This window comes from Methylocella tundrae, from assembly GCF_901905185.1.
In the GTDB taxonomy this organism is placed as follows: Bacteria; Pseudomonadota; Alphaproteobacteria; order Rhizobiales; family Beijerinckiaceae; genus Methylocapsa; species Methylocapsa tundrae.
Map to the genome: position 1 here is coordinate 1 of NZ_CABFMQ020000077.1, position 57,671 is coordinate 57,671.

Consider the following 57,671-nt stretch of genomic DNA (forward strand, 5'->3'; position numbering starts at 1 on the left):
CGGTTGCAATCAATGTGGGTCCAGTTGCAATGATTGTGGTCCCAAGCGCCGGGCCTAGTTGCAATGATTGTGGGCCGGAACTTGCGATGATTGCGATCCCGGCCGCGGATGATTGCGGTCCGTTATACATAACGCGCTCACCGCGCCGAAGCTGCGCTTCATCGCCTTGCGCCGCTTGTCGCGCTGTTTCTCGTGCGCGGGGGAAAGCCCCTCCGCCACCTGCTTGCGAGCGGCGATGCAGCGCTCGCGCGCTTCGGCGAGCGTGAGGCCATCGGCGCCATAGCGGCCGATCGTCAGCGTCTCCCGGCGACCGTTCAGACGGTAGTCGTATCGGAAGGTGATTTGGCCTGTCGTGGCGACGGAAACGTACATACCGTCACGGTCGGCCACCTTGTACAATTTATCTTTTAGTTTCAGCCTCTTAATGGCCATATCGGTAAGCATGAGGATGGCCTCATTGACGATCTAAATCGCCTTTTCGAGCCCCAATTTTACCGTCAAATCCGATACCGTCAATCAACACAAATAATCATTATATAACAGTGTATTAGCCTGATTATGCGAGAGCGGCTTCCGCTTTCGACCTGACGGTAAGGTAAAAACCCGGCTGACGACGAAAAACGCCTACCGTCGCGCACACCGTCAGAGCCCATTGCTTCAAGGCGATCGGCTCCGATAGTGAATGCTTGACTTTTTGTTTTATTTCAGCTAGTTATGAGGATGTGGCGATAGTTCGCGAAACGCCGCGAACCGCATCATTTCATTCCCACTCAATTGTGCCGGGGGGCTTTGAGGTCACGTCATATACGACGCGGTTGACGCCTTTGACTTCGTTGATGATGCGTGTCGCCGCGCGGCCGAGAAAACCCATGCCGAAGGGATAGAAATCCGCCGTCATGCCGTCGACCGAGGTGACGGCGCGAAGCGCGCAGACGAACTCGTAAGTGCGCCCATCGCCCATCACGCCGACGGTCTGCACCGGCAGCAGCACGGCAAAAGCCTGCCAGATTTCGTCATAGAGCCCCGCCTTGCGAATCTCGTCGAGATAGATGGCGTCAGCCTGACGCAAAATCTCGAGCTTTTCCGGCGTGATGCCGCCGGGACAGCGGATCGCGAGCCCAGGCCCCGGAAACGGATGCCTGCCGACGAAGGCTTCGGGCAGGCCGAGCTCGCGTCCGAGGTCGCGCACTTCGTCCTTGAACAATTCCCGCAGCGGCTCGACGAGCTTCATGTTCATGCGCTCAGGCAGGCCGCCGACATTATGGTGAGACTTGATCGTCACCGAGGGGCCGCCGCTGAACGACACGCTCTCGATCACATCCGGATAGAGCGTGCCTTGCGCCAGAAACTCCGGCGCGCCGCGCCCATCGGCGGCGATCTTCTTCGCCTCGGCCTCGAATGCTGAGATGAACAGGCGCCCGATGATCTTGCGCTTTTCTTCCGGGTCGCGGATGCCGGTCAGCGCGCCGAGAAAGAGATCCTGCGCTTCGACATGGACGAGCGGAATATTGTAATGGCCGCGAAAGAGGCTGACGACCTCTTCGGCCTCGCCTTGCCGCAACAGGCCGTGATCGACGAAGACGCAGGTCAAGCGCTCGCCGATCGCCTCATGGATGAGCACCGCGGCGACCGCCGAATCGACGCCGCCGGAGAGACCACAGAGCACGCGGCCGGAGCCGACCTGCGCACGGATCGAGGCGATCGCTTCCTGCCGGAACGCGCCCATCGTCCAATCGGCCTTGAGACCTGCAACCTTATGCACGAAATTGGAAATCAGCTTCGCCCCATCCGGGGTATGCACGACTTCGAGGTGGAATTGCACGCCGTATAATTTGCGATCCTCGTCGGCGATCGCCGCCAGCGGCGCGCTCGGCGATGTCGCGATGGGCGCAAATCCCGCCGGCAATTCGCTCACCGCATCGCCGTGGCTCATCCAGACGGGATAGCTCTTGCCCTCCTCCCAGACACCGTCGAAGAGCGCGCTCGCACGCAATACTTCGACCTCGGCGCGGCCAAATTCGCGGCTGTGGCTGTGCCCCGCGACGACCTTGCCGCCAAGCTGATGCGCCATGACCTGCTCGCCATAGCAGATGCCGAGGACCGGCACGCCGGCGTCAAAAAGAGAATTTGGCGCACGCGGCGAGTTATCCTCCAGGACGGAGCTTGGGCCGCCGGACAGGATCACGGCTTTCGGCGCGAGCTCCGCGAATGCCTTCTCCGCCGATTGGAAGGGCGCGATCTCGCAATAGACGCCCGCCTCGCGCACGCGGCGCGCGATGAGCTGCGTCACCTGCGAGCCGAAATCGACGATCAGCACTTTGTCGTGCTGGCGGACAATCGTTTCGTGGAGCTTATCCTGCGCCATGCAGCGTCCTCTTGCGGCAAAAAGTTCGATTAGGCGATCACCGCCCCAGGCGCAAGCCGCGCCTTACATGTAATGACGCTCCCCGCCGGAACCATGGCGCGAACGGGCAATTCGGCTCATAAATGGGGGCTTACGTCGGATCGGAAACAAAAAATGACCCGCGGCGCGCAAAAGCAAGGGCCTTCCATCGTCTGGTTTCGCGACGACCTGCGCCTCGCCGACAATCAGGCGCTGACGGCCGCCGTCGCCGCCCCCGCGCCTCTCCTCTGCGTCTATATTTTTGATGAAGAAAGCGAGGGCTTTCGGCCTCATGGCGGCGCCTCGCGCTGGTGGCTGCATCATTCTTTGGCGGCGCTTGGCGGCGAGATTTCCAAAAAAGGCGGCCGCCTCGATCTTTTCCGAGGGCGCGCGAAAGACATTCTGCCTGCCCTTGCAGCCGCCGCCAGCGCCGGCGCGGCCTTCTGGACGCGGCGCTATGGCGGCGCCGAAATCGCGCTCGACACGGTGCTGAAAACGCGATTAGTCGCGGCAGGAGTGAAGACACAAAGCTTCAACGGCCAGCTTTTGCACGAACCCTGGGAGGTCAAGCGCGGCGCGAGGGGCAGCTTCATGGTCTATTCGCCCTATTGGCGCGCCGCACTCGCTCTGCCCGACGCCGGCGCGCCGCTCGACGCGCCGGAGAAAATCTTAGCTTCGCCCTACTCGCGCGGCGCGCCAAAGAGGAAAAGCCTCGACGAGCTTGGGCTGCTTCCCAAAAGGTGCGACTGGGCGGCTGGGCTGAGTGCGAACTGGAGGCCGGGCGAAAAGGGCGCGCAAAAGCGCCTCGGCGATTTTCTCGCGAACGGCTTGCAGGCTTACGCGAGCGCCCGCGACAGACCGGCGGACGACGCCATCTCGCGCCTCTCGCCGCACCTGCGTTTTGGCGAAATCAGCCCAAGGCAGATTTTCGCCGCGGTCCGCGCGGCCGAAACCGAGCGCCCGGAGCTTAAGGCTGGCGCGTCGAAGTTTTTGGGCGAACTCGGTTGGCGCGAGTTCAATTATCATGTGTTTTTCAGCCATCCGAATGCCGCGACGACCAATCTTCAGCGCCGCTTCGACGCCATGCCCTGGCGCGATCCGCCCCTGCACGAGCTTAAAGCCTGGCGCCGGGGCCAAACCGGCTATCCTCTGGTCGACGCCGGCATGCGCGAATTATGGACGACCGGCTTCATGCATAATCGCGCGCGCATGGCCGCCGCCTCCTTTCTCGTCAAACACCTTTTGATCGACTGGCGGATCGGCGAGGAATGGTTCTGGGACACGCTCTGCGACGCCGATCCGGCCAATAATCCGATGAACTGGCAATGGGTCGCGGGCTCAGGCGCAGATGCGGCGCCCTATTTCCGGGTGTTCAATCCAGTGCTGCAAGGCGAGAAATTCGATCCAAGAGGCGATTACGTCCGGCGCTGGATTCCAGAACTCGCCGCATTGCCGGATAAATGGATTCATAAGCCGTGGGCGGCGCCGGCAGCGGTTTTGCTGGAGGCTCGCGTTGAATTGGGGAAGACCTATCCGAAGCCGGTCGTGGATCTCGCGGACGGTCGTGACCGGGCGCTCAAGGCTTTTGAGGCGGTGCGGCGTTGAGCCGATGACCTGCGTATGCGAGCGGGCGGCAAGGCGGAACCCTGAACCGCCTCCCCGGCGCGCTTGCGGGATGGCGCGCAATCTGGCAGCAAGGACGCGCGCGGCGGCAAAGCCCGCGATCCTCCGCATTTCAAGGATGCTCCAATGCCTTCCGGCGCCGATTCTTTTGCCACTCCGCAGGCCGCGGCGCTCGAGATTGCCGCTGACGTCCTGCAAGGCGCGCAACAGGCAAGCGCCTGGCCATTCGAGGAAGCCCGCAAGATCGTCGAGAGGATCAATGCGTCAGGCAAGTCCGAAGTCCTCTTCGAGACCGGCTATGGTCCTTCGGGCCTGCCCCATATTGGAACATTTGGGGAGGTTGCGCGAACGACCATGGTTCGCCACGCCTTTCGCCTATTGACCGGGGACAGCGTCAAGACGCGGCTGCTGGCCTTTTCCGACGACATGGACGCGCTCCGCAAGGTGCCGGACAATGTGCCGAACAAGGAGATGCTCGCGTCGCATCTCGGCGAGCCCCTGACCCGGGTCCCCGACCCCTTCTCCAATGAATATCCGTCCTTCGGCGCCGCCAATAATGCGCGGCTGCGCGCGTTTCTGGACCGCTTCGGCTTCGACTACGAATTTGCGAGTTCAACGGATTACTATTCATCCGGCCGTTTCGACGAGACCCTGCTGCGCATGCTGGCGGTCTATGACGATGTGATGGACATTATTTTGCCGACGCTCGGCCCGGATCGGCGGGCGACCTATTCGCCTTTCCTGCCGATCAGTCCGCGCAGCGGCAAGGTGCTTCAGGTGCCAATGATCGAACGCGACGTCTCGCGCGGGACCATCGTTTATCTCGATCCGGAAACGAATGAAAAAGTCGAGACGGAAGTCACCGGCGGGCGCGTAAAATGCCAGTGGAAGGCCGATTGGGCGATGCGCTGGTTCGCGCTCGGAATTGATTATGAGATGGCCGGCAAGGATTTGATCGAGTCCGTCAAGCTTTCGGGGAAAATTTGCCGGGCGCTCGGCGGCCGCCCGCCGGAGGGATTCAACTATGAATTGTTCCTCGACGACAAGGGCCAGAAGATCTCGAAGTCAAAGGGCAATGGCCTCACCATCGAGGAGTGGCTGACCTATGCAAGCCCCGAGAGCCTGTCGCTTTTCATGTATCAAAAGCCGACGGCGGCGAAGCGCCTCTATTTCGACGTCATTCCGCGCGCGGTCGATGATTATCTGAGCTTTCTTGACGCCTATCCGCGCCAGGCGCTGAAGGAGCGTCTTGGCAATCCCGTCTGGCACATTCATTCGGGCGAGCCGCCCGCTCCAGAAGCGCTCGGCAAGGATCACGGCGCGACGATCACCTTCGGCATGCTTTTGAATCTCGCCGCCGTGGCGAACAGCGAAGACCCCAACGTGCTATGGGGATTTTTGCGCCGCTATGCGCCCGGCGCCTCGCCCGAAAACCATCCGCGCCTCGACAGGCTCGTCGCCTATGCGGTGCGCTATTTCCGGGATTTCGTTCGCCCCGCGAAGAATTACCGCGCGCCCGACGACGTCGAGCGGGACGCGCTCGCCAAACTCGCGGACATGCTTGCGGCGCTGCCAAAGGATGCGAGCGCGGAAGCGATCCAGACCGCCCTTTACGATGTGGCGCGGGCCATTCCGCGCTATCAGGATCTCAAGGCCAAGGGCGCGACGCCGGAACGCCCTGGCGTCTCGAATGATTTTTTCAACATGCTCTACGCCATCCTGCTCGGCGAAAGCCGCGGCCCGCGCTTTGGCTCATTCGTCGCCCTCTACGGCGTCGACGAAACGCGCAAATTGCTCGCGGATGCGCTGAATGGCGCCCTCATGCAGCAGCACGCCGACTTTGTGGCGCAAAGATAAGGCATTCCCGGGCGCGCGAACGATTCTCTTGCGGGCGCGGCCTTGCGCAGACGAAAGTTCAGACATGGAACTGATTTATAAGATCGCGCCAGCGGCTTTATGGCGTCAGGCTCAGGACAGAGGCCGTTTCGACGGCGCGCCTGTCGACCTCGAAGACGGCTTCATTCACTTCTCGACCGCCGAGCAGGCCGAGGAAACCGCTTTGAAACATTTTGGCGGGCGCTTCGACCTCGTGCTGATCGCGGTCGACGCCAAGCGGCTCGGCGACGGCCTGCGCTTCGAGCCCTCGCGCGGAGGCGCCCTCTTCCCCCATCTTTACGCGCCGCTGCCGCTCGACGCCGTGGTGTCGGTCAAGGCGCTGCCGCCCCGCCCCGGCGGCGGCCACGATTTTTCCGGCCTGCTCGAAAAGCCGACGCGCTGAGGGAGCTTGAAAGACGCGTCTTTCCGCATGAGGGCGCTTTGAACCCGGAAATCATCTTTCGAGACGGCCTCTCAAGCCTCCTCAACGCGCTTTCGTGTATCAAAGCTGCGCCCTTTCCGCAAAATCACGACGCGGCTTTGAGCCCGTAGGCGAGAATCGGCGCCGCCAGCACGTTGACGAGCCCCGCCAGCACCATCACCAGCCCTGCGATCGATCCTTCTTCCTGTCCGATCTCGCGTGCTTTGGCGGTTCCGGCGGCATGGGCGCCCATGCCCAACAGAGCCCCGCGCGCAAGACTGGAGCGCAGCGGCAGCCAGTTCAGCATCAGTTCGCCGAGAGCCGCGCCGCATATGCCGGTCAGGAGGACGAATACGGTCGTCAAATCCGGCGAGCCGCCTATGTCCCCCGCGACCGCCATGGCGAAAGGCGTGCTCATGGAGCGGGGAAGCAGGCTAAGGCGCAAGAGATCCGAAAGGCCGAGCGCGCTCGCCATCGCCCAGGCGGTGGCCATCGCCGTGCCACTGCCGATGATGACGCCAATGACGAGAACGGGCCAGTGGCGGGCGATCACATGCCGCTGTTCATAAATCGGGATGGCGAAGGCGACAGTCGCGGGTCCGAGCATCATAACGATCCAGTGCGTGCCGCGAATATAATCGCCATAGCCGGTGTGGAGCGCCAGCGCGAGGATCAATAAAACCGCCGGCGTCACGACGAGCGGCGACAGCCACCAGCGCGGCCAACGCCGATAGATGGCGCGGGCGCAAAGATAGAAGCCGACCGTCGCTAACGACCAGAAAGCCGCAAGGGCAAGTGAATGACTAGGCCACATGGTGAAAGCCGCCTTGCTGACGCCCTATTCGGCGACGCGCCGCATCGTCCAGCGCGCGCACATCTCGACGGTGAGCGCGGTCGCCGCCATCACGCACAAAGTGCCAGTTAAGATCACGATCAACAGCTTCAGGCCGAGAACGCCAAGGAATTCGGAATGGTCGAGCAGAGCCATCACGGCCGGCACAAAAAACAGCAGCATTTCGGCAAGCAGCCATTCGGCTCCGCGACGGACGCTGCAAATGTTCATACGGCGCGTCAGCAGCAAAGCCAGCACGGCCGCCATGCCGACGACGCCGCCCGGCACAGGCAGATGCACGAGCTGAACGGTTGCCTGCCCCAAGGCCCAGAAAGCCATCAGAACGCCAAGCTGCAAAAGCCGGCTGCGATGAAATGCATATCGGATGCGAACAAAAGTCTTGCGCAAATGCATGACTGGATCTCCAAATCAAAGCCAGTTTACATTGCACTGCATCATAACAAAAATGAATTAGTTGCATGACATTCATTCTGAAATGGAATTCGTATGGAGCTTAGAACCTTGCGCGCCTTTGTCGAAGTCGTTCGCCAGGGCGGTTTTTCCGCGGCGGCCAAGGCCTTGAACGCCACGCAGCCGACGATCAGTAAAGCGGTGAAGCAGATCGAAGACGAGCTCGGCGTCGCAGTACTGGACCGCATCGGCCATCGCAGCGAGATCACGGCGGCCGGGGAAATTGTCTATCGCCGCGCCCTCGCCATGCTCGCCCTGCGCGACGATTTGATGGCGGAACTCGATGAATTGCGCGGCCTGAAGCGCGGCGTGCTGCGGCTCGGGCTTCCGCCCGTCGGAAGCAGCCTTTTGTTCGCGCCCCTCTTTGCCATCTACCGCAAGCGATATCCCGGCATCGACATCCGCCTCATCGAGCAGGGCAGCAAACGCCTCGAAGAGCTTTTGGCCACGGGCGAGGTCGAACTTGCCGCCTCCCTGCTCCCCGTATCGGAGGACCTCGACTGGCAGGACGTGCGGCGGGAGCCGCTGATGGCGCTTCTGCCCGACGGCCACGCCGGCGCCGGCCGTGAGACGATTGATCTCGTCAGCCTGAAGGCCTCGCCTTTCATCCTTTTTGAGACCGGCTTCGCCCTCAATCAGGTCATCCTCGACGCCTGCGGGCGGCATGGATTTGCGCCGAAAGTGGCCGCCCGCAGCGCCCAGATCGACTTCATCATCGAGCTTGTCGCAGCGGGTCTTGGCGTCGCCTTCCTGCCGCGGCTCATCGCCGAACAGCGCACGACTTCGCCGATCCATCGCATCCTGCTCGATGAGCCGGGAACGGACTGGCGCATGGCGCTGGCGTGGCGGCGCGGAAGCTTTCTTTCGCCCGCCGCGCGCGCGTGGCTCGCATTGGCGCGCGAAGCAAAAGGCGAGGCTCCGCCGATCTGACCCGCGGCGACCTCAATCCGCGATGGCGCGGCCGGCGTCCGGCACAAGCGCGAACAGAAGGAACGAGCGCCCCGTCACGGCGTAAGCCTGGCCGAAACGGAAGGTCTCGCCCTCCTTCTCGACCATCTCTTCGGGAAGGTTCGTGTCGATAAGCAGGGTCCAATGCTGATTGCTGGCCGACTGGCTCGGAAGCGTGAATTCGACCACGTCATGCCAGGCGTTGAAGATCATCAGAATGGTGGCGTCCTCGCCGCGTTTGCGTATGCCCGTCGGCTGGGCCCGCCCGTCGAGCATCAGGCCGAAACATTGCGCCGCGTCCCAATCGCCCTCGCCCATCTCGCCGCCCCCGGCGTTGACCCAGGTCAGCTCCTTGATGTCGAGCTCCTCATTATAGGCGTCGGTGAGAAACCGGCCGCGGCGCAGAATCGGGAATCGCTGACGCAGGGCGTTGACGCGGCTGACGAAGCGGATCAGCGATTGCCCCTTCGCCTTTAACTCCCAATTGACCCAGGAGATTTCATTGTCCTGGCAATAGGCGTTGTTGTTGCCGTTCTGCGTGCGGCCGAATTCGTCGCCGGCTACAATCATCGGCAAACCCTGGCTGAGCAGAAGCGTCGCCAGCATGTTGCGTATCTGGCGAGCGCGAATCCCGTTGATTTCCAGCTCGTCGGTCGGCCCCTCGACGCCATAATTGAATGACCTGTTGTCGCTCGCGCCGTCCTTATTGTCCTCGCCATTGGCGTCATTGTGCTTTTCGTTGTAGGTGACGACATCATTCAGCGTGAACCCGTCATGCGCCGTGACGAAGTTGACCGAGGCCCAGGGCTTGCGCCCCTGATGATTGAATTCGGCCGGCGAGGCGAGAAGACGCGGCGCAAGTTCGGCCGCGGGCATGGAGCCCTTCCAGAAATCGCGGACGGTATTGCGAAATTTATCGTTCCATTCGGACCAGCCGGGCGGAAATTCGCCGACCTGATAGCCGCCGGGGCCGCAATCCCACGGCTCGGCGATGAGCTTAACCGCGCCGAGCACGGGGTCCTGGCTACAGCATTTCAAAAATCCGGATTGATTGTCGAAGCCGTTAGGCTCGCGCGCGAGGATTGTGCCGAGATCAAAGCGAAATCCATCGACATGGGTCTCGTTGACCCAATACCGCAGGCTGTCTGTGACCATCTGGATGACGCGTGGATGCGACAGATTGACCGTGTTCCCGGTTCCCGTGTCATTGACATAGAGCCGCTTGTTGTCTGGATGCAGGCGGTAGTAGGAGGCGTTGTCGATGCCCTTGAACGAGAGCGTCGGGCCCCGCTCATTGCCTTCCGCCGTGTGATTGTAGACGACGTCGAGAATGACTTCGAGATCGGCTTCGTGGAAGCGCGACACCATTTCCTTGAATTCGCGCAGGCAGTTGGCGCGATCGGAAGCGTAACGCGGATCAGGCGCAAAATAACCGATCGTGTTATAACCCCAATAATTGACGAGGCCCTTTTTCAGCAGATAGTCGTCATTGATAAAGCTGTGCACCGGCAACAGCTCGACCGATGTCGCGCCGAGCGACTTGATGTGGTTGAGCACCAGCGCCACGCCGAGCCCCGCATAGGTGCCGCGCAGATGCTCCTCAACTTCCGGATGAAGCTTGGTGTAGCCGCGCACATGCAACTCATAAATGACGCTTCTGTCCCAGGCGATCGGCTTGCGCCTCGGCTGGCCATGCCAATCGAAATTGGGATCGACGACAATCGACTTCGGCATGAAGGGCGCGCTATCGCGCTCATCCAAGGAAAGGTCCTCGTCGGGGTGGCCAAGGATATAGCCAAACACCGCCGGATCCCATTGGAGGTCGCCCATATGGGCGCGGCCGTAGGGATCGAGCAGCAGCTTCATAGGATTGAAACGATGTCCGGCATCCGGCTCATAGGGACCGTGAACGCGATAGCCATAGACCTGCCCGGGCCCGATGTCGGGCAGCCAGCCGTGGAAAATCTGATCGGTGTATTCCGGCAGCGTCACCCGATCGAGTTCGGTGTTTCCCCCGGAATCAAAAAGACACACCTCGACCTTGGTGGCGTTTGCGGAGAACAGCGCAAAATTGACCCCCTTGCCGTCAAAGGAGGCGCCGATCGGATAGGGAAGGCCCTCGCGGACGCGATCTTTCAGAGCCTTTGGCATGCTCCGTCTCCTGACTGACTGATGCCTCGCAGTAACGCCGCAACGCTTGGTGAGTTTCATGCCGCGAGCGCGCCTGCCGCGCGCAGGCCGCTGCGCCAGGCCCGCTGACGCTCAGCCGACGGGGGCGCCGATCACCGGGACGCCGATCAGCACGGGATGCAGCAGGATCATCGCCACATAGGCGGCCGTTCCAACGATCAGCGCGATGGCGTCGGCGCGTGTGAAAGACGCCAAACGAGGCGCCCCGAAATCGCCGCGCCTCTTGACCGCGACGCGATCAAAAACGGCCCAGGCGAGAAACGAACCAAACAGCAGCATGCCCCCCAAGTCGCCATTGGCGAGGAGATGCGCGAGGGCCCAGATCTTGATGGCGACAAGCATGGGGTGGCGCAGCCAGCCCCTGATTTTTCCAGGCGCGGGATTGACGCACGCCAGCGCCACGAAGGCGAACCACATCAGCGTCATGGTCAGGTGGCGGGTCCAGCCGGGTGGAGTCCAAACCGGGATCAGCCCTTCCGCGCGATATCGGGAGAAACCCCAGACGATAAGCGCGAAACCGATCAGCGAAACCACCGAATGGATGATTTTATAGGGCGCCTCCCCAAAGCGTCCGATCAGATCCTCCCGCGTCTCACGAAATGTCGTGAGGGTGTGCGCGCCGAGAAAGACGACGATTCCCAAAACCATAACTAGCATGCTGGCCCCGCTCGCTTGATAATGCAGCCCGCAACGATAGCACGCGCCCGCGGCAAGCGCTTCCGGCATGGATGCGTTCTCGCCGATTGTAATTTACGAAACTTGCGACGGCTATCATGGAATCGCGGCGACGATCACGCGTTATTTATCGGCGAGCGCTGGATCGAACCCCGCTTTATTGACCCTTCGTCTTGACTGCGCCGGTCGCCCCCGGAAGCGCGACTGGCTTCATCAGGAAATCAGGCGCATGATCGCGCTGATTGCCTGGAATGCGTCAATGCTGGTTTAAGCGCCTCATGCGAAGTGCATCTGACATCGGGCCCGTTCTCGTCACGGGCTGCTCCAGCGGCGTTGGTCGCGCCGCCGCGATAGCCTTTCGCACCGCGGGTTTTGAGACCTTCGCAAGCGCGCGAAATCTCGCCGCCCTCGAAGAGCTGCGCGCGCTCGGCTGCCACACGCTCGCCCTCGACGTCACGGATGAGGCCGCGCGCCGCGCCGCGATCGCCGCCGTTGAAAACGGCTTCGGCGCCGTCGGCGTTCTCGTCAACAACGCCGGCTATGGCCAATATGGTCCGATCGAGGAAATATCCCTCGACGATATGCGCCGCCAGTTCGAGACCAATGTGCTCGGCGCAATGCGGCTGTCGCAGCTTGCCCTTCCTTCGATGCGACGCGCCGGCCGAGGCCGCATCGTCAATGTGAGCTCTGTCGCGGGACGCGTCAGCGTCATGGGCGGCGGGGCCTATCACGCGGCCAAATTTGCGCTCGAGGCGATCGCCGACGCCATGCGCCCCGAGGTAAAACCTTTCGGCATAGATGTCGTGAACATTTTGCCGGGGCCGATCGCGACGCAATTCGAAGCGACGCTGCTGAGGACCATCCCGGATCTTGGAGCCGATGGCCCCTATGGGCACTTCAAAAGAAATCTTGCGCGGCGAATGCGCGCATTCCTTGCACCCCGCGGCCTCGGAGTCATGACCGCGAACAAGGTCGCCGAGGTGGTTTTCAGGGCCGCCACGGCGAGACGCCCGCGCACGCGCTACAACGTCGGGTTGATTGCAATTCTTGGCCCGATTGGCCGGGCTCTCGCGCCAGATCGCCTCGTAGACGCCGTAACCAGTCTCGCCATCTCAAGCAAACGCCGCTGACGCGCGAGGCCTTGCCAGCGCAACTTGCATCACGCCGGCATAGCTATCTAAAACGCACGCTCGCCACCCATCGGCGCGGCGGGTCGGCTCGTCCTCCCAGTCGCAAGGGGAGAAGCTGATTAGCCTCAACGCTCGACAAGGGGGAACCGGCTATGATCGAATTGCAGAACACGCCGCCCATTCGCTTTCATTGACGTCCGGCCTGTCCGGAGGAGACCCCTCATGCCCGCTCGCCTGCCCGGCCGTCTTCTGGCGACCCTGTTCCTCGCAGCCGCCTTGCCCCTGTCGGCCCCTCTGGCTTCATTTTCGGAAGAAGTCCAGCTCATTCGCCCCGTGGATGCGCAATCGGCGCAGAAAAGCCCAATCGAACGGGCCGAATCGGCGCTGCAAACCCTCATCTCGCGCCTGCGCGGCCGCACCATGCCCGAAGGCATTGTCAAATCGAACGGGCGCATCGAAGCGACGCAGGTGGACGTGGCGGCGAAATATCCCGGCCGGCTCACGACGCTGAACGTGGACGAAGGCGATGAAGTGACGGCTGGACAAATCCTCGGCACGATCTCTTCGCCGGAAGTCGAAGCCCAGCTGAGGGGCGCGCAGGCTCAGGTGCTGGGCGCAAAGCAGGCTTTGGCGGCGGCCGAGGCGCTCATTGTCCAGCGCAGCAGCGATCTGGCCTTCGCGAGAACCGACCTGGAGCGCGGGACGAACCTCCTCGACTCAGGGAACATAACCCGACAAATTTACGATCAGCGACGTAACAGGTTCGAAGTCGCCGAAGCGGCATTTCACGCCGCCACCGACCAGCGCAACCAGGCCGAGTCTCAAATCAAATCAGCGGAGGCCGACGTCGATCGGTACCAGGCCATTTTGGTCGATATGGTGCTTATCTCGCCAAGAAGCGGACGCGTGCAATACAGGCTCGCCCGCGCCGGAGAGGTCATCCTGCCGGGACAGCGCGTGTTGACGATCCTCGACCTCAATGATGTTTATATGACGATCTACCTGCCGGCGGCGGACGCCGGCAGGCTCGCTCTTGGCGACGACGCCCGCATCATCGCCGATCCCGTTCCCGAATATGTTATCCCAGCCACGATCAGCTTCGTCGCGACAGACGCGCAGTTCACGCCAAAGAGCGTCGAGACCGATGAGGAGCGCGAGAAACTGATGTTCCGCGTGAAACTTCAGATCGATCCAAAAGTGCTGGAGAAGTATCGCCGGCAGGTGAAGACGGGCGTTCGCGGGATTGGCTTCGTGCGCCTCAGCCCGAGCATCACGTGGCCCAATGATCTCGCCGTGAAGCTTCCGCAATGACGAACGGCCCTATCGCACGGCTCGATCATGTGTCGCACAAATATGCGGCGACTGTTGCGCTCGACAATGTGAGCCTCGATATTCCGGCTCATTGCATGGCGGGGCTGATCGGACCGGACGGCGTCGGCAAATCCACGCTCCTCGCGCTTGCCTCCGGCATTCGCAGGATTCAGAGCGGCGATATTATCGTCCTTGACGGAGACATGGCCAAGACCGCCCATCGCAGGGCGAATTGCGCGCGCATTGCCTACATGCCGCAAGGGCTCGGCCGCAATCTCTACCCAACGCTCAGCGTCTTTGAGAACATCGATTTCTTTGGGCGTTTGTTCGGGCAATCCGAGCCTGAGCGCCGCGCGCGCATCGCCGAACTCCTGCAGGCGACGGACCTCGATCCATTCGAAGACCGCCCAGCCGGCAAGCTCTCCGGCGGCATGAAACAGAAACTCAGCCTCTGCTGCGCGCTGATGCATGATCCGGATCTTCTCATTCTCGACGAGCCGACAACGGGCGTCGATCCGCTTTCGCGCCGCCAGTTCTGGGACCTCATCGATTCGATCCGGGCGCGGCGTCCGCTCATGAGCGTCATCGTAGCGACCGCCTATATGGAGGAGGCACAGCGCTTCGACTGGCTCGCCGCCATGGACGATGGCAAAATCATCGCGCAAGGCGCGCCAAAGGAGATTCTAGCCCAAACCCACGAGCGTTCGCTGGAGGAGGCCTTCATCGCCCTTCTTCCAGAACAAAAGCGCGCCCAGCATCACAAGGTCGTGGTGCGGCCGCGCCCCGCAAGCGATGACGAGTCTCCCGCGATCGAAGCAGAGGGACTAACCCGCCGTTTCGGCGATTTCGTCGCTGTCGATCACGTCAGCTTCCGCATCGCGCCCGGCGAGATTTTTGGCTTTCTCGGTTCGAACGGCTGCGGAAAAACCACCACCATGAAAATGCTCACCGGGCTTTTGCCTTCAAGCGAAGGGTCCGCGAAGCTGTTTGGAAATCCGATCGGCTCCAATGACATGGAGATGCGTAGCCATGTCGGCTATATGTCTCAGTCCTTTTCCCTCTACAGCGAGCTCACCGTCCGGCAAAACCTCTATCTGCACGCCCATCTTTATCATTTGCCGGATCATGAAATAGAAGGCCGCATAGAGCAACTTTTACAACGCTTCGATCTGCTGCACGCGGCGGACGAGCAGCCGGATAATCTTCCCCTCGGCATCAAGCAAAGGTTGCAACTCGCCGTGGCCGTGCTGCACCGGCCGGCGATCCTTATCCTCGACGAACCGACGTCGGGGGTCGATCCGATCGCGCGCGACGCCTTTTGGACCAGCTTGATCGACCTCTCACGCGACGACAAGGTGACGATCTTTCTGTCCACCCATTTCATGAACGAAGCCGAGCGCTGCGATCGCATCTCGCTCATGCACGCGGGCAAAGTGCTTGCCGTCGGAACGCCGGCCGATATCGTCAAAGAACGCGCCGCCAGCTCGCTCGAAGACGCTTTCATCGGCTATCTCCTCGATGCCGCGGGATCCGGTCGCGCGCGAGACGCCTCGCCCCCCGCGCCTGTCGCGCCGCCGATCGAGGCTCCTTTTGCAGGCCGCTCAAAGAGGTTCGATTACAGACGGCTTTGGGCTTATGCGCGCCGGGAAACCATGGAGTTGTTGCGTGATCCGATCCGGCTGATCTTCGCTTTTATCGGCCCGTTCATCCTGATGTTCGCTTTTGGCTACGGCATTTCCTTCGATGTCGAGAATCTGAAATATGCCGCTTTCGACCAGGATCGCACGCCCGAAAGCCGGACCCTCCTCGAAAGCTTTTCAGGATCGCGATATTTTTCCGAACAGCCTCCAATCCAATCCCCGGCAGAGATGGAGGATCGTTTCAGAAAAGGCGAGCTGCAGCTCGCGATCGAAATTCCCCCAGGCTTCGGCCGCGATCTCGAAAGCCTGCGCTCGCCTGACGTCGCCATCTGGATCGACGGCTCCATGCCGTTCCGCGGCGAGACCGCAAGGAGCTATGTCTCGGGACTGGCCCTTCGATATGCGAAGGACCGAATAGTGGAGCGCCTTGGCCCCAATGGCTTGTCGACCGCCTATGTGGGCGGCGTTAATATCGAAACGCGCTTTCGCTATAATCAGGCCTTCAAGAGCGTCAACGCCATGGTTCCGAGCGTCATCGTTTTGATGTTGATTCTGATCCCCGCCATCATGTCGGCAGTCGCAGTGGTTCACGAAAAAGAAACCGGCTCCATCGCCAACTTCCGCTCGACGCCGACCAGCAGATTCGAGTTCCTGTTCGGCAAGCAGCTTCCGTATGTCGCCGTTTCGATGATCACCTTCGCGATGTTGGCCCTTATCGCTGCGACCATATTCCACGTGCCTGTCAAGGGATCGCTCGCCGCGTTAACGCTCGGAACCTTGCTCTACGTGTTCGCGACCACAGGGGTCGGCCAGCTCATCTCGACCTTCACGCGCACGCAGGCTGCGGCGGTTTTCGCGACCGCCATTCTCACCGTCATCCCCGCGGTCAATTTCTCCGGCCTGCTCACGCCCGTGTCATCCCTGTCTGGCGGCGCCAAATTATTAGGCCTGTCTTTCCCCGCCGCCTGGTATCAGCCGATCAGCGTCGGCGCGTTCACAAAGGCGCTCGGCTTCTCCGATCTATGGTTCAATATCTTTGTGCTTGCGCTCTTCACGCTGTTCTATCTCGTCGCGGCGCAGATAATCCTGAACAAACAGGAGCCCTGAGATGGCCTCCGTGAAAGAGGAGACGAGCCCGCAGAGCAAGGCGCAGCCGGCCAAGGGGCGCGCAAAAAAGAGCCGCATCGGCGCGCATGTCGCCAACATCGGCCGGCTGATGATCAAGGAGCTGCGGAGCATCCGATCCGACCCCGTGATGCTTATCCTCGTTGTCTATGCTTTCAGCATCGCCATCTACACCGTCGCCAATGGCGCCTCAACCGAAGCAACCAATCTGGCGGTCGGGATTGTTGATGAAGACCACTCCGCGTTGTCGCGCAAAATCGCCGATGGTCTGACGCCTCCCCTTTTCAGGCGGGCCGTCGAAATCGCGCCTTCGGACATTGACCCGTCGATGGATTCAAATCGTTTCGTTTTCGTCATCGAAATCCCGCCCGACTTTCAAGCCGATGTGCTCGCCGGCCGGCAGACCTCGGTTCAGATCAACGCCGACGCCACGGCCATCACGCAGGCAGGCAATGGCGCGGGCTACATCCAGACGATCATCATGAATGAGGTTGTGGCCGCTCTCACGGGTCGGGAGGCACACTATCCTGTGCCTGTCAATGCTGTGGTCCGCGTAAAATTCAATCCAAATCTGCACTCGAGTTGGTTCACCTCGGTGATGCAGGTCATCAACAACGTCACCATGCTCACAGTGATCCTGAGCGGCGCCGCGCTCATTCGAGAGCGCGAACAAGGCACCGTGGAGCATCTCCTCGTGATGCCTGTGGTTCCGGCCGAGATCATGCTGGCCAAAATGTTGGCGAATGGCCTCGTCACCCTCGTGGCGGCTGCGCTTTCGTTGGTCTTCGTGGTCGAGTGGTGGCTCAACGTGCCTATCGTCGGATCCATCGCGCTCTTCATCGGCGGTTCGTTCTTCTACGTCTTCACCGTCGCCGCGCTCGGCATTCTGCTTGGGACGATAGCGGCTTCGATGGGGCAGTTCGGGCTTCTCGTCATTCCCGTGCTGCTTGTCATGATGCTGCTTTCTGGAAGCATGACGCCCATGGAAAGCATGCCAGATTGGCTGCAATACATTATGCAGATCATCAGCCCCACCCCGCATTTCGTGGCGTTCGCGCAGGGCGTGCTCTATCGCGGCGCTGGTTTATCCATCGTCTGGCCGCAGCTCATCGCAATCATCATTATCGGCAGCGTCTATTTCGGCTTCGCCCTGCGCCGTTTCCGCCGCGTCATTTTCGGCGCGTGAGGGTCGCGCGAGCTGTGTCCTTCGACGAATTCGATCGCCAAAACCCTGATTTCCGCATCATCCGTGGTCTCGTAAATCTGCCTGTAATAATTGAGGCTGGCCGTTCGGCGTCGCGCGCGATCTCCCGCGCCTGCTCACGGCCGACGAACGGGTCGGCGGCCCAGATCGCGGCGGACTCCGGGCTCTCGAAGCCAGGTCGATCGAATTCAGCAAAGCAAGCCATACGCTACGCCCTATAACATATCAAATCCCCCATTCAGTTTAGCCGCTCTGGATGGCTACGGCGCGAAAGCGGATGAGGGCGAGAAACAGGAACAAACCACCAACCAACGCAACGAAGAGGAATTCAGGCCACACTAATGCAAAGCCTGCTCCCCGAAACAGGATGGATTGCGCGAACAACACGAAATGAGTTGAAGGCGAACACATCATGATAGTGCTCAGGACGACCGGCATGGATTCGAGCGGCGTATTGCTGCCGGAGAGGATATTCAGAGGCATCGCCACGAGAATATAGAGCAGCCCGAGCTGCGGCATAGAGCGTGCGACCGTCGCCAGAAATACTCCCACCGCGGTCGCAAAGAACAGATAGATCGCGACGCCCCCTATGAACAATGGGACAGAGCCCGCGATAGGGATCTTAAGCAGTTCCCGCACAACGATTTCAAGCGACAGGCTGGCGGCGATGGTAATCACCAGACCGTTAGCCCATATCTTCGACATGGCGATTTCGAACGGCGTGACGGGCATGACGAGAAGATGATCCATGGTGCCGTGTTCGCGCTCCCGGACAATCGCAGCTCCCGCCAGAATGATAGCCAGCATCGTGACGTTGTTGACAATTCCCATGACGCTCGAGAACCACGCGGTTGTGACATTCGGGTTGAAGGCGACGCGCACGGCGAGCGTGATCGGCGAGCCTGGAACATTTTGCGAGTCCGACAGTGATTCGCCTTCATCCCGAGAAACGAAATTATTGATCTCGGTCGTCAGGATCTGCTGGATATAGCCGTAACCGAGCCCCGCCGTAACCATGGCGGTCGCATCTACATTGACCTGGACCGCGGGGCTTCGCCTGGCCAGAACGTCTCTGGCGAAATGCGGCGGAATCACGATAACGAACGTATAGGCCGCCGTGTTCATCAGGTGATCGACGTCCTTGTTGTCAATCTCAACCGGAGCCTTGAAATAGGGAGGCAGAAAGGCTGCGATCATCCGGCGGGACAATGCCGAATTGTCTTCGTCAACCACGCCCACGGAGGCGTTATGCAGCTCCTGCGCATTGCTGCGGCCCTGCACGAAGATCGCAAAAGAGAACGTGTAGATCACGAGCCCAAGAAGCACGTAGTCCCGAAAAAAGCTCCGGAGCTCCTTGGTTCCAAGCCAGAATATATTGCCGAGCATGCGCATCTGCGCGTCCCCGCTAGTCTTCCTGCTTGCGCAGGAACAGGAGGCTGAGCCCCGTCAGAATAGGGATGAAAAGGGCGAGCTTGAGCAGGCTCATCGAAAGATCTGCGAAGCCCAGCGCCTTGGTGAATGCGCCAACGGTGATCTGCAGAAAATAGGTCATCGGGAAGCCGATCCCCATGATCGCGGGAAGCCCCGCCAGAGACGAGACCGGCGTGAGCATCCCGGAAAATTGGGTGGCTGGCAGGATCGTGAGGATCACCGTGCCGAACAGGGCGGCGATCTGCGTGCGGCAAAACGCCGATATCAACATTCCGATGCCGGTTGTCGCCGTAACGTAGAGCAATGCGCCAAGGAAGAGCGTTGCAAAGCTTCCTTTCAACGGGACGCCGAAGATAAAGATGCCGATGAGGCATAAAACAGCGAAATTGACCATCGCGATTGCAACATAGGGGATCTGCTTGCCAATCAGGAATTCGATGCGGGTCACCGGAGTGACGTAGAGATTTGTGATCGATCCAAGCTCTTTTTCTCGCACGATGGAAAGCGCCATCAACACGGCTGGAATCATAACCAGCAGGAGAGCGATCGTGCCCGGCGCCTGGGCATAGATGCTGTCGAAATCCTGGTTGTAAAGGAACCGCGTTTCGATTCTTGCCCACACCGGCGGATTTGTGTTCGCATGGTCGAGCAAGGCGAAATTCTTGTTGCGCAGCGCGTTGCGCGCCTCATCGGATGTAGGGTTAGCGCTCTGCCCCCTGCGCACTGCGTAATCCGTGAGAAACTGCTGGTGCGCGCTTTGCAGATATCCGCGGATCGTCTCCGCCCGAAACGGCATGGAGCCGTCGATCCATGCGCCAACGAAGGTTGGGGTCTTCTTCTTGATGTCGCGGCCGAAGTCGGGCGGGATCTCAATGCCGGCCTTGATGTCTCCCGATTGCAGCCGTTTCTCGAGGTCGGCCTGATCGACGATCGGCGCCTTCTCGATAAAGTAGGTCGAGCCGCGCAGTTCTTCGAGATAGGCCCGGCTTTCGTGCGAATTGTCGCGGTCGAGGACGGCGAAAGACAGATTGTTGACGTCTGTCGAGATGCCCGCGCCAAATACAACCATGAGAAAAGCCGTTCCGAGCAAAGCAAAGCCAAGCCGGATTGGATCGCGAAGAAGCTCCAGTCCCTCACGGATCGTGTAGGCGAACAGCCGGCGCGAACTAAACCATGTCTTCGGGACCGTTCGCGCGGGCTGTTCTGCGTCGGCGCGCGCGAGCGCTTCGCGGCTGAGAGCGAGGGGCGCATCATTGGCGACCTGCGCGCCATTTGCCGCCTCGAGATAGTCGATGAAGGCGTCTTCCAGATTGTTGCATCGGCGCGCTTTGACGATCTCCGTCGGCGTTCCCATCGCAAGAACGCGCCCGGCGTCCATCAGCGCGATGCGGTCGCAGCGCGCGGCCTCATTCATGAAATGCGTGGAGATAAAAATGGTGACGCCTTCCCTGCGCGAGAGATCGGCGAGCATTTCCCAGAAGTGATCGCGCGCGAGTGGATCGACGCCCGACGTCGGCTCGTCGAGAATGAGAATCTCAGGCTCATGCACAATCGCCACCGCCAGCGAAAGACGTTGGCGAATGCCGAGCGGCAGATCGGATGCGCGCTGGCCAAGGTAGGGGCCAAGACCGAAACGATCGACGAGTCCGGCGATCCGCGCATGGGCTTTCTCCCGCGGAAGATGGAACAGGCGGGCGTGGAGATCGAGGTTCTGGCGAACCGTGAGCTCCGTGTAGAGCGAAAACGACTGCGACATATAGCCGACGCGAAAGCGCGCCTTCATGTCCGAGGCGTCAATCGGCTGGCCGAACAGGAAGGCCTGCCCGGCGCTCGCGGGCAGAAGCCCGGTCAGCATTTTCATCGTCGTTGTCTTGCCGCAACCGTTCGATCCCAAAAAGCCGAAAATCTCGCCGCGCTCGATAGAGAAACTGACACGATCGACGGCGACGAAATTGCCGAAGCGCCGGGTCAGCGCGTGGGCGACGATGACGGGCTTGCCATCGCTCCTGCGACGCGGCGGAATGACGAGAGGCTCGCGCCCGCGGCGACGCTCTTCTGGCAGAAGCGCGATGAAGCTTTCTTCGAGAGAGAGCGAACCGGCCTTGGCCTTCAGGTCAGATGGCGATCCGGCGGCAAGGATGCGCCCCGCATCCATCGCCACCAGCCAATCAAATTGTTCGGCTTCCTCCATGTAGGCCGTTGCGACGATAACGCTCATGCCCGGGCGCTCTGCGCGCATGCGAGCGATGAGACTCCAGAATTGTCGCCTTGAAAGCGGATCGACCCCGGTGGTCGGCTCGTCCAGGATCAAGAGGTCCGGATCGTGGATGAGTGAGCAGCAAAGGCCGAGCTTCTGGCGCATGCCGCCAGAGAGCTTGCTCGCGGGCCTGTCATGGAAAGGGTCAAGGCCCGTCGCCGTCAGGAGCGCCCTGATGCGATGCTCCCGTTCTTCTCTGGATTGACCAAACAGCCTTCCAAAGAATGTAATGTTCTCGTAGACGCTGAGGTCGGGATAGAGGTTCTTTCCGAGGCCTTGCGGCATATAGGCGATCCGCGGGCAGATCTCGGCGCGTCTGCGAGCATCGCCAAGGTCCGCCCCGAGCGCGAAAACCTTGCCCGATTGAATGCGGCGGGCGCCGGCGATAAGGCTCAGCAGTGATGATTTTCCGACGCCATCGGGACCGATGAGCCCGACCGTGCACCCCGCGGGAAACGCAATCGTCACATCATCGAGCGCGACAGTCGTCCCATATCGCAGCGAAACCCCGCGCAGCTCGCTCACGGCCTCGCCATGGGGCGTCGTCATTGGGATGGCGGTCCCTGCAACACAGCGGGCCACGGCCGCTTGGGATCGAGATTGACATAGGCCCGGCCCGGCAAACCGGTGCGCACATCGGCGGCATGCGCAAGCAAGAGGCCGCGGTCGACCCGCACTTTCACCCGAAACATGAGCTTGTCGCGCTCGTCTTCCGTCTCAACGGCTTTCGGCGTGAACTGAGCCTGCGTGGCGACGAAGGAGACATGCGCCGGGATGGGGAACTTCGGCCAGGCGTCGAGCACGATTCGGGCCTCCGAACCAGGCTTGACGCGGCCGGCGGCGGCGGTCGGCAAATAAATGTTCATGTACACATCTGAAATGTCGAGCATTGTGAAGACCCGGCCGCCCGCCGGGAGCACTTCTCCGACGTTGGCGATGCGATACTGAATGCGGCCAACCGTAGGCGCCACCAAAGTATTGTCGGCGATGTTGACCTTATTCAGCTCGACATTATGCGTCGCCGCGTCCAGCGCATGGGTGGCTTGGCCTACACGTTCCTGCGCGGCTGTCAGCGCCGCGGCGGCGCCGTCGAGAGCCTGACGGCGCTGGTCGAGCAATTCATGCGTCGCATATCCGCGCGTGACGAGCGCCGATGTGCGGTCGATTTCCTTCTGGGCGAGGGTCACCTGGGTAACTTGCTGCGCGACATTGGCGCGGGCCTCCTCGAGCGTTCGCTGCGCTTGCTGAACCTGAGCCTCGGTCGCCTTGAGCGTAGCTTCGAGGTCTCGTGTATCCATGCGCGCGACGACCTGACCCGCCGTAACGATATCGCCTTCGTCCGCCAGCCGCTCGGCCACGCGTCCAGCGAATTTTGTGTCGATATCAATTTCCTCGGCCTCGATCCGGCCATTCCCCGATACGATCCAAACCGGAAGGCGCGCCTGCTGCTGGCGCCACCAATAAAAGCCGCCGCCGGCGAGGCCTGCAAAGATGACGACCAGCCCGAGGACCATCCGCCAGCTCGGCCGATGCCGCGCGGGACTCACATGGCCAGGCAGCGCCGGAAGCGTCTCTCGTGCCGGCACGGGCACGAGAGCGGCGCCGGGGGCCGCGGCGGGAAGCCCCGGCGCCTCGGCCGGCGCGATCTCGACCGGCCTCCCTTGACCGGAAGAAACCGGCGTTTCAATTGGTTCTGTTGGCACTCGCACACCTGCTCAGGGACCGACGAGCCGCGCTTCAGTCCAAAATGGGACGACCTCATGGGATGGCGCCCGTCTGCGAAGAAAAGCGCCGGCTTTCCGCCCAAGGGCGTTCTGCCACAGTTTTGCCTTCGCTGTCGCAATTCTATTGTGGCGCCCGGCGCCGATCAATGTATTGAGCGCAATCAATCGACGCCGCAACGCGGGATAGCGCGCGTCGGACGACGGAGCCGATCAGCGGAGTTAACAATTTAATCTATTTCGCCATCATATTATGTTCATAAAAAATGCTGGCTTTGGGTCTGGAGTTTCGCACCGCGCCGAAGCTATAATGATACTCGTGACCGCGAACGCCGCCTTCACGTTTGAGAAGCGGCCAAAACCGGCTCGCCAAGCCGTCCAATGGTTCGTTCGATGCCTGCCCACGTCAAGTTCCTCGCCCGACATGCCCTGGTCGGGTTTTCGATCGGCCTTCTGGCGGTCGTTGCGATCGTGTGGCTGGATCTCTTTAACATCGGCTCGCTCATCGCCGGCTCGAGTCAGCGCTGGATGGCGTATGGAATGCTAAGCTTCGTGTTCGGCCTGACATTCGGGAGTCTACAGATGGGCTTTGCGATCATGCTGCTCCCCTATGGGGATGAAAGCGATGCGCCAGACTAAATGATTATATAATAACCATTTTGCGCGATCCGGTGTAATTCGACATCAGCTTAAGCGGTGAATTCCGCCGCTGACAATCGCGGGTCGCAAAACAGTGGCGCTCTCTCGCTAACTGGCCGGGCCGCCCATTCAAGAAGCAAAAACTTTATGCTAGGCATTGTGCGTTTGGCGCTTGCGCGCCCCTATACATTCGTGGTCATGGCGATCTTGATCGCCATTTTCGGCGTCCTCTCCGCGATTCGGACGCCGACGGATATTTTTCCGGATATCGGCATTCCCGTCATCAGCGTTATCTGGAGCTACAATGGCTTGCCGCCGGATGATATGGCGGGCCGCATCATATCGGTCTATGAGCGAGCCGTTTCGACAACGGTCAACGACATCGAGCATACTGAATCGCAATCGTTTCCAACCTATGGCGTCGTCAAGATCTATTTCCAGCCGACGGTGAACATCAACGCCGCGCAGGCGCAGGTGACAGCCATCTCGCAAACGATTTTGAAGCAGCTTCCGGCCGGCATCAACCCGCCCCAGATTCTCGTTTACAACGCATCGAGCGTCCCAATCATCCAACTCACACTGTCCAGCGACACAGTGTCGCAGACAAAGCTGAATGACTACGCCGCGAACTTCATACGGCCAGCGCTCGCCGTCATTCCCGGCGCGCAAATGCCTTCGCCCTATGGCGGCATGGCGCGACAGGTCCAGATCGACCTCGATCAGAGCGCGCTGCACTCCCACGGCCTTTCGGCGAAGGATGTCGTCAACGCGCTTGCCGTGCAGAATTTGATCACGCCGGTCGGCACCGAGAAGATCGGTCCGTTCGAATATACCGTTAATCTTAACGACTCGCCGACGAAGATCGCAGATTTCAACAATATGCCGATCAAGGTCGTCAACGGAACCGTCGTCTTCATGCGCGACGTCGCCTTCGTCCACGACGGCTCGCCGCCGCAAACGAATGTGGTGCAGACGGAAGGCCACAAGGCTGTGCTGATCTCGATCGTCAAGAATGGCTCTGCTTCGACGCTCGACATCATCGATGGCGTCAAGAGGCTGCTGCCGTCGATCGAGCAGACGCTGCCGCCGGGCGTCAATCTCAAATTCGTCAACGACCAGTCCAGTTTCGTCAAAGCGTCCGTCGCCAATGTCGTGCGTGAAGGCGTCATCGCCGCGACGCTGACCGCCGTGATGATCCTGACATTCCTTGGGAGCTGGCGCTCCACTCTGATCATCACGATCTCAATCCCGCTGGCGATCCTCGTCTCGCTGACCGTTCTTTCGCTGCTCGGCGAAACGATCAATGTGATGACGCTCGGCGGCCTCGCGCTCGCGATCGGCATCCTGGTCGATGACGCCACGGTGACAATCGAGAACATCAATCGGCATCTGGAGCATGGCCAGGATATCGAAACAGCGGTCATCAGCGGGGCGCATGAAATCATGCCGCCGGCGACGATTGCGCTGTTTTGCATCTGTATCGCCTTTGCGCCTCTCCTTACGCTGGGCGGGGTCGCCGGCTATCTGTTTCGGCCTCTGGCCGAGGCGGTCGTGTTCGCCATGGTCGCCTCCTACGCGCTGACCTACACGCTGGTGCCGACGATGGCGCACTTTCTGATGCGCCACCAGCATCACGTCGCGCATGAAGAAGGCGAGGCGCCTCCGACCAAAAATCCGTTCGTGCGGATTCAGCGCGCCTTCGAGCATCAGTTCGAGCGATTGCGCAAGGGATATATTGGCATATTGCAGTTCGCCCTGTCGCACCGTTTTCGCTTCGCCGGCGGATTTCTCTGTGTCTCCTTGCTGTCTTTGTCTTTGTTCCCCTTCCTCGGGCAAGACTTCTTCCCCTCCGTTGAAGCCGGCGCCATCAAGATTCATGTGCGCGCGCCGAATGGCACGAGAATTGAGGGAACGACGGTGCTATGCGACCAGATCGAACAAATGATCCGCAGCATCATTCCGCCGCAACGCATCTCGAGCATCGTTGACAACATCGGGCTTCCCAACAGCGGCATCAATCTGTCCTATGGCAACTCGGGAACCATCGGCGTGATGGACGCCGACATCCTCATCTCACTCAACGAAGGAGAAGTTTCGAGCGCAGAGTATGAGAAGATTTTGCGCGAGAAGCTGCCGCGGGCCTTTACCGGCACGACATTCGCGTTCCTTCCCGCCGATATTGTGAGCCAGATCCTCAACTTCGGCTCGCCAGCGCCGATCGACGTGCAGCTCAGCGGCTTCAAGGTGGCGGAAGATCGTGCGTTCGCGAACAAATTGCTGGCGCAGATCCGTCACGTGCCTGGCGTCGCCGATCCGCGCATCCAGGAAGTCTTTCAAGCGCCGGCTCTGAAAGTCGACTTCAACCGCGAATTCGCAGGCGTCGTCGGGCTGACCGAAAGCGACGCCTCGACAAGCCTGCAGGACACGCTGTCAGGCAGCGCCCAGACGTCGCCGACCTACTGGCTGAATCCCTCGAACGGCGTCTCCTATCCGGTGTCGATCCAGACCCCGCAATATGACATCGACACACTGGCGGGCCTCAGGAACACGCCCCTTTCGGCCGCTCAGTCGACCCAATTGCTAGGCGCGGTCGCAACCCTTTCGCCGGAGCCGGTCGACGCCGTCGTGTCGCATTATAATATCCGCCCGACCGTCGATATCTATGCGACGACGCAAGGCCGCGATCTCGGCGCCGTCGCCGCGGACATTCAAAAGATCATCGACGAACATCGCGCGGAGTTGCCGCGAGGGTCGCAGATCGTCATCCGGGGCCAGGCCGCCACAATGACGAGCGCCTTCCAGCAGCTTTATTTCGGTTTGGCCTTCGCGATCGTACTGATCTACCTTTTGATCGTCGTGAACTTCCAGTCGTGGCTCGACCCGTTCGTCATCATCATGGCGCTGCCAACCGCCCTGGCGGGAATTGTCTGGATGTTGTTCATCACCCACACGACGCTCAGCGTGCCCGCTCTCACCGGCGCGATCATGTGCATGGGAGTCGCGACGGCCAACAGCATCCTTGTCATCAACTTCGCGCGTGACCAGCTCGCCGACGGCAAGGACGCGCTAACCGCCGCGATGGCGGCGGGCGCGACGCGATTCCGGCCCGTGCTGATGACCGCTCTCGCCATGATCATCGGCATGGCCCCAATGGCCATCGAGCCCGGACAGAATGCGCCGCTCGGGCGCGCCGTCATCGGCGGCCTCCTGTTCGCGACTTGCGCGACGTTATTCTTTGTGCCGGCCGTGTTCAGCATCGCGCATCGACGCGAACATGGCCGCAAAGCCAAACCGGCGAAGGCCGCGGAAACATTTTCCAGCCTGCCGTCGCATGCCTGAAATGGAGTGATGATGTCGTCCGAGCCCGTTAAAACCCCGAAGTCTCGTCGCGTTTTGCTCATCGGCTGCGCTGTCGGCGTCGCTGCGATCGGCCTTGCAGTCTCCGGAATCATGGATCGCGCAAAGAGCAAGCAGGAGCTCGAAACGTGGACCAATGAACAGGCGGTTCCAACGGTTCGCCTCGTTCAGGCCGTGCATGGGCCGAGCAACGAGCGGCTTGTTCTGCCAGGCAATGTGAGCGCCTACTACACCGGCTCCCTTTTTGCCCGCGCCAGCGGCTATGTGACCGTCTGGAATAAGGATATCGGCGCACATGTAAAAAAGGGCGATGTGCTCGCGGTCATCGCGGCGCCTGATCTCGATCAGCAGCTTGCTGAGGCGAAGGCGCAGCTTGTCCAGATGCAGGCGGCAGTCACGCAAGCGCAGGCGAATGCGGATCTTGGGCGCGTAACAGATCAGCGCACCTCGCGACTCGTGGCGCAGGGCTGGTCAAGCCAGCAGCAGGGCGACACGGATCGGCTGACGGCCGCATCGCGCATCGCGGCGCTTGAGGTCGCCCGTGCGAATGTGACCGCGCAGCAAGCTGTGGTTAGCCGGCTTGAGGAGCTAACCCGGTTCGAGCAGATCACGGCGCCTTTCGACGGCATCGTCACGGCGCGCACGGTCGATATTGGTGATCTCGTCAATGCCGGCGGCACGTCTGGCAAGGCACTGTTTCAGGTGTCCGACGTTCATGAGATGCGAATTTATGTGAACGTTCCGCAGGCTTTCCTCGGCGTGATGAAGCCGGGGATCAAGGCGACCCTTGAATTACCTGGCCAGAAAGAGAGATTTGAAGCGACGCTGGTTTCGACCGCGAATGCGATCGTCGAAAATTCGCGAACGGCTCTGGTTGAGTTGCAGGCTCCGAACCCGGACGGCAAGCTCTGGCCCGGAGCGTTCGCCGAGGTGCACTTTCATATTCCCTCCGATCCCGAAACTCTGCGCGTTCCTGCGACCGCCCTTATTTTTGGGCCAAACGGAATGAGCGTGGCGGCGGTTAACAAGGACAGCAAGGTCGAATTGAAGCAGGTTCGTGTCGGCCGCAACCTTGGCGACGACGTCGAAATCCGCTCCGGCGTGTCGTTGTCGGACCGGCTCATTGACAACCCGCTGGAGTCGTTGGCTTCAGGTGATGTCGTTCAGGTTGCCGGCGCATCGCCCGCCCCCAATAAGGAGGCGTCCCGCGCGGAGACGGCGATGTGAAACGGCGATGATCGCCCGTCACCGATCTTAAATAATTCTTTAATGTTGAAGCTAAGCAGAACGCCTTATGGCTTGTCCTAAGCTGTATCTCATTGAATACAGCAGCCATGATCCCCGCTTAGCTATCGCATTAAGGAACAGAAGATGCCGTCCAAGCCAGATGCTCCGCGCGCCAAAACGGCGAGACGCAACGCGCTTTCTACGGTAGCGGCATGTATGACTCTCGGCCTCGCGGCGCCGGCCCGCGCGGCCGACGCGCCGCCCGCCGATAGCGCGCCCGTGCAATCTTCCGATTCCCCGATCGCCGACTATTTCGCCAACTGGCAGAATCGCGTCGAACAGGCGCAGGCGAGCCAGCCCCACTGGATGACCCCAATGACAACGGTCACCCCGCGGCTCGAACAAGAGTATAGATACGACCAATATAAGCAATATTTGCAAAACGGGGCTCAGATCGACAATTTCGGCGGCGGCAAAGGGCTGGAGCTCATTCCGACGACCACCAATGAAATCCTGCTTAACATTCCGGCTTATCAGCATCGGTCGAATGTCAAACCGGCGACCGGTTTCGCCGATGGCAACTTCGTCACGATCAAACAACGGCTGCTCAGCGCCAACGAAGAAAATGGAAACTATATTCTCAGCGCTTTTCTTGGGGTGCAGGCGCCGACCGGCATTACCGCCTTTACCAACAGACCAGCCTGGATTGTCACCCCGACGCTGGCAGGCGGCATCGGCTGGGGTGATTTCGATATTCAGGGGACGGTTTCCCTTCCGCTCCCGACCGACAATTTGCACGCCATCGGCTATTCGATCGTCACCAGTGCAACGTTACAATATCATTTCTGGGAATATTTCTGGCCGGAATTCGCCTTCAACGACACTCAGTGGACAAGCGGCGTGCGCGCAGGCCGGAATCAGCTCTTCGTGAGCCCTGGCATCGTTTTCGGCCGTTTTCAGATCTACAAGCGCGTGAAGCTTAGCTTCGGCATCTCCTATCAGGTCGCGGTTGTGCCTGATCACGCCATAACGGTGCCGCTGACGCCTGTGTATAATCACGCGTGGCTCCTGAGCATGCGCATGACGTTTTGACCGGTATTTTCTTTGACCTGCGGCGCGGGCGGTCCTCGCTTCGGTTTGGCGCCGCAAGGTAAGGCCTTGACAACAGGTCATTCCAGTCGGGCAGCGGCCTCGTCCGCGCCAACGGCTGCCGGGGCAACGCTCTTGCGCCACGCCCGATGAACGCCCCTGCCCCCGCTTTGACTCCCGCGATCCAAACAGCGGCGGATCATAGCGGCCGACCATATAATTTCTGTCCCTTCGCCGGGATCAGACAAGACAAATCGCAGCATCGCAGGCAGCAAGGCGAGGCTCCATCTCGCCATTCCTCACGGCGTGCGAAAGCGCAACGAGACGTGGCGCCCCATCCCAGCCGAATCTCGTCTGATCAATGCAGCGATTCGGCATAGCCGCCGTTCCGCGCTTTCGGAGCGCCGCGCTTTCCATCTTGGAGAAATTGAACCCGATTCGTTGAGCGAGCGGGCGGGCGCGGCTCGCACGAGCTACGACGGCAGGTCAGCGCATCCGGACATGAACGAGGCATGCCGCGCGGCCTTTCAGCCACCGTATGAATATAGGGCCTCGCCTGCGTTCAGGATGGAATCCGCAACGGCATGTGCAAACAACGTTTGTGAATTGCTTTTTATGAAATTCACTTTTCCGAATATATCAATAATTTGTCACATAGGATTTAAATATCGAGCGCATACGCCCCTAACCTCTACTTCGAGGTGTTTTTCTCTACTTGGCTACTATTCTCTGGGGGCATACGTTGAATCAAGATTTGTTATCGACAACGCTGAGCGCTCCACGCGGTGAGTCGCGTTCTTGCGGCGTGGCCCTTGTCCAGGCGTCCTCGAAAGATCGACGCATTCTCAAGCTGGCGCTAGCCGCCATTGTCTCCCTCGTCACTTTGGAAGCGAGAGCCGCCGACGACGGGGCCACGGCCGACGAGATTCGTGCGCTGAGAGCGCAGCTGAAGCGTTTGGAAGCCAAGGTCAATGATCAGGCGCGCAAGCAAAAGGAAACGCAGGTCCAGATTCACGATGTGGCGCGCCGGGCGCCCCCGGCGGCCGCAGAATCAATGCCGAGCGGCGTTGCTCTCGGTTCCCTCGGCGGGGTCGCCCCGACCGGCCTCACCGCCGTCGAATCCTCGATCCGCGGCCTGCCAGTGGCGGGAGCGCCGAGCCTTTACATCAACGGCGTCAGCATCACGCCTGGCGGCTTCCTCGCACTCGAAGGTCTGTTCCGCAGCCGATTCGTCGGCGCCGACATCGGCACGCCATATCAAAACATTCCTTACGGAAATGTTCGCACGGGCAGCGCAAATGAATTCCGCTTGAGCGCGCGCCAGAGCCGCGCCTCGCTTCTCGCCAAGGGAGACGTCAATCCGACGACGCATCTCGCCGGTTATATGGAGCTCGACTTCCTCGGCGCCGCGCAGACCGCCAATTCGAACGAGAGCAACTCGTTCACGCCGCGCATCCGGCAAATATACGCAACCGTCGACCAGGAAGATTTCGGCGCGCATCTGCTTGCCGGACAAGCCTGGTCATTATCGACGATGTATTCCAAGGGACTGGTCCCACGGCAGGAAAATATTCCATTGACCATCGACGCACAGTACGTCGTGGGCTTCACCTGGGCTCGTCAGCCGGGCATCCGGGTCGTCAAGGATTTCGACAAGACTTTCTGGGCCGGCCTTTCCGTAGAAACTCCGCAGACGACATTTGGCGGCTTTACCACGGTGGGCGCAACGGCGGCGACGCTTCCAAGCACGCTCGTCTTCAACCAGGCTCCTCCGGGCGGGTCCTTGTTCAACTCGCTGAACGCGGTTTCCCTCAACCACATGCCGGATATTATCGGTAAGGTCGCCTGGGATCCGACCTTCGAGGGCCACAATGTTCACATGGAGGCCTTCGGGCTCTTCCGCGACTTCTACAGCCAGGTTAACAACAGCAACCAGGATGTTGCCGGAGGCGGTTTCGGCGGCTCCATCCTCGTATCCCTGCTTCCAAAAGAGCTTGAGGCCCAGTTTTCAGCTACGACGGGCCGCGGCATCGGCCGCTATGGCGCAGGACAACTCCCCGACGTCACATTTAATTGGAACGGCACAATTTCTCCGGTCCAGGAAACAATGCTGCTCGCGGGCTTGACATGGCATCCGACTACGGACCTTGATGTTTATGCCTATGCGGGCGAAGAAACCGAGAACGCCAGCTATTCGAACACGACGACGGGGAGCGCCGTCAATGCTTTCGGCCTCGGCAATCCTCTCTTCTCGAATGCAGGCTGCTCGATCCCCGGATCTACGGTCTGCAACGGTAACATTCATTTGATACGCCAAATTACTGCCGGATTGTGGGACAAAATCTACCAGGGTTCATTTGGGCAGTTGCGCGCCGGCTTGCAATACTCATATACCCAGAAGTATTCGTTTCAGGGCATTGGCGGCGGAGCGAAAGCTGATGACAGCATGTTCTTTGGAAGCCTTCGCTATTATCCGTTCTGATATGGCATAATCAATCCAGCGATCTTCGCTGGATGTTTTGGGAGCAGAAGTGTCTGAAGGCAACGTGGACGAACAGAGGCCTCTTCTCCTCGTCGAAGATGAACCAGCTTTGGCGCAGGAGATCGGGAAGGAGCTGGAACGTCTCGGCTATATGGTGAAGGTTGCGACGTCGGAGGCCGCGGGGCTGGAAGCCGCGCGGTCGACTGACGCCGCCCTTCTGATCGTCGACCGGATGCTTGCGAACACTGACAGCCTTTCAATGATCGAAACGTTGCGCGGCGAAGGGAATCGGACTCCCGTCCTTTTCGTGAGCGGCCTCGCAACGGTCGACGAACGGATTCGCGGATTAAAAGCAGGCGGCGACGACTATCTGACAAAGCCGTTCGCCATGGGCGAGCTCGCCGCCCGCGTTGAAGCGTTGCTGCGCAGATCAAACGATGCGCCAACCGTGATGTTGCGCGTTGGTCCCTTGGAACTGGATCTGATCGCGCGCAGCGCGCGACGCGGAGAGCGCACGCTCGATCTGCTGCCGACCGAGTTCAAGCTTCTTGAATATCTGATGCGCCGTCCGGGCCAGGTTGTAACGCGAGCCATGCTGCTTGAGGACGTATGGCATTACCGCTTTCTGCCCCAGACGAATTTAGTCGACGTTCACATCGGCAAATTGCGGCGAAAGATGGATATGGGAGGGGAGCCCACGCTGATTCGCAGCGTGCGCCGGTCTGGGTTCAGGCTTGATGTGGACGCCGATCGCTAATCTTCGCCGATCCGCGACATTTCGCCTCGCCGTCTTCTTTGCATTCGCAATCGTAGCTGCAACGTCGCTGGTGCTCGCCTTCGTCTATTGGCAGGTCGATAAGTCAGACACCGCACATTTCCACAGATTGCTCGTTGATGAGGCCGCAGCCGTCATCAACGAGCCGGAGAGCCAACTGCGGCGCCAACTTGAGCTGCGGCTGACGCGAGACCTGCGCCGGGTCGACTACGCTGCTCTTTTCGATGTCGGCGGAAAGCACGTTTTCGGCAATGTCGCAGCGCTGCCCGACGATCTTCCGATCGACGGCGGCGCCCATCTCGTGGAAGTTCCGGCGCGTTTCGTCGGCCCGGGGGGTAAAAATGAGCCGGCATTGTTCGTCGCGCGCAGGCGCCCCGATGGCGGCGTTCTGCTGTTCGGCCGAAACCTCTATGAGGTTTACATCGTCCGGCAATTTGTCCTTGAAGCGCTCGCCCTTGGCATCGCGCCAACCATCGTGCTGGCTCTCATCATCGGGTCGATTTTCAGCGTGCGCGCAGCGCGTCGGCTGAAATCGATCAATGGCCAGATCATGCGCATCATGCACGGCGACCTGAACGAACGGCTCCCGACGCATAGCTCAAGCGACGATCTCGATCACGTCGCGAGAGCGGTCAACATCATGCTTGACGAGATCGTGCGGCTGCTCGAGCAGATCAAAAGCGTCGGCGACAACATAGCCCATGATCTGCGGACGCCCTTAGCGGTGATGCGGGCCAGACTGGAGCGTAGCCTTGAAAGCGATTCTGTTGAGACTTTGCGGGCGGCTGGCGAAAAAGCGATCGCCGACCTTGACCATGCGCTGACAACGGTCTCAGCCCTCTTGCGCATTTCCGAGATTGAACATGGACGCAAGACAAGCAGCTTTTCCGAAGTCGACCTTAAAGAGGTTTGCGTTAATACATTCGACCTGTTCGAACCCTTGGCCGCAGAGAAATCGATCGCCTTCACGATCGATGCGCCGGCGCCGCTGTTGGTCGCGGGCGATTTCGATCTTCTCGTTGAGGCCGTCGCCAATCTCATTGACAACGCCATCAAATTCACGCCGACCGGCGGCTCCGTGAAGATTATAGCGAAAATGGCCCCCAGCGGCCCGCTTGTGCGCGTATCGGATACCGGCCCCGGCGTTGCCCTTTCCGACCGCGGCAGCATCTTCAAGCGATTCTACCGCTCCGAAAAGAATCGACATATTCCGGGCGCCGGTCTGGGATTAAGCATGGCCGCCACCATCGCTCGTTTGCACGGGTTTGATCTTCGCGTCGCCGATAATCACCCGGGGGCCGCGTTCGAGATGGCGGCGCAGGGGGTTGGTCAGTCAACCGCATCCCCTTCGCCGGACCATAGCCGGCTTGCGCAGATTCCACCGACGCCGTCAAATGCAGCGGCTCAAAGTATAAAATAGCATTCATGAAATGGCGCTCTCCTTGCAGAGCATAAAAATCATTTTATGCCATTTTTCTACACAGACAATCTTATAAACACTATCTAGTATCTAAAATACGGCAAAGGCATAAGTCGTCGCGTCAGCTCGCAACTACCGGAGCACTCGGTGAGGACCGTAACACGCATAGCGGCGGATCGCTTGGACTACGATCGTTCGGATCAGCACGGTCGCGAAGGTCTCGGCGAGAGCCAATCCAGTTCCAAAACTTCCGGCAAAGTCGCCAACTGAGATTCAGGCTGAATAGCTGAGGAGCCGCAGCCGGCTTCTCGAGCAGCCTGATACGGAGCGGTCGCGTCGCGCCCCCCCTTGCGATCGCTCTTTCAGAGCCCCGGGCGTTTGCTCCCCAACGGCGCCCGGGGTTCGCCTTGGATATTTCCGGACTCGCGATTCCAGCGCATGGTGCGGCGAAGGGGCGATCAAGCTGGTCCAACAGGCGGCGATCCGCCGTCGCCGCTATAGTCTCCGTCCGCGTGGCGCGTGCGGCACAGGCTTTCGTTCAATCGGGACGCCCGCTTCTGCCGTTATCGCGTCAGGGAAATGCGATCATGCGATAAATCTTGGCGACCAAAGCCAATGATCGGCGTTTCCAGCTCAGCCCGCAGTTTTCTGGCGGAGAAGAGACATGAAGCAGATGATTTGGCTAGTCGCGTCCGGCGTGACGCTGGCATCCACCCTGGCTCTCGCTCAACCGGCGAAGATTGGAACGACGCCCGCCGGCGATATTCTCGAGGCGCCCGGCGGCCATGCCTTGTACGTCTATGATGGCGATAAGATCGACCTTGGACAGCAGGGGAAGTCCTCGTGCAATGGCGAATGCGCGCAGCGATGGCCCCCTTTCTCAGCAGGCGTCGATGCGCAATCGATGGGGGATTGGGGCATCATCCTCCGCGAGGATGGATCAAGGCAGTGGACCTATAAGGGACGCCCACTTTACACTTGGACACAGGATACGGCTCCTGGACAAATCAATGGCAACGGCTATCAGGGAAATAAATGGCACGTTGCAAAGCCCTAGCCGAGCGGGGTCGCGCAAGACTGGCTGCCTTACATTTCCGGCAAATCGTCAGCGTTTCGCCAGCCGAACCGCGGAGCCGCGACGCTCGATAGCGGCGCACAAAATTCCCTTCCCCGCCCTGGCTCCGCCAGCGCGGGACGCCAAAGTCAGGGAACCTGAAGGCACATTCAGGGTTATTGCGCTGCGCCGCGATTCGAGATGCCCTCTCTCGTCCTTCGTTCCGGACGCGAGCCCTGGACCCGCAACAGATGACCCAATTCGGCGCACTGCAGTCAACCGCGGGCTTGAGGCCCACAGCGCCTCGCGTTCGCGGTGTGACTTTCTTATGCCCAAAACACTGCTCCAAGCTGCTGTGGCCCTGGCGCTGGCGTTGCACATATGAGCGCGCGCGTTCATCGCACGCCAGGCGGCGCTGTGCTCGAGCCAAACGGCTGCGTGCGTTTTCGCCTCTGGGCGCCTGCAGCTGAAAAAGTCGGCCTGCTGCTGAACGAACGCGCCATGCCGCTACCCATGACACTGAAGCCCGGCGGCTGGCATGAGCTCGTGACAAACGCAGAGCCCGGCAGCCGCTACCAGTTTGTGATGGCCGACGGCGCGAGGGTTCCAGATCCCGTTTCTCGCTTCCAGCCGCATGATATACATGGCCCAAGCGAGGTCATTGACGCGGCATCCTACCGATGGTCGACAAACTGGACCGGCAGGCATTGGAGCGAGATCGTTCTTTATGAGCTGCATATCGGCGCTTTCACCAAGGACGGCACGTTTCAAGCCGCCATGGGAAAGCTCGGCCATCTCGCCGCGCTGGGCGTCACCGCGATCGAGATTATGCCGGTCGCGGATTTCCCGGGCCGGCGCAATTGGGGCTATGACGGCGCGCTGCTCTATGCGCCCGACTCGTCCTATGGCCGCCCCGAAGACTTCAAGGCGCTGATCGAGGCCGCGCATGCGTGCGGAATCGCGGTACTGCTCGACGTCGTTTACAATCATTTCGGACCGGAGGGAAACTACCTTCCTCTCTATGCTCCCGAATTCTTCAACAGAAGGCGGACGACGCCCTGGGGCGACGCCATCAACTACGACGGCGCCGGAAGCGAGGCTGTCCGGGAATTCGTCATTCACAATGCATTATACTGGCTCGAAGAGTTCTATCTCGATGGCCTGCGCTTCGACGCAACCCACGCGATCATCGACGAAAGCGCCAGGCATGTTCTTGACGAAATCGCCGAACGCGCGCGCGCCTTTACGGATCGGCCGATTCATTTGCTGCTGGAAAACGAGGAAAACGAAACGCGGCGCATCGCGCCTGAGGCCTGCGCCCCGCCCCACTTCACGGCGCAATGGAATGATGATCTTCATCATGTATTGCACGTCGCGGCGACGCGCGAGCGAAGCGGCTATTACGCCGATTACCAAGGCCGCACGGATCTGCTCGCCGCGGCGCTGGCCGAGGGTTTCGCTTATCAGGGCGAGATCATGCCTTATCGAGGCGCGCCGCGCGGCGAACCTTCGGCGTTCCTGCCCCCGAGCGCTTTTGTCGCTTTCATCCAGAACCATGACCAGATCGGCAATCGGGCCTTTGGCGAGCGTCTCGGGATGATAGCGCCGGCCCATGTCATGCGCGCGCTTTCCGCCGTCTATCTACTGTTGCCGCAGATCCCTATGATGTTCATGGGAGAGGAATGGGGCGCTCAGCAACCGTTCCCGTTCTTCTGTGATTTCGAGGGGGACCTCGCCGACGCCGTGCGCAAAGGCCGTCGTGAGGAGTTCGCGCGCTTTCCTGAATTCGCCGATCCAAAACAGCGCGAGCGCATTCCAGATCCGCTCGCCGAGGCGACGTTCGAAAGCGCGAAGCTCGACTGGTCGCGCATGGACCAAGCCCATTGCGAGCGATACCGAGCGCTGATCTCTGTCCGCAAGCGTGAGATCACGCCCCGGCTGAATCAGATTACGCGCGGCGGCCAAAGCGTCATTCACGGAGAGAGCGCTGTTGAAGTGCGTTGGAGCGCAGGCGCCAATGAGACGCTGACGCTGGCGGCTAATCTTTCGGAAAGGCGGATTGCCTTTCCGCCGTCGCGCGGCCGCAGTCTCTGGTCGGAGGGGTATTGCGAACCAGCGCTTGGACCATGGTCGGTGCGCTGGTCTGTTGAGACGCAACAATGACGCCAAGAGCCACCTACCGCCTACAATTTCACGCGCGCTTTCGCTTTGAGGACGCCGCTCGTCTCGCGCCCTACCTCAGCGAGCTTGGGATCAGTCATGTCTATGCCTCGCCCTACCTAAGGGCGCGCCCCGGCAGCCCGCATGGTTACGACATCACCGATCATCTGTCGCTCAATCCAGAGCTTGGCGACGAGCAGGATTTTCGCAACATGTCGGCAGCGTTCATCGCTGCGGGACTTGGCCAGATCCTTGACTTCGTGCCGAACCACATGGGAGTCGGCGGCGCCGACAATCCGTTCTGGCTCGATGTGCTGGAATGGGGGCCGGGGGCAGACTACGCGGGGTGGTTTGACATAGACTGGGATTCCGATAATCGCTACTTGCATGACAAGCTGTTGGTTCCCTTTTTGGGCGATCAATATGGCGTCGAACTTGAAGCCGGCAAGCTCAAAATCAAATTCGACGCGGATGAAGGCGGTCTCGCCGTCTGGGCCTATGACGCCCATAAGCTTCCTTTGTGCCCGCTGCACTATCAGATGGTGCTCGGACAAGACGACGCCGAGCTCGAGCGTCTCGGCGACATGTTCGCCGATCTGATGCAATGGCGGCCGCAAGTCAACGAGCGCGCCCGTGAGCTCAAGCAAAGGCTGGCGGCGCTCATTCGCGACCGGCCGAACGCCAGGATCGCCTTGGAGCGATCCATCAAGGGCCTCAATGACGACTGGAGAGCGCTCGACGCCGTGATCCGGAAGCAGTTCTGGCGAATCGCTTTTTTTGGCGTCGCTGGCGACGACATCAACTATCGCAGATTCTTCAACATCAACGATCTCGCCGGCCTTCGCATGGAGCTGCCGGCGGTGTTCCGCCATGCGCACGCGCTGATCATGCGTTTGATCAAAGAGGGCGTCCTCGACGGCTTGCGCATCGACCACATCGATGGCCTGCTCGATCCCAAGGCTTATCTCGACTGCCTTCACGCCACGACGCCGCGGCCAATCTATACTGTCGTCGAGAAAATCCTCGCGTCGCATGAGTCGCTTCGCTCCGACTGGAAAGTTGAGGGCGCGACCGGCTATGATTTCGCCAATCTAGCCCTCGGCGTGCTTGTCAACTCCGCGAGCGAGGAACGCTTTACCGATACCTACAAAAACTTCACCGGCTGTGCCACGCCGTTTGCGACAATCGCTTATGATTCCAAGATTCGCATCATGGAGAACGAGATGGCGAGCGAACTCAACGCGCTCGGCCGCGACGCCGCGCGCGTCGCTCGCCAAAACCCCATGAGCGCTGATTTCACCAAGCAGATCCTGCAAAGAGCGATCAAACAAATCGCCGCATGCTTTCCGGTCTATCGCACCTACATCGAATTCGACGCCGAGAGCGACGGGGCTGACCGCCGCGATCTTGATTGGGCGGTGGCGCAGGCGCGCCGCATTGATCGCGCCATCGATCCGACGGTGTTTGATTTCCTGAACAAGGCGCTGTCGGGCAAGCTTACGGCGGAGGCCAAGAGCGGTTTCAGCCGGGTCAGCGTCCTGCGTCTTGCCATGAAGCTTCAACAGTATACGGGTCCTGTGATGGCCAAAGGCGTCGAGGACACCGCCTTCTATCGCTACAATCGCTTTGTGGCGCTGAACGAAGTGGGGGGCGAACCACACCGGTTCGGCGTCACGCCGGCCGCCTTCCACAAAGCCAACGCCGAACGCGCCAGGCATTGGCCACACGCCATGCTCGCGACCTCGACGCATGACACTAAACGCGGGGAGGATGCGCGCGCGCGGCTCGCGGCCCTGTCGGATATTCCGGAAGAATGGGCGCGGCAGGTTCAGATCTGGAGCCGCTTGTTGCGCGCCCGTCGCGGCGAAATCGAAGGCGGCGCGGCGCCGGACCGGAACGACGAGTATCTATTCTATCAACTTCTTCTCGGGTCCTGGCCGGTCGAGATGCTGGATCGTCCTGACGCGGCCGCTCTTGAGGCCTACGCCCTGCGCGTCAAAGAGGCGCTGCGGAAATCCATGCGCGAGGCCAAACTTCATTCCTCCTGGTCTGCGCCCAATGCTGACTATGAGGACGCGATGCAATCTCTCGCCAGCGCCGCGCTCGACCCGAACAACGCAGGCTTCCTGTCAAGCTTCCTTCCGTTTGCGCGGCGTGTGGCGCGGCTCGGCGTCGAGAACAGCCTGGCGCAGCTGGTCCTGAAGCTCACCGCGCCCGGAATGCCAGATATTTACCAAGGCTGCGAGTTGTGGGATCTTTCATTGGTCGACCCTGACAACCGCCGGCTGGTCGATTTTGCATCCCGACAGAACGCTTTGCGTTCCATCCTCGTGGCCATCGCCGGAAACCGCGGCCCCGCGATGCGCGAGCTCATGGATCATTGGCAGGATGGCCGCGTCAAGATGGCCGTGACGGCGCTGCTGCTCGGTCTGCGCAAACAGAAAGAAGCGCTGTTTGCAAACGGCGATTATGAAGCTTTACAACTTTCCGGCGACAAATCCGAACGCGCGCTTGGCTTTGCGAGAGCGCTCGGCGACGCCGCGATCATCGTACTGATCGCCCGCTTCCCCGGCCTGCGCGAGCAAGATCCCGGCTGGGGCGCGACGACGGCGCAATTGCCAAAGGGGCGCTGGACCGACGTCTTGACCGAATGCTCCTTTGAAAGCGGCGACGCCGCATTCCCCCTCGCAAAAATCTTCGCGGCCCTGCCTGCCGCCGTCCTCGTCAAGTCTTCGCCTTCGTGATCACAGGCTGTGCGCTTACCATCTAATCACGGGTCAGCAGGTGTACGCGCAGAGGCGCGATCGCAGTTCGCAAGGCGTTTCCCACTGGCGCTTCGTCCTCCAAATCCGCGCCTCAGGATCTGGTGCTTGTGGTGACGAGCGGCGGGATGTTACTCACCGTTATCATTGGTCAGATGATCCGATGGCGGAACCGTCGAATATCAAGATAAGGCTCCCTCGGGCAGAGCGGCGATTCCGACGGCCGCAAGATGTGAGCGCGCCGCAGCGCTTGACGATGCGAGTTGGGGCGCCAATAAGATCGGACAGACTTCGATACGAAGCGCAAATTCCCCCCCTGAGAAAGTCTGTTGATGACGCATGTCGCAACGCTCGTTTGCAATCCGCTGTCTCCGGTCCTGACGGAGGCGCTCTCACGGCGTGCGCTCGCGGCGTTGCCGCGTCCTGACGCGGTGCGTTGGCTCAACCCGGGCGTCGCCGCCGACATTGCTTTCACGCCGGACGCCCAAGAGGATCTGAAACGGCTCGCCAACTCCGTGCGCGCCGCAATCAGTAGCGAGCCTGTGGATGTCATCATTCAACCCGCCCAGGGCCGACGCAGGAAGCTTCTGACCGCGGATATGGATTCCACCATGATTGGTCAGGAATGCATCGACGAACTAGCGGCGGAGGTCGGCAAGAAGGCCCATGTGGCGGCCATCACGGAGCGCGCGATGCGCGGCGAGATCGCCTTCGAGGCTGCGTTGCGGGAGCGGGTCGCCCTGCTGAAGGGCCTCGATCGCGGCGTAATCGCGAAGGTCATCGAATCGGCGATCACGCTGACGCCCGGCGGCGGCGCGCTCGTGCGCACGATGCGCCATCACGGAGCGCATACGGCGCTGGTTTCAGGCGGCTTCACGGCGTTCACGCGCGTTATGGCGAAGATGATCGGCTTTGACGAAGATCACGCCAACGAACTCGCGCTCGACGCGAACGGATGTTTCACGGGTGGGTTGATTGAACCGGTGCTTGGCGCGGAGGCCAAGCTCGCAACACTACGGCGCTTACGCACGGAGCGGGGGCTGACGATCGCGGAAACCATTGCCGTTGGCGACGGCGCCAATGATTTGCCGATGCTGCTGGAAGCAGGTCTCGGTGTCGCCTTTCATGGCAAGCCCGCGGTCTCCGCCGCCGCCCATGTCCGCATCGATCACGCGGACCTCACCGCCCTGCTCTATGCACAAGGGTTTGCCCGCGAAGATTTCATCTGCGAGCAATCGGATCGATGAAGCGGTCGGACGGCGCCGCTAAAAACTCAGCGCCTTGACCTCCTTTACGCCAGGCAGCCTCTTGACCTCGGCGAGCACTGTTTCGGGGGCGGTCTCGTCAACAGCGACAAGGGCGATCGCCGAGCCTCCCTCCCGGTCGCGGCCGAGCGCGAAGGTTGCGATATTGATGCCAGCGGCCCCGAGCATGCTCGTGAACCGCCCGATGAAACCGGGCTTATCCTCATTGCTGACATAGATCATCGCCGGCGCAATGAGCGCATCGACGTCGATCGTGTTGACGGAAATAATTCGCGGCTTGCCGGCATGAAAAACCGTGCCCGCGATGCGCCGCTCCTCCGTCTCGGTTTCAACCACCAGCGTGATGAGGGATTCGTAATCGCCATCGGCTGCGCGGCTTACTTCGTCTATGACGATGCCCCGTTCCTTGGCGACCGCCGGCGCGGAGACGACGCTGACGTCGGCGAGCATCGGACGCAACAGCCCGGCGATGACTGACGCCGTCAGCGCCTTCGTTTTCAGCTCCGTGACGGCGCCTTCGTAAATGATCGTCACTTTTGTGACGCCACTATCGACGAGCTGACCGGCGAAAGAGCCAAGATACTCGGAAAGAGCGATGAAGGGCCTGAGTTTTGGCGCTTCTTCGGCCGTTATCGAGGGGAAGTTCACAGCGTTCGAGACAGCGCCTCGGGTGAGATAATCAGACATCTGCTCGGCGATCTGCAAAGCCACGTTCTCCTGAGCCTCGCTCGTCGATGCGCCAAGGTGGGGAGTGCATACAACATTGGGATGGCCGAACAACGGATTTTCCTTGGCGGGTTCATCGACGAAAACATCAAAGGCCGCGCCCGCGACATGGCCCGAATCGAGCAGAGCTCGCAAAGCCTGCTCGTCGACGAGGCCGCCACGCGCGCAATTGATAATTCGCACGCCTTTCTTGGTTTTGGCGAGGGTCGCCGCCGAGAGGATGTTTTTCGTTTGCGCGGTCAATGGCGTGTGCAGGCTGATGACGTCGGCGCGGGCGAGAAGACTGTCGAGGTCGACCTTTTCGACATCGAGGTCCTGCGCCCGTTCAGGCGACAAGAACGGATCGTAGGCGATGACATGCATGTGTAGCCCGCTGGCGCGCGCCGCAACGATAGAGCCAATATTGCCGCATCCGATAAGACCCATCACCTTGCCGGTGATTTCGACGCCCATGAAACGTTTCTTTTCCCATTTTCCCGCCTGTGTTGAGGCGTCGGCGGTGGGAATTTGCCGCGCGAGCGCAAACATCAGGGCGATCGCGTGCTCCGCCGTGGTGATCGAGTTCCCGAAGGGCGTATTCATCACGATCACGCCCTTGGCGGTCGCCGCCGCGATGTCGACATTATCGACGCCGATGCCGGCGCGGCCAATGACTTTCAGCCTGGTCGCCTTCTCGAGAACTTCGGCGGTGACCTTCGTATCGGAGCGAATGGCGAGCCCATCGAAACCGCCGACGATCGACGCCAGCTTTTCTTTGTCCTTGCCGAGGGCCGGCTGAAAATCGACTTCGACGCCGCGATCCTTGAAGATGGCGATGGCGGCCGGCGAAAGAGCATCCGAAATGAGAACGCGCCGAGGCATGGGAGTCTCCAAAGCTAGGACATTATGCGCCGCGCGAAAGCGCCCGCGCTAGAGGCGGCGTCATCTCAATTCACGCAGCCGCGGCAAGGTCGCTCTTGGTTTTTTGAAAGGCGTAATCGAGCCAAGGCGTCAGCGCCTCGATGTCGCTTGTCTCAATCGTCGCGCCGCACCAGATGCGAAGGCCGGGAGGCGCATCGCGATAGGCGCCGATGTCATAGGCGACTTTCTCTTTTTCGAGCAGGCTTGCGAGCGATTTGGAAAAACGCGATTGGGCGTCGGGGCCAAGCGCGGCAATGGCGGGATCTATCACTTTGAGGCATACGCTGGTGTTGGATCTGATCGCCGGGTCGCTCGCAAGAAAATCGACCCAGGGCGTCCTTTCCACCCAATCGGCGAGCGCCTTCGTATTTGCGTCGGCGCGCGCGATGAGAGCCGGCAGTCCGCCGATCGATTTTCCCCAAAGCAGCGCGTCGACATAATCTTCAACGCAGAGCATCGATGGCGTGTTGATGGTTTCGCCCTCAAAGATCCCTTCGATCAGCTTGCCGCCGCTGGTTAAACGAAACACTTTCGGCAGCGGCCATGCGGGCGTGTAGGAGAGAAGCCTTTCAACAGCGCGCGGCGACAAGATCAGCACGCCGTGGGCCGCTTCGCCTCCGATGGCTTTTTGCCAGGACAAAGTGACGACGTCGAGTTTTGGCCAGTCGAGATCCTGCGCAAAAGCCGCGGAGGTCGCGTCGCAGATCGTGAGCCCTTTGCGGTCGGTGGCGATCCAGTCGGCGTTGGGCACGCGCACGCCCGATGTCGTCCCGTTCCAGGTGAAGATGACGTCATTGTCGAAATTGATGTTCGCCAGATCGACGATCTCGCCATAGCCAGCTTTCAATGTCCGGGCGTTGCTCAGTTTCAACTGCTTGACGACGTCCGTGACCCAACCTTGCCCGAAGGATTCCCAGGCAAGCACGTCTACCCCTCGTTGCCCAAGGAGAGACCAGAGGGCCATTTCAACCGCGCCCGTATCCGATCCGGGAACGATGCCAACGCGATAATCCGAAGGAATTTGCAAAATCTCACGGGTCAGATCGATGGCGAGCTTCAATCTCGCCTTGGCTTCCCTGGCGCGGTGTGAGCGGCCAAGCAACGCATGATCGAGAATCTCGCTTTGCCAGCCCGGACGCTTGGCGCAAGGGCCAGAAGAAAAATGCGCGCACGCGGGCCGCGCCGCCGGAATCACTGCTTGCATGATGATCATCCTGGAATCGCGTCAACGGGATCGGCCACATCAGAGTCGATGCGCGCCTTTCCGGCGCAAAACCGTTCGAAACTGAGCTTCTCCCTCAGCTTACCCGGCTGAATATTCACACTCTCTATTGGCCTATTTGTTTTTTCTATAAATGGACATAAAAGCGACGTCAAGGCGTTGGCGTCCGGCGCCAGCGACGCCTTGGCGCAGCGGGGACGCCGAGGGTCGCAATGTCGCCATAACCAACGCCGAGGATCGGTTATCGCACTCGATGTTGAAATGGCGTTCTTCCTGGCGATTTCGCGCGCCTTTTCGATACCGCGCTTCGACGTGATTGAGACGCATAAGGTACAATGGTTATGCCGACCTCCAACGCGCTGACTGAAGGACGCAGGCTCTTCGGCTGCCTGTATGGCGCGGCGGCGTCCGCCGCTTCCGTGGCGGCGGCTTTGCTCGCTTTCCAGAATTCAGCCTCAGCGGCGACGTCAAGCGCAAAGCGGGAGCCGCTTGTTCGTGTTTCGCAAGCGAGCAACGGCGCCGAATCGCCGCCCTCCCCGCCTCCGGTTCAGCCAAAACAGTATGCGCCGCCGCGATCCGGCGAAAAAAGCGAAACACGAACGGAAAAGGAAGGCACGCCAGCGACGGTGATCGACGGACAGCAGCTCGAAAGCATCCTCGGCAAGAACGTCAGCAGCCCGACGGGTGAAGATATGGGACGAATCGTGGACATTATGGTCGACCACAGCGGCGCGGTGCGGGCGGCCATCATCGATTTCGGCGGGTTCCTCGGGGTTGGCACCCGCAAGATCGCGGTCGATTGGCGCCTCATCCGTTTCCCCTCCGATGGCAAGACAAACAATGTAATCGTGGATTTGACCGCCAATCAGCTCAGAGTGGCGCCGATCTTCAAGCCAGGCGAACCCGTCGTCATGCTTGGTGGTTCCGGCGATTCTCCACATTGAGGATCCAGAGCCAGCCGCATCGAAAGGCTTGCGGAGCCGGCTGAACTTGTCCGTCAAAGCAGCATTCTCACGGAACCGACATTGGCGGATCGGAGAACTAATGCAAAACGACGCCCGTGGCGATCATGTCACTTCGTCCGAGAATGCCGCCATCGCGCACAAAACGCCACGCCCTTCACGCGCGAGCCGGCGCGGACTCGACGGATTCGTGTTTTTCACAGCGGATGTGCAGACCGGATTCGGCGCGTTCGTCGCGGTCTATCTGACGGCGGAAAAATGGACGCAGGTTGACATTGGCCTCATTTTGACGATCGGCAGCCTCGTTGGCCTTGCGAGTCAAATCCCAGGCGGCGCAGCGGTCGACGCCACACGTTCGATCCGCCGGACCGCCGCCACGGCCATCATCGCGATCGGCGCCGGCGCACTGGCTCTTGCCGCGTGGCCGATCTTCGCGGTCGTGCTTGCATCGAGAATCGCGCAGGCCGTAGCAAGTTCTGTGCTTGCTCCGGCGATGGCGGCGATCAGCCTTGGCCTCGTCGGCCGCCACGCGATTGGCGAACGCCTTGGCCGGAACGCTTCATTTGCCTCGCTCGGCACCGGTCTTGCCGCCGCCGGGATGGGCGCTTGCGGATATTATCTCTCCAACCGGGCGGTTTTTTTCGTGGCCGCCGCGATGGTCGTTCCGGCTCTGATCTCGCTCTTCCAGATTCGGCCAGATGAGATCAACCCGGACCGCGCTCATGGGGGCCGTCCGCGATCCGGCTCAGCCGACATTATCTCAGGGTTGCGCAGCCTTCTTGCCGATAGATCGCTCGTCATCTTTGCCGGATGCGCCATGCTGTTTCAGTTCGCCAATGCCGCTATGCTGCCTCTGGCTGCGAGCATGCTGACTCTTCGGTCGAGCCAGGCTGCGACGATCCTCGTCGCCACCGCGATCGTCGTGCCTCAGTTCATCGTCGCGGCGCTATCGCCATGGGTCGGGCGCAAGGCAGAGCAATGGGGACGCAGACCGCTCCTCATTCTCGGCTTCGGCGCGCTCGCCGTTCGCGGGGCGTTCTTTGTCGTCGTCATCGACCCCCATCTTCTTGTCGCCGTGCAATTGCTCGACGGCATTTCGGCCGCGGTGCTCGGCGTGCTGACGCCGCTGACCATCGCCGACGTCACACGGGGCACGGGCCATTTCAATCTCGCACAGGGCATGGTCGGGTGCGCCGTCGGCGTCGGGGCCGCGATCAGCACAACTCTCATCGGCTATCTCAGTGACCATTTCGGCAGTCACACGGCGTTTCTGACGATGGCGGGAATCGCCGCCGGCGGATTCGCCGTGGTGTGGCTCTCGATGCCGGAAACGCGGCCAAATACAAGCGAAGGGTGAAACAGGCCTCGCAAAGGCGCGCCTCGCGCTCGAGCGTGCGACAACATGCGCCACACAGCCGCTCCAACACATTGATCGTCGCCAGCAGCACAGATTTTAGGCAGTTGGCCGGAGCCGGTTGGGAACCTGCGCCATTTGGAAACGTTGCTCGCGGTGGGCAGGCACAGGCCACGCCCTTGCAATTGCTCAGTTAAACTTGACGAGACCATTCTTTTCGACCGAGTGCTGTTCAGCTTCGCTCGTTCTGAAAATTTTGCCGCGCCGCAGGGAAGCCAAACGCCAGCCAAACTTTCTGCTCATTCTCAATCCACGAGTCGTGATCCATGGACGATCTCACTCATTACGCCAACAGGCCTTTGGCATTTTTCGGCCGGTACATACGAACCCGCCGGCTGTCTCACGCCGCCATTCTCCTCGCGGTGGTCGCCGCTGTCGGCTTTTCGGTCAGCACCCAGTATGGCGTCAAGCACCTCGTCGACACGCTCTCCCAAGAGGGGCGGAGCGGCGCGCCCTGGCCGGCGTTTTACCTCCTCGTCTTTTTCATCGGCGCGGACAATCTTCTGTGGCGCGTGGCGAGCTGGATCGCCGCCTACACATTCGTGCATGTCACCGGCGATCTGCGCGCCGATCTTTTCCAGCATTTGACCGGCCATGCGCCGAGCTATTTCGCCAAAAGATTGCCGGGAGTGCTGACGAGCCGCATCACGGCGACCTCCAACGCCGTCTTCACCATTCAAAACATGTTCGTGTGGAACGTCTTGCCGCCATGCCTCGCGATGGTCGGCGCGATCGCCTATCTGACCACGGTCAGCCTCGGGATGGCGGCCTGCCTTGCAGTCGTGTCCGGCCTTGTCGCCGCGACAATTTTCCACGTCGCCGCCAGCGGCAAACCACTGCACCATGATTTCGCCGACAAGGCCGCGGTGGTTGACGGCGAGATGATCGACGTTGTCGGCAACATCGCGCTCGTCAAGGCGTTCGGCGGTCTTGCGCGGGAACATCGGCGCTTCGGCGCCACGGTCAACGAGGAGCTCAAGGCGCGCCGGCGCAGCCTCCTTTATCTGGAAAAACTGCGGCTCAGCCACGCCCTCGTGACGATAGTCTTGATGCTTGGTCTGCTCGCCTGGGCGATCAGCCTTTGGCAGCAGCGGTCCGCGACCATCGGCGACGTCGTTCTTGTCTGCACGCTCGGAATGGCCGTGCTCAGCGCCACGCGCGACCTGGCCGTGGCCCTCGTTGACGTGACGCAGCACATGGCGCGCCTCTCCGAGGCCCTCGCGACGCTTCTGTCGCCGCATGAGCTGCGCGACCATCCCCAGGCTGCCGCTCTCATTCCGGGCGGGGCGCGCGTGGTCTTCGAGAACATTGCGTTCCGCTACCCCGAAGGACGGCAGGTTTTCGAAAACTTCAGCCTTACTCTCGAGGCCGGTCAAAGGGTTGGGCTGGTCGGTCCATCGGGAGGAGGCAAATCAACGCTGATCGCGCTCCTGCAGCGCTTCTATGACCTCGACGCGGGCCGGATTCTCATTGACGGACAGGATATTCACAGGACCACTCAGGCAAGCCTTCGACAGGCGATCTCGGTGGTGCCGCAGGATACCGCCCTCTTTAATCGTTCTTTGATGGAGAACATCCGCTATGGCCGTCCCGAGGCCACCGACGAAGAGGTGTGGGAAGCGGCCATCGCAGCGCGATGCCGCCCCTTCATCCAGCACTTGCCGCGGGGTCTCGACACCATCGTTGGCGACAGGGGAGCGAAGCTGTCGGGGGGACAGCGCCAGCGCGTCGCGATCGCCAGAGCCTTCCTGAAAAATGCGCCCATCCTTCTGCTCGATGAGGCGACATCGGCGCTCGACAGCGAAGCCGAGGAGGCCATTCGGGAGGCGCTTGCGCGCCTCATGCAGGGGCGGACGGTCATCGCGATCGCCCATCGCTTGTCGACGCTACGAAACTTCGACCGTATCGTCGTGTTGCAGAACGGACGCATGGTGCAAGACGGGCATCCCGAAAGCCTCATGCAAATCGACGGTCCCTATCGCGCCCTGATTACGCAGGAGATGAGCCGTCTCGCAGAGCAGGCCGCCTGAACATGGCCGAGAGCGCCGGGGGCTCGCCATCGGCGTGAGATGTTGGGCGCCGCACGCGGTCATTCGATCCAGTCGAAGGTCCGGCTGACCGCCTTTTTCCACATCGTGTAATTTTTGACGCGCAACGTATCGTCAACCGACGGTCTCCACGTCCTGTCAACGCTCCAATTCCGCCGAAGATCCTCGATCCCGCTCCAATAGCCAACCGCGAGCCCAGCCGCATAGGCGGCGCCGAGAGCCGTACTTTCCGACACTTTCGGCCGCGTCACCGGCGCGCCAAGAACATCGGCCTGGATCTGCATCAGCAAATCATTCGCGGTCATGCCGCCATCGACCTTCAGCGCCGTCACAGGCACGCCTGAGTCCGACGCCATCGCGTCCGCCACCTCGCGCGTCTGGAAGGCGGCGGCCTCGAGGGCGGCGCGGGCGAAATGGCCGCGGTCGATAAAGCTGGTGAGCCCGATGATCAGACCACGCGCTTCGCTGCGCCAATAAGGCGCGAAGAGGCCCGAGAAGGCCGGCACGAAATACAAACCGCCATTATCGGGAACGAGGCTGGCGAGACGTTCGACGTCGGCCGCGCTGTCGATGAGTTGCATGCGGTCACGCAGCCACTGCACCAAGGCTCCCGCGATCGCCACCGAGCCTTCGAGCGCGTAGACGGGCGGATTCCCGCCGAATTGATAGCAAACAGTCGTGATCAGCCCGTGTTTTGATTGCACCACTTCGACGCCTGTATTCAACAGCATGAAGCAGCCGGCGCCATAGGTGTTTTTAGCTTCGCCCACGTCGAAGCAGACCTGCCCGACCGTGGCGGCCTGTTGATCGCCGAGAACGCCGCAGATTGGCGCCTCCCCTCCAAAAGGTCCGTCGGCGCGCGTGAGGCCATGGAAGGCGGAGTCCGAGGACGGCCGAATGGCCGGGAGCATCGCCCGCGGAATATCAAAGGCCGCCAACAGCTCATTGTCCCATTGCAGAGTCTTGAGATTCATCAGCATGGTGCGCGACGCATTGGTGACGTCGGTCACATGCGCCGCGGCCGGCGAGGGGCCGCCCGTCAGCTTCCAGATCAGCCAGCTATCCATCGTCCCGAAGAGCGCCTCCCCTGTTTCGGCGTCACGGCGCAGGCCCGGAATGGCGTCGAGCATCCAGCGGATTTTTGGCGCCGAAAAATAGGTCGCGAGCGGCAGGCCGGTCTTTTGACGAAAGCGATCCTGACCGCCGCGCTCGGCCAGTTGAGCGCAGATCAGATCGGTGCGCGTGTCCTGCCAGACAATAGCGTTGCAATAGGGCTCGCCGGTGTTCCTGTTCCAGACGAGCGTGGTTTCCCGCTGGTTGGCGACGCCGATCGCGGCGAGATCCCTCGCCGCCACCCCGGCCTTGCCCATCGCGCCGCGGATGACCTCCTCGACGCGTCGCCATATCTCCAAAGGGTCATGTTCGACCCAGCCCGATTGTGGGCAGATTTGTCGATGCTCGAGCTGATGCGAGGCCGCCGTTTCTCCCCGCTTGTTAAACAGCATGCAGCGTGTGCTGGTCGTCCCCTGATCCAGCGCGACGACATATTTCGACAAGACGTTATCTCCCGGATTTTCACTGAGTCTTATCAGCAACCGCGCTCATGCGAATAGCGGCCTCAACGCGAAGGCCCATTAAATCGCCTGCGTCAACCGCCGTTCCGTCTCGGCGGCCTCGAAATCCCGGCGGCGCTGGTCCCATCCGCGCTCCGCGGCGAGTAAAGCAATGACGCGGGGCGCGGAGCGCCGCGCCGCCTCCAGATCGAGCAAAGCCAGCGGCAGGCGCCGGGCCAGCACATCCATCGCCGAAAGGGCGGCCTCGAATCTAGCGGCATAGAGCACCTCGGCCTCGAGGTAAGGAAAGGCGGGATGGAGCCGCGCCGCGCCGGCGGAGCCGGCCTCTTGCAGTACCCGAGGGGCGCGATCGCCATAAGCGTGGTGCAGATGGGCGGCGACATCATAATCAAGGGTGAAGGCGGAGCGGAGCGCCTCAATTCCGCTTTCGGCGTCGAAATTCTCCGCGCCCGCCAGCGCCAGCCCGGCGGTGCGGCACAGAGTTTTCGGGCGCAGATCAAAACGGGCGATGGCGTGATCCAGAGCGTCCGCGGCCATTTTTCGATAGGTGGTCCATTTGCCGCCGCAGATCGTGACGAGGCCGCTCCCGCTCACTTCGACGATGTGATCGCGCGCGAGGCGCGCTGTGTCGGCTATTTTCGGGTTGCTGACCAGCGGACGAAGACCGCACCATGCCGATAATATGTCCTTTTCGCTCACCTCGACATTGAAATACTGCCCTATGTGCCGCAGCAGATAGGCGACCGCCTCAGTCGTGGGCGGGGGATGGTCCTCGATCGCCGCCGGCTCATCCGTGGCGCCGATCAGCGCATGTCCCTCCCAGGGCAGTATGAACAGCACGCGGCCGTCGTCGGTTCGCGGGATCAGCAGCCCCGCCCCCGTGGGAGCAAAACGCTTGTCGAGCACGATATGGACGCCTGAACTGGGTCTCATGATCGCCGCCGCGCCGGCGTCCGCCATCAGGCGAATGGAGTCCGCGAACGGGCCGGCCGCATTGATCACCGCGCGCGCCTCGATCTCCCAACGCTCGCCTGTCTCCCTATCCTCGACCTCAGCGCCGGTCAGTTGACTCTCCTCATGGGTGAACCCCACCACTTCGACCCGGTTGGCCACCGCGGCGCCCTGTTCGGACGCCGTCAGCGCCAGCGTCAAAGCCATGCGCGCGTCATCGAACTGACCGTCATAATAGAGAATTCCGGCTTTCAGCCCTTCGGCCTTCAGCATCGGAAATCGGCGGAGGGTTTCGCTGCGACTGAGCAACCGGCTGCGGCCGAAGCTCAGCTTCCCGGCAAGCCGATCGTAGATGCGAAGACCGGCGAATATATAGGGCGCATCGCGCCAGCGGTAGAGCGGCGAGACAAGCGCCAGACGATGAGCAAGATGCGGCGCGTTTCTCAGGAAAATCGCGCGCTCGTGCAGGCCGTCGCGAACCAGATTATATTGTGTCCGGTCAAGGCGCCGAATGGCCAGCTCAAGGTAGCGGACGCCGCCATGCACCAGCTTGGTGCTTCTGCCGCTGGCGCCCTCCGCGAAGTCGCCCCGCTCGACGAGCGCCGTCCTGAGGCCCCGGCTCGCCGCATCGAGCGCGACGCCGCAGCCGGTGGCGCCGCCGCCGACGACCAGAACGTCGAAAGTCCCGCCAGAGCGCAGCGCCGCCAGGGCGGAGCTTCTGTCCATTGTCCCTCCCCTTCCCCGCGCGCAACCCCGACGTCGACGACGCTCGATGCGCCATCATCTGAAGGCCGCTTATTGACGCCGCCGTCAAGAGCCGTGCGGATCGCGAGGCTGAATTTGCCCAGAGTTGCAGAGCGGAATCGAGCCGGCCCTATCGCCTTGGCCGCATTAGCGAACCGGCAAAGCCAGCCGACCTGCTAAACGCTTACCGGCCCCACTCGATTGACGCTGTCACCCACAATGGCGAGGCGCGCGATCTTAAATATTCTCTTTTTTCAATTGGGATATCTTCTCGCCAGCTCAAACGAAGCTAAAGAGACACCCTGCGGCACGACGGGGTTGCCCGCAGGGTGTCTGGAGGAAAGGGATTGCGCGTTATGCGGCCATGTCATTTGATGGATTGGAGCTCGTAACCCAGCAGCAAATTGGTCGCGTATTGTTTAATCCCGCCTCAAGTCGTGCGCTGTCGCCCCTCCGCCGCCGGCGCCTTTGGACGCAACGTCACGACAACATTGACGCGGGAGACTTCATAGTCTTCGGGTGTTCTGATGTGGTCCGTGAGTTTAATCTCATCGGGTCCAATATCCCGAATTTCCTTTGTGTCCTCAAAATAGTAATGTGGATGGTCGGTCGTGTTCGTATCAAAAAACGTAGGGCAGCGGTCGATCGACAAAGCGCGGACGAGCCCGACGCGCGCAAATACATTTAGGACGTTGTACACCGTCGCCAGCGACGTCTGTGTGTGCGCGACCCGGGCTTCGAACGCAAGAGTTTCAGCCGTCAAATGCCGGTCCTCTCTGCCGAAGAGCAATTTCGCAAGGTTGCGGCGTTGCCGCGTTGCTCGAAGGCCATATCTCTTCCACAACACGCCGCTTGAAAACTTCAATGTAGCAGATCTCTCAACGAGAGGCCCATCCCCGCGGTCACCCATCACGCACCTGCCTTTCGTGCTTTTCTTGCTATTATCAAATCCGGCCACTTTACTGGCTGGCCTCAGCCCGCCCCCGCCGCTGATTATCGCCAGACAGAAAGCCTAAGCGCTCAACGAGCGCCTGGGGCGCCCGGTTGACTTTCAGAGCGCTGAACAATGAAAGGACGCGCCGCCGACACTCGGTCGATGAACTCCTGTGTCGTGTCGGTTGTGATCGACGTTGTACCCGGCCCAACGCGCTCGGCGACGAGCTGTCCGGCGCCCGAAACTCTGTCAATGAATTCTTGCGCCGGATTTGTCTCAATCTTCGCTGATGAGACACCGGTGCGCTCTGTTGTAAACGGCTTTCCTGATACACGATCGATGAAAGCTCGCGCCGGATCTTCGGCATTTGCCTGTGTGTAAATGAAGCCAGCCGCGATTGCCGCGCCAACAATAAAATACCAATTTCTCTTATGCATCAAAGTGTCTCCCAGTCGAGCTTTGCTTCTCCGACTCCCACGTCGGATTGCGTTCGCTCCGGCAACAGTTCGTTGCATTTAGCAGGAGACGTGCCACCCATCGACGCTGCGCGCATTTAGTTGACAAGCGCTCGACGCAGCTTGGACACGCTCGATAAAACAGCGATGTATGACCTATCGGACGGACGCCACATTGGATTGTATGGCCTTGCCAACGCGCGTCTTCAGTGGCGACGGCCTTCCATTTTCATACACTGTATGTCATCTGAACACGATTACATGGACGCCCCTGTAGATGAATGGCGGGAGAGGATATCGCCGCTGGCGCAGACAACCGCAATTGACCAAGAGCAATTGGTCTACAAGACGCCCCGGACAGCGCAAAGACCGTCGAGCGCCACTGTGAGTTCGTCAGGCATTGGGCGGCGGAAAACATTCGCGCAATTTGTGATTTGATATAGTGAGAACGGCTCCCCCGAGGATCTCCCTCAGATTTTCGATAAAGCCTTTCACTCCCAGATATGGGCGAGCCCTGCCTCGCAGCGGGCGCTTTGTGGCGCCCGCTGCTCTCACCTTGGGCTACCCCTCAGCCGCGCTCTATCCGTCGAGCAGGACAAGCTCAAATGCGCGGATTCTCTCGGGTCGCCGCCGCCCACTCCCCGGTATAACCGAAGGTCGGATCCTCGGGCGGCACGTTAGCGACGACGCACTCGGTAGTCATGAGCGCACCCGCCGTTAAGGTTGCGTGCTGCAGAGCAAGACGCGTAACCCGTAACGGATCAATCACGCCAGCCTCGAAGAGATTGCCAAACCGGCAGGTCCTCGCGTCAAGCCCCCAATGTTCATCGTCCGACGCCAGCGTCCGTGACGTCACGGCATAAGCATCCTCGCCTGCATTATGAGCAATCAAACGCGCCGGCTCGCCCACCGCATCCGCAATGATTTGAATGCCATGTTTGACCGCAATATCCGTCGACGAAAGCGCGCGCAGGGCTTTCCGGCAGCGAAGAAGCCCGACGCCGCCACCCGGCAGACCGCCCTCGGCAAGCGCGGCGGACACGGAATTTCGGGCATTCTCTACGCGCTGCAGGCGCTCCTTCATCTCCGCCTCGCTGCCGCCGCCCACGTTGATGGTCGCCGTGACATTCGAGAGATTGGCGATCCGTTCCTGGAGTTCATCGAGGTCATGAAGCTTGCCCGTCGGAGAGCCCTTGTCGCTGCTCCGCAGTCGATCCGTCTCTAGCCGCAACCCATACAGTCTCTCGGCAACCACGCTGGGATCGCCGGCGCCGCCGAATAAGTTGGTCGTATCCTCGCCGACCTGAACGCGTCGCGCGCGACCGAGATCGGCGAGCTTTACTCGGCCAAGGTCGTCTCCATTTTCTTCCAATATGGCGCGGCCTCCGAGTAAGCAAGCGAGGTCGGCGAGGGTTTCCTTTCGACGATCTCCCTGGGCAGGGGGTTTCACCGCAACGGCTTTCAGGACGCAGCGGACATGATTGAGCAAAATCCCTGCGAGGGCCGCGTCTTCGACGGCTTCGGCGATGATCAGGAGCGATCCTTCGGCCTGCCGCACCTGGTCCAAAATCGGAATCAATTCTTCGAAATGTTTGATCGGTCGGTCGTAAAGGAGCACATAAGCATCCGTCAGCTCCGCGATCCTGCGCGTCTTGTCCGTGATGAAATAAGGCGAAAGCCAGCCTTGCTCCCAATGCGCGCCTTCCTGAAACTCGATTTCATCTTCAAGTCCGTTGCCGAGGTTGATGTTGATGACGCCCTCACGGCCAACCGCGCTGAAGGCGGAGGCCAGGAGCTTTCCGACCGATGCGTCGCCGTTCGACGCGGTCGCGCCGATCTGAACAATCGAACGCTCGTCGGCGCAACTCTGCGCCCGCCTCTCCATGTCCTCAATCGCAGCTCGCGTAGCAAGCTCCAAGCCGGTCCGCAGGCCATTCGGATTGAGCCCGGAACTCATCGCCCTCAACACCTGCCGAGCGATGTAGCGCGCGAGAACGATCGTCGTTGTGGTTCCGTCGCCGCACTGCTTCGAAACCTTTCCGGCCATTTCGGTAAACATGTTGATTCCGGCGCTTTCGAAACGGTCATCCACCGCGATCGATCGCGCCACCGTAACGCCGTCCTTGGTAACAAGCGGCTGGATTCCCGAGGTGCGATGCTCGATGATGACGTTGCGGCCGCGCGGTCCGAGCGTGACTTGCACCGCATCGGCCAGAAGATTTGCGCCCGCCAGCATCTTGCGACGCCCCGTGTCGCCATAGCGAATATCTTTTGCCATTGTTTCCTCCCTTGAGACGCCGATCGCGTCCTCGTCAGTCGCTTATGTTCTTGTTTATTGCGCGCGCTGATTATAGGCGTGCGATACGCGGCGCGCGTTTCGACCAATTACGCGCCAACGTTTCTGAACCGATCGAAGAGCCATCTCAGACGAAGCGAGCTCATCGAAGCGCGAGACTGTGTTCATCAATCAAAGCGGTTTACGTGGTCCACGCGCCGGCCTCGCTGGAGCCGTCCCGGCGGGTGCTGTAGAATGCTGGCTTCGAATCATATAGGCGCGCCCAGCAGCGACTCGTCGTTCGCGCGAGCGCTCGAGACGATGCCAGATCCAAATCAACTTCTTGTCGTCCCAATCCATGTAACGCTTGATATCTTCTTCGTCGGCGGGATCGAGCTGCTTTGTCCAGAGCCGCTCGAGTTCCTCGACGCGCTCATCACCGATGAGGGCGCGCAGCGTCGCTTCTTCAATTTCGAGTTCGTGGATTGTGGCTTCGGCGCCTTTTGCCATTTCGGCGAGAAATTGTTCGATCTCGTCGTCCATTTTTCTCTCCTTACTTCGGCGTTGGCGCCACCGTCATTTGCGCAAACCGAGGCGCGCCATCTTGTGGTACAAAGTCGCTCGCGTTATCCCGAGTTGTCGCGCTGATTCGGAAATGTTTCCTGCCGTCTTGGCAAGCGCCGAGCGGATAGCATCCGCCTCCCAATCGGCGAGCGCCTTGCTCTCAGGGGAGGGTCGCCATTTGGCGTATGACGACAGCCCTGCTTCACCCTCCTCTTCGGCTTGAGCGGAATCGCTCATTTCCCTTAGAAAATCATTCGGCAGGTCGGAAACGAGCGTCTCGGGACCTGAAGTCATGGCCAAACACGAACGCAAGACATTGCGCAATTCGCGAATATTGCCCGGCCAAGGATGACGCTCGAAAATGTCCCATACCTCGGCACTCAAAGCCTTGTGTTCATTGACGTATTGCGCCTTCACCTCCTGCTCCCACAAATGCTCGATCAGACCGAGTTTATCGGGACGCTCCCGCAGAGGCGGCAGCCAGAATTGGGCGCCGTTCAATCGATAGTAGAGATCGCGGCGAAACGCGCCTTTTCTCACGCAATCGGGAAGATCGCTGTTGGTCGCGGCGATGACTTGAACGTCAACCGTCACTGGTCTTGAGCCGCCGACGGGGACGATCTCCGAACTATCGAGCGCACAAAGTAGCGCGGTCTGGAGATCGAGAGCCATGTCGCCGATTTCATCGAGGAACAGAACGCCCGTATGCGCTTCGACGAACTTGCCAGTCTTGCCGCCGGTGCGGGCGCCTGTGAAGCTTCCGGGCACATAGCCAAAAAGCTCGCTGGAAATGAGATCTCGCGGGATCGCCGCGCAGTTGACAAGCACCAGAGGCCGGCCTTTGCGCACGCCCTCCGCGTGAATTCTGCGCACCAGATGGTCTTTGCCGACGCCGGATTCGCCGGTGATCAGCATCGGTATCTTCTGCTTTTGAAGATTGACCGCCTTCTGCAGCGCGGCCTCGAGGACGGCGTCGCGCCACGGCTCCGCGTTCGCGGATTTACCCCTGCGGCCAAGAACAGGACCCGCCGAGGCGCGGCCTGTTTCCTTTAGCGCAAAGCTCCGGCTGGGCTGAACGACATCTTTCTCAGGACGACGCCTGACGATTAATTCCGCCTTGAGGCGCCAGCCCTCAGGTATCTCGAGTTCGATCGGTTCGCCACGGCTCGCGCAGGCTCGCAAATCGCCGATAGCAACCCCGAGCAGCGTCTCCACTTTTTTTGAGAGGATGTTCGAATGGCATTCGGCGCGCAATAGGTTGAGCCCAGTCCGAGTCGCGCCGACGATCCTGCCTTCTTCATCAAGCGAGATGAGGCCGTCGAGCAAACAATCTTGTCCGGTCAAGCCGGCGCCGATGTTGTTCAGGCGCATCCTCAGCATGAAAGCGCCAGGCGCCTGGCACTCGAACAAATTCGTCTCGATCAGATAGCCGGCG

General features: G+C 60.7%; 39 protein-coding genes and 1 pseudogene (1 of these 40 running past the window's edge). 22 read left to right on the forward strand and 18 right to left on the reverse strand.

Annotated features, from left to right (window positions below):
- Nucleotides 1-144 precede the first annotated feature (144 nt).
- A pseudogene (locus tag MPC4_RS09305) lies at nucleotides 145-444 on the reverse strand (Arm DNA-binding domain-containing protein); the annotation flags it as partial.
- 316 nt (nucleotides 445-760) lie between these two features.
- Nucleotides 761-2,365: a glutamine-hydrolyzing GMP synthase gene (gene guaA, locus MPC4_RS09310; RefSeq protein ID WP_174512274.1), complete on the reverse strand. Its 1,605-nt coding sequence runs from the start codon at nucleotides 2,363-2,365 to the stop codon at nucleotides 761-763.
- Between the two features lie 153 nt (nucleotides 2,366-2,518).
- On the opposite strand from guaA, the gene MPC4_RS09315 reads away from it, so the two are divergent.
- The 3 genes from MPC4_RS09315 to MPC4_RS09325 all read left to right on the forward strand — a co-directional run bounded on the left by MPC4_RS09315 (nucleotide 2,519) and on the right by MPC4_RS09325 (nucleotide 6,284).
- On the forward strand, nucleotides 2,519-3,988 hold the full coding sequence (locus MPC4_RS09315) for a cryptochrome/photolyase family protein (RefSeq protein ID WP_174512275.1): 1,470 nt from the start codon (nucleotides 2,519-2,521) through the stop codon (nucleotides 3,986-3,988).
- A gap of 144 nt (nucleotides 3,989-4,132) precedes the next feature.
- Entirely contained in the window at nucleotides 4,133-5,863 is a 1,731-nt protein-coding gene (locus tag MPC4_RS09320) for a lysine--tRNA ligase (protein ID WP_134488562.1), read from the forward strand.
- A 64-nt stretch (nucleotides 5,864-5,927) separates the two neighbouring features.
- A complete protein-coding gene (locus MPC4_RS09325) occupies nucleotides 5,928-6,284 on the forward strand; it encodes a DUF952 domain-containing protein (RefSeq protein ID WP_174512276.1) in 357 nt (118 codons plus the stop codon).
- Nucleotides 6,285-6,408: 124 nt separating this feature from the next.
- Here the strand turns inward: MPC4_RS09325 and MPC4_RS09330 are convergent, their stop codons facing one another.
- The gene (locus MPC4_RS09330) at nucleotides 6,409-7,116 is read right to left on the reverse strand and encodes an LrgB family protein (RefSeq protein ID WP_174512277.1); all 708 of its coding nucleotides are present in this window, start codon (nucleotides 7,114-7,116) and stop codon (nucleotides 6,409-6,411) included.
- A gap of 24 nt (nucleotides 7,117-7,140) precedes the next feature.
- Nucleotides 7,141-7,548: a CidA/LrgA family protein gene (locus tag MPC4_RS09335; RefSeq protein WP_174512278.1), complete on the reverse strand. Its 408-nt coding sequence runs from the start codon at nucleotides 7,546-7,548 to the stop codon at nucleotides 7,141-7,143.
- Nucleotides 7,549-7,641: 93 nt separating this feature from the next.
- Here MPC4_RS09335 and MPC4_RS09340 point away from each other — a divergent pair, with 93 nt between their 5' ends.
- Nucleotides 7,642-8,535, forward strand: a complete 894-nt coding sequence (locus MPC4_RS09340; protein WP_174512279.1) for a LysR family transcriptional regulator — start codon at nucleotides 7,642-7,644, stop codon at nucleotides 8,533-8,535.
- Between the two features lie 12 nt (nucleotides 8,536-8,547).
- On the opposite strand, the gene glgX is transcribed toward MPC4_RS09340, so the two are convergent.
- Nucleotides 8,548-10,704 (reverse strand): glycogen debranching protein GlgX, encoded by a 2,157-nt coding sequence (glgX, locus tag MPC4_RS09345; RefSeq protein ID WP_210253618.1) that lies wholly within the window; start codon nucleotides 10,702-10,704, stop codon nucleotides 8,548-8,550.
- Between the two features lie 111 nt (nucleotides 10,705-10,815).
- Nucleotides 10,816-11,400, reverse strand: a complete 585-nt coding sequence (locus MPC4_RS09350; RefSeq protein ID WP_174512281.1) for an NnrU family protein — start codon at nucleotides 11,398-11,400, stop codon at nucleotides 10,816-10,818.
- A gap of 296 nt (nucleotides 11,401-11,696) precedes the next feature.
- Here MPC4_RS09350 and MPC4_RS09355 point away from each other — a divergent pair, with 296 nt between their 5' ends.
- From MPC4_RS09355 to MPC4_RS09370, 4 genes are all read left to right on the forward strand, one after another.
- Nucleotides 11,697-12,548: an SDR family NAD(P)-dependent oxidoreductase gene (locus MPC4_RS09355; protein ID WP_244628929.1), complete on the forward strand. Its 852-nt coding sequence runs from the start codon at nucleotides 11,697-11,699 to the stop codon at nucleotides 12,546-12,548.
- A gap of 222 nt (nucleotides 12,549-12,770) precedes the next feature.
- Nucleotides 12,771-13,859 (forward strand): HlyD family secretion protein, encoded by a 1,089-nt coding sequence (locus tag MPC4_RS09360; RefSeq protein ID WP_174512283.1) that lies wholly within the window; start codon nucleotides 12,771-12,773, stop codon nucleotides 13,857-13,859.
- Nucleotides 13,856-16,606 (forward strand): ribosome-associated ATPase/putative transporter RbbA, encoded by a 2,751-nt coding sequence (gene rbbA, locus MPC4_RS09365; protein WP_174512284.1) that lies wholly within the window; start codon nucleotides 13,856-13,858, stop codon nucleotides 16,604-16,606. The genes MPC4_RS09360 and rbbA (MPC4_RS09365) overlap by 4 nt, the downstream gene beginning before the upstream one ends.
- A gap of 109 nt (nucleotides 16,607-16,715) precedes the next feature.
- Nucleotides 16,716-17,810: an ABC transporter permease gene (locus MPC4_RS09370; RefSeq protein WP_244628932.1), complete on the forward strand. Its 1,095-nt coding sequence runs from the start codon at nucleotides 16,716-16,718 to the stop codon at nucleotides 17,808-17,810.
- A gap of 261 nt (nucleotides 17,811-18,071) precedes the next feature.
- Here the strand turns inward: MPC4_RS09370 and MPC4_RS09375 are convergent, their stop codons facing one another.
- From MPC4_RS09375 to MPC4_RS09385, 3 genes are read right to left on the reverse strand one after another with little or no spacing between them, the layout of a single operon-like run.
- A complete protein-coding gene (locus MPC4_RS09375; RefSeq protein WP_174512286.1) occupies nucleotides 18,072-19,220 on the reverse strand; it encodes an ABC transporter permease in 1,149 nt (382 codons plus the stop codon).
- A 13-nt stretch (nucleotides 19,221-19,233) separates the two neighbouring features.
- The gene (rbbA, locus tag MPC4_RS09380; RefSeq protein WP_174512287.1) at nucleotides 19,234-22,065 is read right to left on the reverse strand and encodes a ribosome-associated ATPase/putative transporter RbbA; all 2,832 of its coding nucleotides are present in this window, start codon (nucleotides 22,063-22,065) and stop codon (nucleotides 19,234-19,236) included.
- Entirely contained in the window at nucleotides 22,062-23,219 is a 1,158-nt protein-coding gene (locus tag MPC4_RS09385) for an HlyD family secretion protein (RefSeq protein WP_425312446.1), read from the reverse strand. Before MPC4_RS09385 ends, rbbA (MPC4_RS09380) begins: the two co-directional genes overlap by 4 nt.
- A 411-nt stretch (nucleotides 23,220-23,630) precedes the next feature.
- On the opposite strand from MPC4_RS09385, the gene MPC4_RS09390 reads away from it, so the two are divergent.
- The 11 genes from MPC4_RS09390 (at nucleotide 23,631) to serB (ending at nucleotide 41,449) form a co-directional block, all read left to right on the forward strand.
- Nucleotides 23,631-23,876 carry a hypothetical protein gene (locus MPC4_RS09390; RefSeq protein ID WP_174512288.1) on the forward strand — a complete coding sequence of 82 codons (246 nt, stop codon included), beginning with the start codon at nucleotides 23,631-23,633 and terminating at the stop codon, nucleotides 23,874-23,876.
- A gap of 147 nt (nucleotides 23,877-24,023) precedes the next feature.
- A complete protein-coding gene (locus MPC4_RS09395; protein WP_174512289.1) occupies nucleotides 24,024-27,215 on the forward strand; it encodes an efflux RND transporter permease subunit in 3,192 nt (1,063 codons plus the stop codon).
- A 12-nt stretch (nucleotides 27,216-27,227) separates the two neighbouring features.
- The gene (locus MPC4_RS09400; RefSeq protein ID WP_244628930.1) at nucleotides 27,228-28,460 is read left to right on the forward strand and encodes an efflux RND transporter periplasmic adaptor subunit; all 1,233 of its coding nucleotides are present in this window, start codon (nucleotides 27,228-27,230) and stop codon (nucleotides 28,458-28,460) included.
- 279 nt (nucleotides 28,461-28,739) lie between these two features.
- The gene (locus MPC4_RS09405; protein ID WP_174512291.1) at nucleotides 28,740-29,552 is read left to right on the forward strand and encodes a hypothetical protein; all 813 of its coding nucleotides are present in this window, start codon (nucleotides 28,740-28,742) and stop codon (nucleotides 29,550-29,552) included.
- Nucleotides 29,553-30,354: 802 nt separating this feature from the next.
- Complete coding sequence (locus MPC4_RS09410; protein ID WP_174512292.1) at nucleotides 30,355-32,031, forward strand: PspA/IM30 family protein; 1,677 nt, start codon at nucleotides 30,355-30,357, stop codon at nucleotides 32,029-32,031.
- Between the two features lie 49 nt (nucleotides 32,032-32,080).
- Nucleotides 32,081-32,788: a response regulator transcription factor gene (locus MPC4_RS09415; RefSeq protein WP_244628931.1), complete on the forward strand. Its 708-nt coding sequence runs from the start codon at nucleotides 32,081-32,083 to the stop codon at nucleotides 32,786-32,788.
- Nucleotides 32,769-34,226, forward strand: coding sequence for a sensor histidine kinase (locus MPC4_RS09420; RefSeq protein WP_174512293.1), 1,458 nt, complete (start codon nucleotides 32,769-32,771; stop codon nucleotides 34,224-34,226). The genes MPC4_RS09415 and MPC4_RS09420 overlap by 20 nt, the downstream gene beginning before the upstream one ends.
- A 664-nt stretch (nucleotides 34,227-34,890) precedes the next feature.
- Complete coding sequence (locus tag MPC4_RS09425; RefSeq protein ID WP_134488602.1) at nucleotides 34,891-35,283, forward strand: COG4315 family predicted lipoprotein; 393 nt, start codon at nucleotides 34,891-34,893, stop codon at nucleotides 35,281-35,283.
- A 378-nt stretch (nucleotides 35,284-35,661) separates the two neighbouring features.
- Nucleotides 35,662-37,443, forward strand: a complete 1,782-nt coding sequence (gene treZ / locus MPC4_RS09430; protein ID WP_174512294.1) for a malto-oligosyltrehalose trehalohydrolase — start codon at nucleotides 35,662-35,664, stop codon at nucleotides 37,441-37,443.
- Nucleotides 37,440-40,184, forward strand: coding sequence for a malto-oligosyltrehalose synthase (gene treY, locus MPC4_RS09435; protein ID WP_174512295.1), 2,745 nt, complete (start codon nucleotides 37,440-37,442; stop codon nucleotides 40,182-40,184). Before treZ ends, treY begins: the two co-directional genes overlap by 4 nt.
- 350 nt (nucleotides 40,185-40,534) lie before the next feature.
- Nucleotides 40,535-41,449: a phosphoserine phosphatase SerB gene (gene serB / locus MPC4_RS09440; protein WP_174512296.1), complete on the forward strand. Its 915-nt coding sequence runs from the start codon at nucleotides 40,535-40,537 to the stop codon at nucleotides 41,447-41,449.
- An 18-nt stretch (nucleotides 41,450-41,467) separates the two neighbouring features.
- Here serB and serA read toward each other — a convergent pair whose 3' ends face one another.
- Both serA and MPC4_RS09450 read right to left on the reverse strand, forming a co-directional pair.
- Nucleotides 41,468-43,054, reverse strand: coding sequence for a phosphoglycerate dehydrogenase (serA, locus tag MPC4_RS09445; RefSeq protein WP_174512297.1), 1,587 nt, complete (start codon nucleotides 43,052-43,054; stop codon nucleotides 41,468-41,470).
- Between the two features lie 70 nt (nucleotides 43,055-43,124).
- Nucleotides 43,125-44,297, reverse strand: a complete 1,173-nt coding sequence (locus MPC4_RS09450; protein WP_174512298.1) for a phosphoserine transaminase — start codon at nucleotides 44,295-44,297, stop codon at nucleotides 43,125-43,127.
- A gap of 359 nt (nucleotides 44,298-44,656) precedes the next feature.
- Here MPC4_RS09450 and MPC4_RS09455 point away from each other — a divergent pair, with 359 nt between their 5' ends.
- The 3 genes from MPC4_RS09455 (at nucleotide 44,657) to MPC4_RS09465 (ending at nucleotide 48,721) form a co-directional block, all read left to right on the forward strand.
- Complete coding sequence (locus MPC4_RS09455) at nucleotides 44,657-45,259, forward strand: PRC-barrel domain-containing protein (RefSeq protein WP_174512299.1); 603 nt, start codon at nucleotides 44,657-44,659, stop codon at nucleotides 45,257-45,259.
- A gap of 100 nt (nucleotides 45,260-45,359) precedes the next feature.
- The gene (locus tag MPC4_RS09460) at nucleotides 45,360-46,634 is read left to right on the forward strand and encodes an MFS transporter (protein WP_174512300.1); all 1,275 of its coding nucleotides are present in this window, start codon (nucleotides 45,360-45,362) and stop codon (nucleotides 46,632-46,634) included.
- 323 nt (nucleotides 46,635-46,957) lie between these two features.
- The gene (locus MPC4_RS09465) at nucleotides 46,958-48,721 is read left to right on the forward strand and encodes an ABC transporter ATP-binding protein (RefSeq protein ID WP_174512301.1); all 1,764 of its coding nucleotides are present in this window, start codon (nucleotides 46,958-46,960) and stop codon (nucleotides 48,719-48,721) included.
- A 59-nt stretch (nucleotides 48,722-48,780) separates the two neighbouring features.
- Here the strand turns inward: MPC4_RS09465 and glpK are convergent, their stop codons facing one another.
- From glpK to MPC4_RS09500, 7 genes are all read right to left on the reverse strand, one after another.
- Nucleotides 48,781-50,295 (reverse strand): glycerol kinase GlpK, encoded by a 1,515-nt coding sequence (gene glpK, locus MPC4_RS09470; protein WP_174512302.1) that lies wholly within the window; start codon nucleotides 50,293-50,295, stop codon nucleotides 48,781-48,783.
- A 78-nt stretch (nucleotides 50,296-50,373) separates the two neighbouring features.
- A complete protein-coding gene (locus MPC4_RS09475; RefSeq protein WP_174512303.1) occupies nucleotides 50,374-51,990 on the reverse strand; it encodes an FAD-dependent oxidoreductase in 1,617 nt (538 codons plus the stop codon).
- 448 nt (nucleotides 51,991-52,438) lie between these two features.
- Complete coding sequence (locus tag MPC4_RS09480) at nucleotides 52,439-52,918, reverse strand: Fur family transcriptional regulator (RefSeq protein WP_174512331.1); 480 nt, start codon at nucleotides 52,916-52,918, stop codon at nucleotides 52,439-52,441.
- A 110-nt stretch (nucleotides 52,919-53,028) separates the two neighbouring features.
- Complete coding sequence (locus MPC4_RS09485; protein ID WP_174512304.1) at nucleotides 53,029-53,379, reverse strand: hypothetical protein; 351 nt, start codon at nucleotides 53,377-53,379, stop codon at nucleotides 53,029-53,031.
- Nucleotides 53,380-53,998: 619 nt separating this feature from the next.
- Nucleotides 53,999-55,675: an Hsp60 family chaperonin gene (locus MPC4_RS09490; RefSeq protein ID WP_134488625.1), complete on the reverse strand. Its 1,677-nt coding sequence runs from the start codon at nucleotides 55,673-55,675 to the stop codon at nucleotides 53,999-54,001.
- A gap of 189 nt (nucleotides 55,676-55,864) precedes the next feature.
- A complete protein-coding gene (locus MPC4_RS09495; RefSeq protein ID WP_174512305.1) occupies nucleotides 55,865-56,215 on the reverse strand; it encodes a hypothetical protein in 351 nt (116 codons plus the stop codon).
- Nucleotides 56,216-56,248: 33 nt separating this feature from the next.
- A protein-coding gene (locus MPC4_RS09500) for a sigma-54-dependent Fis family transcriptional regulator (protein ID WP_174512306.1) crosses the window boundary here: on the reverse strand, nucleotides 56,249-57,671 show its 3' portion. Its footprint extends 671 nt past the window's final position; the window shows 1,423 of its 2,094 coding nt (coding positions 672-2,094); its start codon lies beyond the right edge, outside the window — the gene reads right to left on this strand; the stop codon is at nucleotides 56,249-56,251.

What these genes read in the sequence shown, in the direction of transcription:
- guaA (WP_174512274.1), bottom strand. Translation starts at nt 2,365, where the DNA reads ATGGCGCAGGATAAGCTCCACGAAACGATTGTCCGCCAGCACGACAAA.
- MPC4_RS09315 (WP_174512275.1), top strand. Translation starts at nt 2,519, where the DNA reads ATGACCCGCGGCGCGCAAAAGCAAGGGCCTTCCATCGTCTGGTTTCGC.
- MPC4_RS09320 (WP_134488562.1), top strand. Translation starts at nt 4,133, where the DNA reads ATGCCTTCCGGCGCCGATTCTTTTGCCACTCCGCAGGCCGCGGCGCTC.
- MPC4_RS09325 (WP_174512276.1), top strand. Translation starts at nt 5,928, where the DNA reads ATGGAACTGATTTATAAGATCGCGCCAGCGGCTTTATGGCGTCAGGCT.
- MPC4_RS09330 (WP_174512277.1), bottom strand. Translation starts at nt 7,116, where the DNA reads ATGTGGCCTAGTCATTCACTTGCCCTTGCGGCTTTCTGGTCGTTAGCG.
- MPC4_RS09335 (WP_174512278.1), bottom strand. Translation starts at nt 7,548, where the DNA reads ATGCATTTGCGCAAGACTTTTGTTCGCATCCGATATGCATTTCATCGC.
- MPC4_RS09340 (WP_174512279.1), top strand. Translation starts at nt 7,642, where the DNA reads ATGGAGCTTAGAACCTTGCGCGCCTTTGTCGAAGTCGTTCGCCAGGGC.
- glgX (WP_210253618.1), bottom strand. Translation starts at nt 10,704, where the DNA reads ATGCCAAAGGCTCTGAAAGATCGCGTCCGCGAGGGCCTTCCCTATCCG.
- MPC4_RS09350 (WP_174512281.1), bottom strand. Translation starts at nt 11,400, where the DNA reads ATGCTAGTTATGGTTTTGGGAATCGTCGTCTTTCTCGGCGCGCACACC.
- MPC4_RS09355 (WP_244628929.1), top strand. Translation starts at nt 11,697, where the DNA reads ATGCGAAGTGCATCTGACATCGGGCCCGTTCTCGTCACGGGCTGCTCC.
- MPC4_RS09360 (WP_174512283.1), top strand. Translation starts at nt 12,771, where the DNA reads ATGCCCGCTCGCCTGCCCGGCCGTCTTCTGGCGACCCTGTTCCTCGCA.
- rbbA (WP_174512284.1), top strand. Translation starts at nt 13,856, where the DNA reads ATGACGAACGGCCCTATCGCACGGCTCGATCATGTGTCGCACAAATAT.
- MPC4_RS09370 (WP_244628932.1), top strand. Translation starts at nt 16,716, where the DNA reads ATGATCAAGGAGCTGCGGAGCATCCGATCCGACCCCGTGATGCTTATC.
- MPC4_RS09375 (WP_174512286.1), bottom strand. Translation starts at nt 19,220, where the DNA reads ATGCGCATGCTCGGCAATATATTCTGGCTTGGAACCAAGGAGCTCCGG.
- rbbA (WP_174512287.1), bottom strand. Translation starts at nt 22,065, where the DNA reads ATGACGACGCCCCATGGCGAGGCCGTGAGCGAGCTGCGCGGGGTTTCG.
- MPC4_RS09390 (WP_174512288.1), top strand. Translation starts at nt 23,631, where the DNA reads ATGCCTGCCCACGTCAAGTTCCTCGCCCGACATGCCCTGGTCGGGTTT.
- MPC4_RS09395 (WP_174512289.1), top strand. Translation starts at nt 24,024, where the DNA reads ATGCTAGGCATTGTGCGTTTGGCGCTTGCGCGCCCCTATACATTCGTG.
- MPC4_RS09400 (WP_244628930.1), top strand. Translation starts at nt 27,228, where the DNA reads ATGTCGTCCGAGCCCGTTAAAACCCCGAAGTCTCGTCGCGTTTTGCTC.
- MPC4_RS09420 (WP_174512293.1), top strand. Translation starts at nt 32,769, where the DNA reads ATGTGGACGCCGATCGCTAATCTTCGCCGATCCGCGACATTTCGCCTC.
- MPC4_RS09425 (WP_134488602.1), top strand. Translation starts at nt 34,891, where the DNA reads ATGAAGCAGATGATTTGGCTAGTCGCGTCCGGCGTGACGCTGGCATCC.
- treZ (WP_174512294.1), top strand. Translation starts at nt 35,662, where the DNA reads ATGAGCGCGCGCGTTCATCGCACGCCAGGCGGCGCTGTGCTCGAGCCA.
- treY (WP_174512295.1), top strand. Translation starts at nt 37,440, where the DNA reads ATGACGCCAAGAGCCACCTACCGCCTACAATTTCACGCGCGCTTTCGC.
- serB (WP_174512296.1), top strand. Translation starts at nt 40,535, where the DNA reads ATGACGCATGTCGCAACGCTCGTTTGCAATCCGCTGTCTCCGGTCCTG.
- serA (WP_174512297.1), bottom strand. Translation starts at nt 43,054, where the DNA reads ATGCCTCGGCGCGTTCTCATTTCGGATGCTCTTTCGCCGGCCGCCATC.
- MPC4_RS09450 (WP_174512298.1), bottom strand. Translation starts at nt 44,297, where the DNA reads ATGCAAGCAGTGATTCCGGCGGCGCGGCCCGCGTGCGCGCATTTTTCT.
- MPC4_RS09455 (WP_174512299.1), top strand. Translation starts at nt 44,657, where the DNA reads ATGCCGACCTCCAACGCGCTGACTGAAGGACGCAGGCTCTTCGGCTGC.
- MPC4_RS09460 (WP_174512300.1), top strand. Translation starts at nt 45,360, where the DNA reads ATGCAAAACGACGCCCGTGGCGATCATGTCACTTCGTCCGAGAATGCC.
- MPC4_RS09465 (WP_174512301.1), top strand. Translation starts at nt 46,958, where the DNA reads ATGGACGATCTCACTCATTACGCCAACAGGCCTTTGGCATTTTTCGGC.
- MPC4_RS09475 (WP_174512303.1), bottom strand. Translation starts at nt 51,990, where the DNA reads ATGGACAGAAGCTCCGCCCTGGCGGCGCTGCGCTCTGGCGGGACTTTC.
- MPC4_RS09480 (WP_174512331.1), bottom strand. Translation starts at nt 52,918, where the DNA reads ATGGGTGACCGCGGGGATGGGCCTCTCGTTGAGAGATCTGCTACATTG.
- MPC4_RS09485 (WP_174512304.1), bottom strand. Translation starts at nt 53,379, where the DNA reads ATGCATAAGAGAAATTGGTATTTTATTGTTGGCGCGGCAATCGCGGCT.
- MPC4_RS09490 (WP_134488625.1), bottom strand. Translation starts at nt 55,675, where the DNA reads ATGGCAAAAGATATTCGCTATGGCGACACGGGGCGTCGCAAGATGCTG.
- MPC4_RS09495 (WP_174512305.1), bottom strand. Translation starts at nt 56,215, where the DNA reads ATGGACGACGAGATCGAACAATTTCTCGCCGAAATGGCAAAAGGCGCC.